General features: G+C 71.8%; 52 protein-coding genes (2 of these 52 only partly in view). 33 read left to right on the forward strand and 19 right to left on the reverse strand.

Annotated elements, in window-relative coordinates:
* Positions 1–658: the 3' portion of a glycoside hydrolase family 15 protein gene (locus FHR36_RS20260; protein WP_407660849.1), read on the forward strand. Its footprint begins 479 nt before the window's first position; the window shows 658 of its 1,137 coding nt (coding positions 480–1,137); its start codon lies off the left edge, out of view; the stop codon is at positions 656–658.
* A gap of 585 nt (positions 659–1,243) precedes the next feature.
* Here the strand turns inward: FHR36_RS20260 and FHR36_RS20265 are convergent.
* Together FHR36_RS20265 and FHR36_RS20270 are read right to left on the reverse strand one after the other, a co-directional pair.
* A complete protein-coding gene (locus FHR36_RS20265) occupies positions 1,244–2,956 on the reverse strand; it encodes a flavin monoamine oxidase family protein (protein ID WP_253799541.1) in 1,713 nt (570 codons plus the stop codon).
* A gap of 237 nt (positions 2,957–3,193) precedes the next feature.
* On the reverse strand, positions 3,194–3,889 hold the full coding sequence (locus tag FHR36_RS20270) for a TetR/AcrR family transcriptional regulator (protein WP_253799543.1): 696 nt from the start codon (positions 3,887–3,889) through the stop codon (positions 3,194–3,196).
* A gap of 139 nt (positions 3,890–4,028) precedes the next feature.
* On the opposite strand from FHR36_RS20270, the gene FHR36_RS20275 reads away from it, so the two are divergent.
* The 6 genes from FHR36_RS20275 (at position 4,029) to FHR36_RS20300 (ending at position 11,201) form a co-directional block, all read left to right on the forward strand.
* Positions 4,029–5,726, forward strand: coding sequence for an amidohydrolase (locus FHR36_RS20275; RefSeq protein ID WP_253799545.1), 1,698 nt, complete (start codon positions 4,029–4,031; stop codon positions 5,724–5,726).
* A gap of 76 nt (positions 5,727–5,802) precedes the next feature.
* Entirely contained in the window at positions 5,803–7,428 is a 1,626-nt protein-coding gene (locus FHR36_RS20280) for an ABC transporter substrate-binding protein (RefSeq protein WP_253799547.1), read from the forward strand.
* Positions 7,429–7,472: 44 nt separating this feature from the next.
* Positions 7,473–8,447, forward strand: coding sequence for an ABC transporter permease (locus tag FHR36_RS20285; RefSeq protein ID WP_253799549.1), 975 nt, complete (start codon positions 7,473–7,475; stop codon positions 8,445–8,447).
* Positions 8,444–9,304: an ABC transporter permease gene (locus FHR36_RS20290; RefSeq protein ID WP_253799551.1), complete on the forward strand. Its 861-nt coding sequence runs from the start codon at positions 8,444–8,446 to the stop codon at positions 9,302–9,304. The genes FHR36_RS20285 and FHR36_RS20290 overlap by 4 nt, the downstream gene beginning before the upstream one ends.
* Complete coding sequence (locus FHR36_RS20295; RefSeq protein WP_253799553.1) at positions 9,304–10,356, forward strand: ABC transporter ATP-binding protein; 1,053 nt, start codon at positions 9,304–9,306, stop codon at positions 10,354–10,356. Before FHR36_RS20290 ends, FHR36_RS20295 begins: the two co-directional genes overlap by 1 nt.
* Positions 10,353–11,201 (forward strand): ABC transporter ATP-binding protein, encoded by an 849-nt coding sequence (locus FHR36_RS20300; protein ID WP_253799555.1) that lies wholly within the window; start codon positions 10,353–10,355, stop codon positions 11,199–11,201. The genes FHR36_RS20295 and FHR36_RS20300 overlap by 4 nt, the downstream gene beginning before the upstream one ends.
* 331 nt (positions 11,202–11,532) lie before the next feature.
* Here FHR36_RS20300 and FHR36_RS20305 read toward each other — a convergent pair whose 3' ends face one another.
* Positions 11,533–12,660 (reverse strand): NADH:flavin oxidoreductase, encoded by a 1,128-nt coding sequence (locus FHR36_RS20305; protein ID WP_253799557.1) that lies wholly within the window; start codon positions 12,658–12,660, stop codon positions 11,533–11,535.
* A 242-nt stretch (positions 12,661–12,902) separates the two neighbouring features.
* Here FHR36_RS20305 and FHR36_RS20310 point away from each other — a divergent pair, with 242 nt between their 5' ends.
* The 4 genes from FHR36_RS20310 (at position 12,903) to FHR36_RS39435 (ending at position 17,842) form a co-directional block, all read left to right on the forward strand.
* Entirely contained in the window at positions 12,903–13,484 is a 582-nt protein-coding gene (locus FHR36_RS20310) for a TetR/AcrR family transcriptional regulator (protein WP_253800627.1), read from the forward strand.
* A 59-nt stretch (positions 13,485–13,543) separates the two neighbouring features.
* Entirely contained in the window at positions 13,544–14,722 is a 1,179-nt protein-coding gene (locus FHR36_RS20315; protein ID WP_253799559.1) for a GDSL-type esterase/lipase family protein, read from the forward strand.
* A 420-nt stretch (positions 14,723–15,142) separates the two neighbouring features.
* On the forward strand, positions 15,143–15,826 hold the full coding sequence (locus FHR36_RS20320; protein ID WP_253799561.1) for a hypothetical protein: 684 nt from the start codon (positions 15,143–15,145) through the stop codon (positions 15,824–15,826).
* A 720-nt stretch (positions 15,827–16,546) separates the two neighbouring features.
* Positions 16,547–17,842 (forward strand): Ig-like domain repeat protein, encoded by a 1,296-nt coding sequence (locus FHR36_RS39435; protein WP_301330509.1) that lies wholly within the window; start codon positions 16,547–16,549, stop codon positions 17,840–17,842.
* A 298-nt stretch (positions 17,843–18,140) separates the two neighbouring features.
* On the opposite strand, the gene FHR36_RS20330 is transcribed toward FHR36_RS39435, so the two are convergent.
* Positions 18,141–19,034 carry a LysR family transcriptional regulator gene (locus tag FHR36_RS20330; protein WP_253799563.1) on the reverse strand — a complete coding sequence of 298 codons (894 nt, stop codon included), beginning with the start codon at positions 19,032–19,034 and terminating at the stop codon, positions 18,141–18,143.
* A gap of 81 nt (positions 19,035–19,115) precedes the next feature.
* Between FHR36_RS20330 and FHR36_RS20335 the strand changes: the two genes are divergently transcribed.
* The 8 genes from FHR36_RS20335 (at position 19,116) to FHR36_RS20370 (ending at position 28,467) form a co-directional block, all read left to right on the forward strand.
* Positions 19,116–19,610: a cupin domain-containing protein gene (locus tag FHR36_RS20335; protein ID WP_253799565.1), complete on the forward strand. Its 495-nt coding sequence runs from the start codon at positions 19,116–19,118 to the stop codon at positions 19,608–19,610.
* A gap of 157 nt (positions 19,611–19,767) precedes the next feature.
* The gene (locus FHR36_RS20340; RefSeq protein ID WP_253799567.1) at positions 19,768–20,127 is read left to right on the forward strand and encodes a DoxX family protein; all 360 of its coding nucleotides are present in this window, start codon (positions 19,768–19,770) and stop codon (positions 20,125–20,127) included.
* Between the two features lie 273 nt (positions 20,128–20,400).
* Entirely contained in the window at positions 20,401–20,769 is a 369-nt protein-coding gene (locus FHR36_RS20345) for a hypothetical protein (RefSeq protein ID WP_253799569.1), read from the forward strand.
* A 148-nt stretch (positions 20,770–20,917) separates the two neighbouring features.
* The gene (locus FHR36_RS20350; RefSeq protein ID WP_253799570.1) at positions 20,918–21,607 is read left to right on the forward strand and encodes a hypothetical protein; all 690 of its coding nucleotides are present in this window, start codon (positions 20,918–20,920) and stop codon (positions 21,605–21,607) included.
* Positions 21,608–22,247: 640 nt separating this feature from the next.
* Positions 22,248–22,571 carry a hypothetical protein gene (locus FHR36_RS20355; RefSeq protein WP_253799572.1) on the forward strand — a complete coding sequence of 108 codons (324 nt, stop codon included), beginning with the start codon at positions 22,248–22,250 and terminating at the stop codon, positions 22,569–22,571.
* 327 nt (positions 22,572–22,898) lie between these two features.
* Positions 22,899–23,558, forward strand: coding sequence for a HEAT repeat domain-containing protein (locus FHR36_RS20360; protein WP_253799574.1), 660 nt, complete (start codon positions 22,899–22,901; stop codon positions 23,556–23,558).
* A gap of 1,013 nt (positions 23,559–24,571) precedes the next feature.
* Positions 24,572–24,862 (forward strand): hypothetical protein, encoded by a 291-nt coding sequence (locus tag FHR36_RS20365; protein ID WP_253799576.1) that lies wholly within the window; start codon positions 24,572–24,574, stop codon positions 24,860–24,862.
* The gene (locus FHR36_RS20370; protein WP_253799578.1) at positions 24,856–28,467 is read left to right on the forward strand and encodes a M4 family metallopeptidase; all 3,612 of its coding nucleotides are present in this window, start codon (positions 24,856–24,858) and stop codon (positions 28,465–28,467) included. Before FHR36_RS20365 ends, FHR36_RS20370 begins: the two co-directional genes overlap by 7 nt.
* Before the next feature lie 296 nt (positions 28,468–28,763).
* Here FHR36_RS20370 and FHR36_RS20375 read toward each other — a convergent pair whose 3' ends face one another.
* Genes FHR36_RS20375 through FHR36_RS20385 form a run of 3 tightly spaced genes read right to left on the reverse strand, consistent with a single transcriptional unit; the run spans position 28,764 to position 30,625 of the window.
* Positions 28,764–29,177 carry a nuclear transport factor 2-like protein gene (locus FHR36_RS20375; protein WP_253799580.1) on the reverse strand — a complete coding sequence of 138 codons (414 nt, stop codon included), beginning with the start codon at positions 29,175–29,177 and terminating at the stop codon, positions 28,764–28,766.
* A gap of 22 nt (positions 29,178–29,199) precedes the next feature.
* Positions 29,200–29,814 carry a MarR family winged helix-turn-helix transcriptional regulator gene (locus FHR36_RS20380; RefSeq protein ID WP_253799582.1) on the reverse strand — a complete coding sequence of 205 codons (615 nt, stop codon included), beginning with the start codon at positions 29,812–29,814 and terminating at the stop codon, positions 29,200–29,202.
* Positions 29,815–29,824: 10 nt separating this feature from the next.
* The gene (locus FHR36_RS20385; RefSeq protein WP_253799584.1) at positions 29,825–30,625 is read right to left on the reverse strand and encodes a DUF2182 domain-containing protein; all 801 of its coding nucleotides are present in this window, start codon (positions 30,623–30,625) and stop codon (positions 29,825–29,827) included.
* Between the two features lie 206 nt (positions 30,626–30,831).
* Between FHR36_RS20385 and FHR36_RS20390 the strand changes: the two genes are divergently transcribed.
* Entirely contained in the window at positions 30,832–31,485 is a 654-nt protein-coding gene (locus FHR36_RS20390) for a DUF1326 domain-containing protein (protein WP_253799585.1), read from the forward strand.
* Positions 31,486–31,618: 133 nt separating this feature from the next.
* Here the strand turns inward: FHR36_RS20390 and FHR36_RS20395 are convergent, their stop codons facing one another.
* Together FHR36_RS20395 and FHR36_RS20400 are read right to left on the reverse strand one after the other, a co-directional pair.
* Positions 31,619–32,746, reverse strand: coding sequence for a hypothetical protein (locus FHR36_RS20395; RefSeq protein WP_253799586.1), 1,128 nt, complete (start codon positions 32,744–32,746; stop codon positions 31,619–31,621).
* 173 nt (positions 32,747–32,919) lie between these two features.
* The gene (locus FHR36_RS20400) at positions 32,920–33,387 is read right to left on the reverse strand and encodes a hypothetical protein (protein ID WP_253799587.1); all 468 of its coding nucleotides are present in this window, start codon (positions 33,385–33,387) and stop codon (positions 32,920–32,922) included.
* A 432-nt stretch (positions 33,388–33,819) separates the two neighbouring features.
* Here FHR36_RS20400 and FHR36_RS20405 point away from each other — a divergent pair, with 432 nt between their 5' ends.
* Together FHR36_RS20405 and FHR36_RS20410 are read left to right on the forward strand one after the other, a co-directional pair.
* Positions 33,820–34,356 (forward strand): hypothetical protein, encoded by a 537-nt coding sequence (locus tag FHR36_RS20405; protein WP_253799588.1) that lies wholly within the window; start codon positions 33,820–33,822, stop codon positions 34,354–34,356.
* Between the two features lie 545 nt (positions 34,357–34,901).
* Positions 34,902–35,858, forward strand: a complete 957-nt coding sequence (locus FHR36_RS20410) for a hypothetical protein (RefSeq protein ID WP_253799589.1) — start codon at positions 34,902–34,904, stop codon at positions 35,856–35,858.
* Between the two features lie 63 nt (positions 35,859–35,921).
* On the opposite strand, the gene FHR36_RS20415 is transcribed toward FHR36_RS20410, so the two are convergent.
* Positions 35,922–37,268 carry an IS701 family transposase gene (locus FHR36_RS20415; RefSeq protein WP_253799590.1) on the reverse strand — a complete coding sequence of 449 codons (1,347 nt, stop codon included), beginning with the start codon at positions 37,266–37,268 and terminating at the stop codon, positions 35,922–35,924.
* A gap of 185 nt (positions 37,269–37,453) precedes the next feature.
* Entirely contained in the window at positions 37,454–38,323 is an 870-nt protein-coding gene (locus FHR36_RS20420) for a hypothetical protein (RefSeq protein WP_253799591.1), read from the reverse strand.
* Between the two features lie 402 nt (positions 38,324–38,725).
* Here FHR36_RS20420 and FHR36_RS20425 point away from each other — a divergent pair, with 402 nt between their 5' ends.
* Positions 38,726–39,595, forward strand: coding sequence for a hypothetical protein (locus tag FHR36_RS20425; RefSeq protein WP_253799592.1), 870 nt, complete (start codon positions 38,726–38,728; stop codon positions 39,593–39,595).
* Between the two features lie 43 nt (positions 39,596–39,638).
* Here FHR36_RS20425 and FHR36_RS20430 read toward each other — a convergent pair whose 3' ends face one another.
* Positions 39,639–40,367, reverse strand: coding sequence for a LamG domain-containing protein (locus FHR36_RS20430; protein WP_253799593.1), 729 nt, complete (start codon positions 40,365–40,367; stop codon positions 39,639–39,641).
* A 521-nt stretch (positions 40,368–40,888) separates the two neighbouring features.
* Here FHR36_RS20430 and FHR36_RS20435 point away from each other — a divergent pair.
* A complete protein-coding gene (locus FHR36_RS20435; RefSeq protein ID WP_253799594.1) occupies positions 40,889–41,815 on the forward strand; it encodes a hypothetical protein in 927 nt (308 codons plus the stop codon).
* Positions 41,816–41,965: 150 nt separating this feature from the next.
* Entirely contained in the window at positions 41,966–42,889 is a 924-nt protein-coding gene (locus FHR36_RS20440; protein ID WP_253799595.1) for a phosphotransferase, read from the forward strand.
* Between the two features lie 90 nt (positions 42,890–42,979).
* Here FHR36_RS20440 and FHR36_RS20445 read toward each other — a convergent pair whose 3' ends face one another.
* The 4 genes from FHR36_RS20445 to sigJ form a co-directional block, all read right to left on the reverse strand.
* On the reverse strand, positions 42,980–43,720 hold the full coding sequence (locus FHR36_RS20445; RefSeq protein WP_253799596.1) for a YcnI family copper-binding membrane protein: 741 nt from the start codon (positions 43,718–43,720) through the stop codon (positions 42,980–42,982).
* Positions 43,721–43,911: 191 nt separating this feature from the next.
* Positions 43,912–44,655 (reverse strand): hypothetical protein, encoded by a 744-nt coding sequence (locus FHR36_RS20450; protein WP_253799597.1) that lies wholly within the window; start codon positions 44,653–44,655, stop codon positions 43,912–43,914.
* A gap of 262 nt (positions 44,656–44,917) precedes the next feature.
* Positions 44,918–46,114 carry an NAD(P)/FAD-dependent oxidoreductase gene (locus FHR36_RS20455; protein WP_253799598.1) on the reverse strand — a complete coding sequence of 399 codons (1,197 nt, stop codon included), beginning with the start codon at positions 46,112–46,114 and terminating at the stop codon, positions 44,918–44,920.
* A gap of 76 nt (positions 46,115–46,190) precedes the next feature.
* Positions 46,191–47,183: an RNA polymerase sigma factor SigJ gene (gene sigJ / locus FHR36_RS20460; protein ID WP_253799599.1), complete on the reverse strand. Its 993-nt coding sequence runs from the start codon at positions 47,181–47,183 to the stop codon at positions 46,191–46,193.
* A 107-nt stretch (positions 47,184–47,290) separates the two neighbouring features.
* Between sigJ and FHR36_RS39440 the strand changes: the two genes are divergently transcribed.
* The 3 genes from FHR36_RS39440 to FHR36_RS20475 all read left to right on the forward strand — a co-directional run bounded on the left by FHR36_RS39440 (position 47,291) and on the right by FHR36_RS20475 (position 48,569).
* The gene (locus FHR36_RS39440) at positions 47,291–47,545 is read left to right on the forward strand and encodes a nuclear transport factor 2 family protein (protein ID WP_301330554.1); all 255 of its coding nucleotides are present in this window, start codon (positions 47,291–47,293) and stop codon (positions 47,543–47,545) included.
* A gap of 34 nt (positions 47,546–47,579) precedes the next feature.
* A complete protein-coding gene (locus FHR36_RS20470) occupies positions 47,580–48,245 on the forward strand; it encodes a hypothetical protein (protein WP_253799600.1) in 666 nt (221 codons plus the stop codon).
* Between the two features lie 183 nt (positions 48,246–48,428).
* On the forward strand, positions 48,429–48,569 hold the full coding sequence (locus FHR36_RS20475) for a hypothetical protein (protein ID WP_253799601.1): 141 nt from the start codon (positions 48,429–48,431) through the stop codon (positions 48,567–48,569).
* Between the two features lie 29 nt (positions 48,570–48,598).
* Here FHR36_RS20475 and FHR36_RS20480 read toward each other — a convergent pair whose 3' ends face one another.
* Positions 48,599–50,095, reverse strand: a complete 1,497-nt coding sequence (locus FHR36_RS20480) for a DUF2252 domain-containing protein (RefSeq protein ID WP_253799602.1) — start codon at positions 50,093–50,095, stop codon at positions 48,599–48,601.
* Positions 50,096–50,392: 297 nt separating this feature from the next.
* Here FHR36_RS20480 and FHR36_RS20485 point away from each other — a divergent pair, with 297 nt between their 5' ends.
* Both FHR36_RS20485 and FHR36_RS20490 read left to right on the forward strand, forming a co-directional pair.
* Positions 50,393–50,875 (forward strand): nuclear transport factor 2 family protein, encoded by a 483-nt coding sequence (locus FHR36_RS20485; RefSeq protein ID WP_253799603.1) that lies wholly within the window; start codon positions 50,393–50,395, stop codon positions 50,873–50,875.
* Positions 50,876–51,052: 177 nt separating this feature from the next.
* Positions 51,053–52,330, forward strand: coding sequence for an aspartate aminotransferase type Ic (locus tag FHR36_RS20490; RefSeq protein WP_253799604.1), 1,278 nt, complete (start codon positions 51,053–51,055; stop codon positions 52,328–52,330).
* Positions 52,331–52,547: 217 nt separating this feature from the next.
* Here FHR36_RS20490 and FHR36_RS20495 read toward each other — a convergent pair whose 3' ends face one another.
* On the reverse strand, positions 52,548–53,219 hold the full coding sequence (locus FHR36_RS20495; RefSeq protein ID WP_253799605.1) for an RICIN domain-containing protein: 672 nt from the start codon (positions 53,217–53,219) through the stop codon (positions 52,548–52,550).
* A 259-nt stretch (positions 53,220–53,478) separates the two neighbouring features.
* Here FHR36_RS20495 and FHR36_RS20500 point away from each other — a divergent pair, with 259 nt between their 5' ends.
* Both FHR36_RS20500 and FHR36_RS20505 read left to right on the forward strand, forming a co-directional pair.
* Positions 53,479–53,976, forward strand: a complete 498-nt coding sequence (locus FHR36_RS20500; RefSeq protein WP_253799606.1) for a phosphoribosyltransferase — start codon at positions 53,479–53,481, stop codon at positions 53,974–53,976.
* Positions 53,977–54,140: 164 nt separating this feature from the next.
* Complete coding sequence (locus tag FHR36_RS20505; protein WP_253799607.1) at positions 54,141–54,377, forward strand: hypothetical protein; 237 nt, start codon at positions 54,141–54,143, stop codon at positions 54,375–54,377.
* 910 nt (positions 54,378–55,287) lie between these two features.
* Here FHR36_RS20505 and FHR36_RS20510 read toward each other — a convergent pair.
* Positions 55,288–55,701 (reverse strand): hypothetical protein, encoded by a 414-nt coding sequence (locus FHR36_RS20510; protein WP_253799608.1) that lies wholly within the window; start codon positions 55,699–55,701, stop codon positions 55,288–55,290.
* 216 nt (positions 55,702–55,917) lie between these two features.
* Here FHR36_RS20510 and FHR36_RS20515 point away from each other — a divergent pair, with 216 nt between their 5' ends.
* On the forward strand, positions 55,918–56,173 hold the beginning of the coding sequence (locus FHR36_RS20515; protein WP_253799609.1) for a dienelactone hydrolase family protein. It continues 464 nt past the right edge of the window; the window shows 256 of its 720 coding nt (coding positions 1–256); it begins with the start codon at positions 55,918–55,920; its stop codon lies off the right edge, out of view.

Here is a 56,173-nt window from a genome sequence, read left to right on the forward strand (position 1 = left end):
CTGGCTGGCCGACCACTGGGACCGTCCCGACGAGGGCATCTGGGAGACCCGCGGCGGGCGTCAAGACTTCACCTACAGCCGGGTGATGTGCTGGGCCGCCTTCGACCGCGGCCTGCGCCTGGCCGACAACTTCCGCCGCCCCGCCGACACCGAGCGCTGGACGAAGGCCCGCGACGCCATCCTCGTCCAGGTCATGGAGAAGGGCTGGAGCGACGACGCGCACGCCTACGTCCAGCACTACGGCGACGCCGCCGTACTCGACGCCTCCCTGCTCCTCATGCCACGGGTCGGCTTCATCTCGCCACGGGACCCGTCCTGGCTGTCCACCCTGGACGCGATGGACCGCACCCTGGTCTCGGACAGCCTCGTCTACCGCTACGACCCAGCCGCCTCCCCCGACGGACTGCGCGGCTCGGAGGGCACCTTCAGCCTCTGCACCTTCCTGTACGTGGACGCCCTCGCCCGCGCCGGCCGGCTCCGCCCGGCCCGCTACACCTTCGAGAAGATGCACACCTACGCCAACCATGTCGGCCTGTTCTCCGAGGAAATCGGCCCCAGCGGGGAACAACTCGGCAACTTTCCCCAGGCGTTCACCCATCTGTCGCTCATCATGGCGGCCAGCACGCTGGACGAGGCCCTCGACCGACAACGCGACTGAACCAGGCCGGCCGCAGAGCAGGGCCCGGTTCCGGGAACTGTACGAGCGCCTGCACGCCGGCCCGGGCCGCGGCGGCCGAGGTCCTCTCGGGGCTGACCGTGTCCCTGGCCGCACCCGCGGAGACGGCCCCGGCGCGCACCACCCCCCCTGTGCACCCTCCTCGATCCACCCGAGGCCCGAATCGGCGACCTCACCTCCATGAGCAGGCGATACGTCACCGCCGCCGACCCCGCATGGCCGCGGCCGACCAGATCGCGGGAGCTCACCGCGCCGTCCAACGGCTCTTCGTCGCCGCAGTCGCCGAGTTCGAGGACGGCGCCGCGCCGAAAGCACGCTGCGCCCGCGACGCGGACAGGCTCGACTGCCTGCCACGCGCCCTGGAGTACCGGGCCGGCGGCGTTCCCGCCGTGCAAGGCAAGGCCGACCGACGCCGGGTCGCGGTCGGGTGGCCGGCCGATGTCCGGCCCGCGGCCGGGTCGCCGGGCAGCGGCGGACGCGGCGCCCGTTCCCACTGTCCGCGTACCGGAACGAGTCGCTGCCGTCGGCGGTGGCCACCGGGTGCTCCTGCCGGTCCGGGAGCCGGGGTCAGAGCTGCGCGAGGATCTCGCCGGCAGCCCGGGCGCCGGAGGCCACGGCGGCGTTGAGGGTGGCGTTGTCCACGTCGGTGTGCTCGCCGGCGAAGTGGATCCGGCCCTCCTGGACGGCTTCGTAGCCGGCGAAGGAGGTGTACTGCCCGACCTTGTAGTAGTGGTAGGCGCCCAGGTGCCACGGGTCGAGGGACCAGTGGTCCTCGTACGCCCTGCCGTTGTAGGCGGCGGTGGTGCCGGGGTAGACGTGTTCGATCTGGGCGAGGAACGCGTTCACGTCGGCGGCCGGGGCCGGGCCGTGCGCGGCGCCGGTGAGCCGGACGCGGGCGCCGTCACCGCCGGGGAAGTTGACCAGCAGGGCCGGTGAGCCGGCGGCGCCCAGGTTGACCGAGCCGTCCCAGGCGGTCTGGTAGCCGAGCGGCCCGGTGTTGGAGATGCCGTTGTAGCCGAGTGCCGGCCAGGTCTTCCGGGTGAGCTGGGCGACCAGTTTGCCGTTCTGGCCCATCCCCTGCTCCCGGATCGCGGTCAGCTTCAGGGCCGACAGGTCGGCCCGGGAGAGGTCGACGTTGCGCAGGGTGCTGAACGGCAGCGCCAGCACCACGTGGTCGGCGGGGACGGAGACGGTGGACCCGCAGTGGTCGAAGGTGCAGGTGTAGCTGCCGTCGGTGTTCTGCGCCAGGGCGATCAGCTGGTAGCCCTGCCGGACGGTGCCGGCCGGCAGCTGCCCGACCATGCCGGTGACCAACTGGTCGTTGCCGCCGACCAGGTGGTACTTCTCGTCGAAGCCACGGGCGCCGTCGAAGGTGCTGGACGCGCCGAGGAAGCCGATCATGCCCAGGGCCGAGGACTGCCCGGGCTCGCCGCCGGACTGCAGCTGGATGGACTGGATCAGCTGGCCGAGCCGGGAGTCCGCGGGGAGGCCGATCTCGGCGAGGTAGTCCAGGCAGGACAGCTGGTCGAGCCGGTACGCCTCGGCGGTGTGGCTGTTGTAGCGGGGCGTGCCGATGGCCTGGTAGGAGGCGTGGAAGGCGTCGTACGCCTGCGCGACCCAGTCGTCCTGCTGTTGGCTGCCGTTGTAGAGCGTGTCGTCGACCCAGCCGGCGTAGTCGCCGCTGTCCAGCCCGCCGCCGTTGGCGTACTCGCGCTGGAGGCCCAGGCTGGTGGCCAGGCCGAGGACGGCCTTGTCGGTCGAGCTGATGAAGGACCCGCCGTGCTCGCCGACCTGGCCGCCGTCGAAGAAGCCGCGCAGTGACCAGCAGCGGCCGCCGAGGTGGGTGGTGTCCGCCTCGTAGACGGTCGAGGCGACCGGCTTGGCCCGGTTCCACAGCTGGTGGGCGCAGCGCAGGCCGGCGAGGCCGGCGCCGACGATCACGACTCTCGGTGCGGTGGCGGCGTTGGCCCGGGACGGGGAGAGCAGCCCGGCGGGCACGGTGGCGGCGGCGATCGCACCGGCGGCGCCCAGGATCCGGCGGCGACTCGGGCCCGCCCCGGCCCGCTCGACCGCGGCCGTCCTGGCGCGCTCGACCCGCTCGACCCGCTCGGCTCGCTCGCCGGCGACCTCTGCGACGGGCATCCGGCGCCGGCGGGCCTCGCCGAAGGCGGCGAAGACCGCCCGCAGCGGGTCGGGCAGGCCTGCCCGGTCGCCGGAGGGCGAGCCGGAGCGGGTGGCGTAGGGGCGGACGGCGTGGGGGCGGGTGGGTTCGCGGTGCATGTGGTGCCTCTTCTCGGGATGGTGGCTTCCCTGCGGCGCTGAGTGGGGGGACCGGCAGGCGGAGACAGGTCGGAGAGGCTCGTGCGGCGGCGTGGTGCCCGACGCGTTCTTCGAGTTGCGGTGAGTGAAGCGCTCGCGCATCACCGTTGTCAACAGCGTTGCGCGCAATTGTGCCGATCCCGACGACGGCACCGCCCCCCACGCCACTCCGGCGTCACGCCCGCGCCGTGCTCCGGATCACGCCCGGCGGACGTCCTCGACCCGCCGCTCGATCGCGGTGATCAGCGCCTCGACCCTGGCCCGGAAGATCTGATCGTGCGTCACTTCGGCCAGCTCCCGGCCGAGTCGGGTGATGTTCGGGAAGCCCTCGGCGTCGACCCTGCGGTACTCACCGCTCCATGCGGCGTCGTCGCCCGCCCGCACGTCCGGGTCGACGAGCAGGTACGCGGCCCGCTGGCCGACGGCGGCCAGCAGCGAGTCGCCGACCATCCGGTAGTGGACGGCGGCGTCGATGCCGTCCAGTCCGGCCTCCGCGACCGCCCCGAGGATCAGCTCGACCACGCGGAACTCGTTGCCGCGCCTGGTGGTGCGACTGGCCATGGCCGAGCTCACCGCCGGGTACTTGAGGGCGACCGCCAACGAGCCGTCGGCCAGCGCCCGCAGCCTCCCCTTCCAGTCCAGGCCTGCCGGGATGCTGTCGAGCACCTCGCCCAGGGTTCGGTCGGCGACGGAGAGCAGCAGCTCGTCCTTGTCGCGGAAGTGCCGGTAGATCGCGGTCGGATCGGCACCGAGCTCCTCGCCGAGACGTCGAACGGTAAAGGCGTCGGCGCTGCCTCGGGCGGCGATGCGCAGGCTCGCCTCGATGATCGCCTCGGGGGTCAGCTGAGCGCCGACGCGCTTGGTGCGGGCGGGAGTCAGGGATGGCTTCTCCATGGTGACCACAGTGTATCGATGCGAGGGCAAGTTGGCGCAACACCGTTGACAACACTGTTGCGCTGCCGTTCACTCCTCCTCAACAACAACGCCGAGCGAGCCCGCCCGCCGAGGGGCCCGCCGAGGGGGAGGTTTCGTCGTGATACAGAGCAGTCCGGCGCACAGCGGGCAGCGGGCCGACACCGTCTTCGTCGGAGGACGGGTCTTCACCGCCACCGGGCCGGCCCCGATCGAGGCCGCCGTGGCCGTCGCCGACGGCCGGATCGTCGCGGTCGCCGACGAGGCGTCGGTCCGGCTGCTGGCGGACCGGGACACCGAGGTGGTCGACCTCGCGGGCGGCCTGCTCGTCCCCGGTTTCCAGGACGCCCACGTGCACCCGGCGGTGGCCGGGGTGCAGATGCTGCGCTGCGACCTGTCCGCCGAGCGCACCGTGGCCGGCTATCTCGCGGTGGTCGCCGAGTACGCCGGGGCCAACCCCGACGCGCCCTGGATCTGCGGCGGCGGCTGGTCGATGGACGTCTTCCCGGGCGGCGTCCCGACCCGGACGATGCTGGACGCCGTGGTGCCCGACCGGCCCGTCCTGCTGACCAACCGGGACGGCCACGGTGCCTGGGTCAACTCGGCAGCGCTGCGGATCGCCGGCGTCGACCGCGACACCCCCGACCCGGTCGACGGCCGGATCGAGCGGACGGCGGACGACAGTCCGGTCGGCACCCTGCAGGAGGGGGCGATGGACCTGGTCGCCGCCCACGTCCCGGTGGCGACGGCGGACGAGGCGCACGCCGGCCTGCTGGTCGCCCAGCAGCACCTGTTCTCCCTCGGGGTGACCGGCTGGCAGGACGCCATGATCGGCGCCTTCCCCGGTAACCCCGACAACTACCAGGTCTACCTGCGCGCGGCGGCGGACGGCTCGCTGCGGGCCCGGGTGGTGGGCGCGCTCTGGTGGGACCGCGAACGCGGCCTGGAGCAGCTGCCCGACCTGGAGGAGCGCCGCCGCGGCGGGCAGGTCGGACGGTTCAGCGCCACCACCGTGAAAATCATGCAGGACGGCATCGCGGAGAACTTCACCGCGAGCATGCTGGAGCCGTACCTGGACCGCTGCGGCTGCCCCACCCAGAACTCCGGGCTCACCTTCGTCGGCCCCGACCTGCTCACCGAAGCCGTCCGCGCCCTGGACCGGGCGGGTTTCCAGGTGCACTTCCACGCCCTCGGCGACCGCGCCGTCCGCGAGGCCCTCGACGCGCTCGCCGCCGCCCGGGAGGCCAACGGCCCGAGCGACAACCGCCACCACCTGGCGCACCTCCAGGTGATCCACCCCAACGACCTGGCCCGCTTCGCCGAACTCGGCGCCACCGCCAACATCCAGGCACTGTGGGCGGCGCACGAGCCGCAGATGGACGAGCTGACGATCCCCTTCCTCGGCCCGGAGCGCGCCGCCCTGCAGTACCCGTTCGGGGACCTGCAGCGGGCCGGAGCCCGCCTGGCGGCCGGCAGCGACTGGTCGGTGAGCAGCCCCAACCCGATCTGGGGCATCCACGTCGCGGTCAACCGGGCCGTTCCGGTGGACGCCCCCAACGCCTCGGCCGACCGCAAGCCGCGTGAACCGTTCTACCCGGAACAGGCCCTGACTCTCGCTCAGGCGCTGACCGCGTACACCGCCGGCAGCGCGTGGGTGAACCACCTGGACCACGTCACCGGGACCGTGGAGGTCGGCAAGCAGGCGGACCTCGTCGTCCTGGACCGCGACCCCTTCGCGCACCCCGCCGAGGAGATCGGCCTCACCCGGGTGCTGCGCACGTACATCGACGGACAAGCGGTCTTCACCGCCGCCCCCTGACCCACTGCCCGGACCTTCCGCCCCCACACCCCGGAGGAACCCCATGAGACCCGGCCCCCGCGCCCCGAGAAGGCCCATGAGACCCGGCCCCCGCACCCGCCTGGCTGCCGTCGCCGCGGCCGTCGCCCTCGCCACCACCGCGTGCGGCAGCACCGCTCACCGGGCCGACGGCGCCCCCGGCTATCAACTGACCGCCACGACGCCCGCCGCCGCGGGCGGGATCGATTCGTTCACCTGGTCGCTCTTCGCGGAGCCGACCACCATCGACTACGCCTACGCCTTCGACTTCCCGCCGAACCAGATCCTCGCCAACGTCTGCGAGAGCCTGCTGCGCTGGAACCCGGACCTGACCGCCTCGCCGAACCTTGCCGCCTCGTTCAGCAACCCGACACCCACCACCTGGGTCTACCAGATCCGGCCCGGGGTCCACTTCCACGACGGCACGGTGCTCACCGCGGACGACGTCGTCGCCTCGCTGCGCCGCAACATGGACCCGGAGGTGGCCGGCGTCTGGTCCAACCAGTACCGCAACGTCCGGTCGATCGACCGGACCGGGCCGTTGGAGGTCACCGTCACCCTCAAGTCGCCGGACTCCACCTTCAACAAGTACCTCGCGGCCGGCCCCGGCGTCGTCGAGTCGGCCGCCACCCTGGCCCGGGCCGGCAAGGACTACGGCAGCCCGACCGGCGGCGTGAACTGCACCGGGCCGTTCTCGTTCTCCTCCTGGACCTCCGGCCAGTCGCTGGTGCTCAAGCGCTTCGACGACTACTGGAACCCGCAGCTCAAGGCCAAGTCCGGCCAGGTGAAGTTCGTCTTCCTGGCCGACCCGACCACCCGCGTCAACGCCTTCCGCACCGGCGAGGTGGACGGCGGCTGGATGGTTCCGGCCGGCGCCTACGGGCAGTTGAGGTCCACCCCGGGCGGTGCGCTCTACTTCGGCCAGAACACCACCGTCGCCAGCGAGGTGGTCAACAACCTCAAGGGCCCGCTGGGCGACGCCGAGGTACGGCAGGCGCTGCTGATGGCCATCGACCGCAAGGGCATCGTCAAGGCCGGCGCCGCCGGGGTCGGCGAGGTCGCCGACTCCCTGGTGACGGCGAACAACTGGAACGGCGCACCGGGCGCCACGGACCTGCTCAAGGCGCTGCCCCAGTACCCGTACGACCCCGCGAAGGCGAAGACGCTCGCCGCGAAGGCCGGGGTGGCCGGTCAGAAGGTGGTGATCGCGACCAGCCCCCTGGACTCCCAGACCACCATCATCACCCAGGCCGTCGCCCAGGCCGCCACGGCCATCGGGCTGAAGCCGGAGATCGACACCATCGCCGCGGACAAGTACACCGCACTGTTCACCGACCCGGCCGCCCGCGAGGGCATCGACCTCTTCCTGACCTTCTGGTACACCTCGATCACCGACCCGCTGGACATGTACGGCTCGCTGCAGACCGGGGCGTTCAGCAACTACGGGGGCTGGTCCGACCCGACGTTCGACGCGGCCGTCGACCAGGCCATCGGCTCGTACGACCCGGCCGCGCACGCCGCCGCCACCGGGACCGCCCAGCAGATCGCCATGACCCAGCTGCCCTGGCTGCCGCTGTACACCGAGCCGGTCAGCGTCTTCCTCGGCAAGCGGATCACCGGCGTCCGGCCGTCCATCGCCTACCTCTACTACCCGTGGGCCGCCGAGATCGGCGCCAAGGGATGAACCGAGCGATGAGCCGAGGGATGCACCGAGAGATGCACCGTGGGATGACCGCTGCCGCCGCTCTCGGGGCGGCCCGGTCGGCGGCGGGCAGGCTGCTGGGCATGGCGGTGACCCTGCTGGTCACCTCGTTCCTGGTGTTCTCCTCGCTGTACCTGGCGCCCGGTGACCCGGCGGGCTTCCTGGTCAAGGGCCGCAGCCCGAGCCCGCAGGAACTCGCCACCATCCGGCAGCAGTACGGCTTCGACGACCCGTTCCCGGTGCGCTACTGGCACTGGCTCGAGGGCGTGCTGCACGGTGACTTCGGCCGCTCGTACCTGTTCCACCAGAGCGTGGCCGAGGTGCTCGCGTCGCGGCTGCCGGCCACCCTGCTGCTGGTCGGGGTGTCGACCCTGATGATCGCCGTGGTGGGGATCGGCGCCGGCATCGTCGGCGCCCTGCGGCGCGGCACCCGTACCGGCTCGGCCGTGCTGCTGCTGGTGACGGTGGGCGCCGCGGTGCCCTCCTTCGTGGCGGCGATCGTGCTGCGCTCGCTCTTCGGGGTGAACCTCGGCTGGTTCCCGACCATCGGCAACGGCACCGGCGTACTGGACCGGCTGCACCACGTGGTGCTGCCCGCGATCGCCCTGTCGGTGACCTTCATGGCGCTGGTCACCCGGGTGACCCGCTCGGCGATGCTGGACGAACTGCGGCGCGAGCACGTGGAGGTCGCGCTGAGCCGGGGGCTGCCCCGGCGGACCGTGATCCGGCGGCACGTGCTGTGCAACGCGCTCGGACCGATCGTCACCGTCGGCGGGCTGCTGGTCTCGGGGATGCTGGTCAGCACCGCGATCGTGGAGACCGCGTTCGGCATGTCCGGGATCGGCTCGCTGCTGGTCCAGTGCGTGGACCAGCTGGACTTCCAGGTCGTCCAGGCGATCGTGCTGCTGGTGGTCGCCGCCTTCGTCGTCGTCAACACCCTGGTGGACCTGGTCCATCCGCTGATCGACCCGCGCGTGGGCACGGCGGGAGGAGCCCGATGAGCAGCTCGACGTCCCTGCTCGGCAGGCCGCTCGGCACCCTGCGGCGGCTCGGCGGCGGCCCGCTGACCCGCGTGGGCGTGCTGGTCCTCGCCGTCTTCGTCCTGGCGGCGCTGTTCGCCCCCTGGCTCGCCCCGCAGGACCCGACGTACGGCGAACTCGGCGAGGGCTTCGCCGGCCCGGGCCCCGACCACTGGCTCGGCACCGACGGCGGCGGCCACGACACCTTCTCGGCCCTGGTCGAGGGCACCCGTACCAGCCTGGTCGGTCCGCTCGCCGTGGTGCTGTTCTCCACCGTCGCGGGCATCGCGGTGGGTCTGTTCACCGCCTGGCGCGGCGGCTGGGTCGACACCGTGGTCGGCCGGGTGCTGGACATCGTGTTCGCCTTCCCGGCCCTGCTGCTGGCGATCCTCGCGGTCGCCCTGTTCGGCAAGGGGCTCTCGGCGCCGGTCCTCGCCATGGCTGTCGCCTACCTGCCGTACACCGCCCGGCTGGTGCGCAGCCTCACCGCGCAGGAGAAGGTGCGGCCGTACATCGCCGCCTACCGGGTGCAGGGCCACGCGGCCGCCTTCGTGGCGCTGCGCCGGCTGCTGCCCGGCATCGTGCCCACCGTCCTCGCCCAGTCGACGGTCAACTTCGGCTACGCGCTGCTCGACCTCGCCGCCCTGTCGTTCCTCGGCCTCGGTGTCCAGCCGCCCACGCCCGACTGGGGCGCGATGATCAACCAGGGCCAGACGGCCGTCCTCCAGGGGCAGCCGTTGTCCGCGATCGTCCCGGCCGTCGCGGTCGTGCTGGTGGTCGTCGCCTTCAACGTCGTCGGGGAGCACCTCGGCGACCGGCTCGCGGGGAGGGAATCCTGATGCCGCTGCTCGAGTACGAAGCCCTCCACGTCGCCCTGCCGGGGATGGCCCGTCCCATCCTGGACGGTGTCAGCCTGAGTGTCGCCGAGGGCGAGGCCGTCGCCCTGGTCGGCGAGTCCGGGTCGGGCAAGTCGGTGACCGCCCGCGCCGCGCTCGGCCTGTTCCCGGACGGCGCCGAGACCGGCGGCCAGGTCCGGGTCGACGGAGCCGAGTTGGTCGGCGCGGACGCCGCGACCCTGCGCGCGGTGCGCACGTCCAAGGCGTCCATGATCTTCCAGGACCCCCGGGCCGGCATCAACCCGGTGCGCCGGATCGGCGACTTCCTCACCGAGCAGCTGCGCCTCGTCGGCGGCAGGTCCAGGGCCGAAGCCGAGGCCCGCGCCCTGGAACTGCTCGGCGCGGTCGGCCTGCCCGACCCGCCCCGGCATCTGCGCCAGTACCCGCACCAAATGTCCGGCGGCATGCTGCAACGCGTCATGATCGCCGGCGCGCTCACCGCAGAACCGCGCCTGCTGCTCTGCGACGAACCCACCACCGCCCTCGACGTCACCACCCAGGCCGAGATCATGAGCACCCTGCGCCGGCTGCAACGCGACGACGGCCTCGGCCTCCTGCTGATCACCCACGACCTCGACCTGGCCGCCGCCACCTGCGACCGGATCTACGTGATGTACGCCGGGCGGATCGTCGAGACCGGCACCGCCGCCGGGCTCCTCGCCGCACCCCGACACCCGTACACCGCAGGACTGTTGGGATCGTCTCCGCCGCTGGACGGCCCGCTCACCCGACTGGTGCCCGTCCCCGGCACCCCGATGAGCCTCGCCGAAAGCGCACCGGGCTGCGCCTTCGCCGACCGCTGCCGCTTCGTCCGACCCGGACTCTGCGACCAGGCTCCGCCGGCGCTCGCCCCCGTGGGGACGGGCCTGGTCGCCTGCCACCGGGCGGAGGAACTCACCGCCCTGGGTGGGCCCGCCACCGCGCCCGACCCCGCCACGCCCGCACTCGCCGCCACGCCCGCACTCGCCGCCCCGGCCACCGAGGAGAACCGTTGACCACCGACCCCGGTCTGCCGCTCCAGGTGAGCGGCCTGCGCAAGTCCTACCCGGCCGGCAGGACCCCCGTCGTCGCGGTCGACGACCTCTCCTTCTCGCTGCGGCCCGGCGGCGCCCTGGGGATCGTGGGCGAGTCCGGCTCCGGCAAGACCACCACCGCCCGGATGCTGGTCGGCCTGGAGCGCCCCGACCAGGGCGAGATCCTGGTCCAGGGCACCCCGCTCGCCGCCCGGACGCGCGGCCGGGCGGCGCGCCTGGCCCGCGCCAAGGCCGTCCAGATGGTCTTCCAGGACCCGTACCTCTCGCTGGACTCCCGCCTCAGCATCGGTGCCACCGTGGACGGTGTACTGCGGCTGCACGGCTCGCTCTCCCCGTCCGACCGGGCCGCCCGGGTGAGGGAACTGCTCGCCCAGGTCGGCCTCGGCGACCGCGAGGCCGCCGCACTGCCGCGCCGGCTCTCCGGCGGACAGCGCCAACGTGCGGCCATTGCCCGGGCGTTGGCCGTGGAGCCGACCGTCCTGGTGCTGGACGAGGCGGTGTCGGCGCTGGACGTCTCGGTCCAGGCCCAGGTCCTCAACCTGCTCTCCGACATCCGCCGCGACACCGGGATCGGCCTGGTCTTCGTCAGTCACGACCTGGCGGTCGTCCGCTATGTCTGCGACGAAGCGCTGGTCATGTACCGCGGCCGGACGGTGGAGCACCAGCCCGTCGCCGACCTCCTCGCCTCCCCCCGACACCCCTACACCCGTCTGCTCCTGGCATCCGTCCCCCGCCTCGGCTGGAACCCCGACGCCATCGCCGGGCAACGCCGCGACCTCGCCGCCACCGACACTCCGGCCGCGTAGGCACCGGTCAGCAGGCAGCGCCGCGCCCGACCGGCCCGAGATCGGCCAGGTAGGCGTCGACCGAGTCGCCGACGCACGCGTTGCTGCGCCCGTACGCGGTGTGGCCGGACGCCGGTAGGTGAGCAGCATGCCGCCGAGCGGCCGGGCGGCAAGGCCCCGCCTCGCCGACTCCCACAGAGCCCGCTTGGAGACCCAGCAGCTCCCACGATCGGGCCGGCGCCGCCACCGGCAGGAGCAGCGCCGGCTTCGGGAGCTGGCCTCCCGCTCAACGGGCTCGGCCGCCAAGTCGCACTGACGTACCGGCGTACCGGCGTACCGACGTACCGACGTGCTAGCTGAGCGTCCTCACCGCCGCGGCGCTGAACGGCTCCAGCTCGCCGAGCCGGTCGCCCAGGACCTTCGCCGCCCACTCCGGGTCCTGGAGCAGGGCGCGGCCGACCGCTACCAGGTCGAACTCGTCCCGCTCCATACGGTCGAGCAGGTTGTCGATGCCCTGCACCGGGGCTCCCTCGCCCGCGAAGGCCCGAAGGAACTCGCCGTCGAGGCCGACCGAGCCGACGGTGATCGTGGGCCGGCCGGTGAGCTTCTTGGTCCACCCCGCCAGGTTGAGGTCCGAGCCCTCGAACTCCGGGAGCCAGTAGCGGCGGGTCGAGGCGTGGAAGGCGTCGACGCCGGCCGCGGCGAGCGGGGCGAGGATCGCCTCCAGCTCCTCCGGCGTCTCGGCGAGCTTCGCGTCGTACGCGCCCTGCTTCCACTGCGAGAAGCGGAAGATCACCGGGAAGTCGGGCGAGACCTGCTCGCGGACCGCGGCCACGATCTCCGCCGCGAACCTCGTACGGGCCACTGCGTCACCGCCGTAGGCGTCGGTACGACGGTTCGTCCCGGCCCACAGGAACTGGTCGACCAGGTAGCCGTGGGCGCCGTGCAGCTCGACCCCGTCGAAGCCGACCCGCTCGGCAGCTGCGGCGGCCTCGGCGAAGGCGCCGATGACGTCGTCCAGGTCGCTCTGGGTCATCGCCTTGCCGCCGCCCTCGGTGCCGTCGACGCGGAGCCCGGAGGGGCCGACGGCGGGAGCGTCGGCGTAGGGCGGCTCGCCCTGCTTGCGCACCATGCCGATGTGCCAGAGCTGCGGCACGATCGCGCCACCCGCCGCGTGCACCGACTCGGCCACCTTCGCCCACCCGGCCAGCTGCTCCTCCCCGTGGAACCGCGGCACCCGGTCGCTCTGCCCGGCCGACTCATGGCCGACGTAGGTGCCCTCGGTGACGATCAGGCCCACGCCTGCGGCCGCACGGCGGGCGTAGTACGACTCCACGTCCTCACCGGGGACACCACCCGGGGAGAACATGCGCGTCATCGGCGCCATCACGATGCGGTTGGGGACGGTCAAGCCGTTCAGCGTGACCGGCTGGGACAGGATCTCGGCGGCGCGGGAGGCGGAGGACGCGGCGACGGTCATGGATGTTCCTCGCAGGAGGCGACGGTATGTGCACGTGCATTGAATACGTGCCGTAACAACCGAGGCAACAGCCACCGCATTTCGCCTGCCCGACGATCCACGGTGTGATCCCGGACACGGTCCACGAGCCGGGCCTGCCCCGGCCACACCTCACCACGGCCGACCACAGCGCTTCAGCATTTGCCTATAAGCTATAGGCAAATGCACACTAGCCATAGGTAAACGAGAGATAGGTGATGGTTGTGGTTCGGGCAGGACTGAGCCCGGAGCGGCTGACGCTCGCCGGTGCGGAACTCGCCGATGAGGTCGGATTCGACCAGGTGACCCTCTCCGCGCTCGCCCGGCGTTTCGACGTGAAGCAGGCAAGCCTGTACGCGCATCTGAAGAACTCCCACGAGCTGAAGACCCGGATCGCGCTGCTCGCGCTGGAGGAACTCGCCGACCGGGTGGCCGACGCCGTGGCCGGACGCGCGGGCAAGGACGCATTGACGGCCTTCGCGAACGCCTACCGGGACTACGCCCGGGCGCACCCCGGCCGCTACGAAGCAGCCCGGTACCGGCTCGACCCCGAGACCGCCGCGGCCAGCGCCGGCGTCCGACACGCGCAGATGACCCGGGCGATCCTGCGCGGCTACGACCTGGCGGAGCCGGACCAGACGCACGCGGTCCGCATGCTCGGCAGCGTCTTCCACGGCTACGCCTCACTGGAAGCCGCCGGCGCCTTCGACCACACGGACGTCGCCGCACAGCAGTCGTGGGACTGGACCCTGGACTGCCTCGACACCGCACTGCGGAGCCGGTCCACTCCCCGACCTGCCGCGTGACCCGCAACGCATCCCCGTACCGACCGACACCCCAACCCAGAATCCCAAGGCCCCACGCAATGAGCACCGAACAGAACCTGATCACCACCCCCATCACCGCCGACTTCCTGCGCGGACACCTCGACCTCGAAGAGACCGCCCACGGCCTGCTGCCGCACCGGCTGCCCGCACGGGCACGCCGTCAGATACCCGACGACCGGCTGGCCGTGGCCGAGGCCCAGCCCTCCGGTGTCCGGCTGGCCTTCCGCACCACCGCCACCACCGTCGACCTGGACACCCTGCCGACCAAGCGCGTCTACCGGGGCTTCCCGCCCCCGCCGGACGGCGTCTACGACTTGCTGGTCGACGGACGGCTCACCGCCCAGGCCACCGTGGCCGGCGGCAACCTCCTCACCATCACCGCCCTGCAGACCCAGACCGCCGAGTTCACCCCGGGCCCCGCCGGCACCGCCCACTTCACCGGCCTCCCCGCCGGCGACAAGGACATCGAGATCTGGCTCCCGCACGCGGAGATCACCGAGGTCATCGCCCTGCGCACCGACGGCCCCGTCGAGCCGGCCCCGGACAAGGCGCGCCGGGTGTGGCTGCACCATGGCAGTTCCATCAGCCACGGCTCGAACGCCGTCTTCCCCAGCACCATCTGGCCCGCCCTGGCCGCCTCCGCAGGCGGTGTGGAACTGATCAACCTGGGATTCGGCGGCAGCGCGCTGGCGGACCCGTTCACCGCCCGTGCGATGCGCGACACCCCCGCCGACCTCATCAGCGTCAAGCTCGGCATCAACATCGTCAACAGCGACGCCATGCGGCTGCGCGCCTTCGTCCCCGCCGTCCACGGCTTCCTCGACACCATCCGCGAAGGCCACCCCACCACCCCCCTGCTCCTGGTCTCCCCCATCCTGTGCCCGACCCACGAGCACACCCCCGGCCCCCTCATGCCGGACCTCTCCGGCGGAACCCTCCGCTTCAAGGCCACCGGTGATCCGGCCGAGACCGCCGCCGGACGGCTGACGCTCACGATCGTCCGCGACATCCTCGCCGACATCGTCAGTCAGCGATCCGCCGAGGACCCCAACCTCCACTACCTCGACGGACTCGACCTCTACGGCGAGAGCGACCACGACGAACTCCCCCTTCCGGACGCGATCCACCCTGGCCCCGAAGGGCACCGTCGCATCGGCCAGAACTTCGCCGAGCTCGTCTTCGCCAACAACGGCCCCTTCGCCCTCACGACCGGCTGACCCGAACACCCGCGACCGGCGAGGAGGGCGTGACGACCGGCTCCCCGCACCGCACGCCCCGCCCGTCGGCGAACAGGATTCGGCCAGTTCAGGCTCCCCTCGCTGCCAACCCGGCCCGACGAGGCGGTGCAGCGCGGCAGCTTCGTGCCCGTCGACCGACAGGCCCCAGCGGGTCTTCAGCGCAGTCCGGTCGGCGCGGCAGGCACGGCGGTAGCCCGCTGCGGGCGGCAGCCACTCCGCGACGTCCTTGTCAGCCTTGGACCGGCCGGCACTCGGCGGTCATTGAACCGGTGACCGGTGGCCGTGGGCGGTGCTGCCGGTGCGCAGCGCCACGGCCCCTGCTGATCTGGCGAGTTGTCAGGTGGTGGTAGCGTCGCTCTCTTCTCCGGTCACCCGGATGAGGTCCCCCGGCAGGTGCCCGTGACCAACCCGCGCCAGCAGCTCCAGGACGCCCTCCACGCGCTGGACACCGCCTTTGCCGCCATCTCCGAGCAGTCGTTCACCGTGGGTGGCTGTACCCACTGCTACACCGACACCGACCTCGCGGCACTCACCGGCCCCGCGGGCCTCGTGCCGCAGGAACTGATCTCCTCCGTCGCAGCCAAGTCGGTCGACCACTGGGACGACTTCCCGGCCCTGTACCGCCGGATGACACCCCGAATCATCCGCTCCCTGGTCACCGGCCAACTGCACGTCGACCACGGGCTCGTCGCGTCCCGACTGCTCGCCGCCGGCTGGCGCCACTGGCCGGTGCCGGAGCGCGACGCGTTGGAGAACGTGTGGCACGTCTGGTGGCAGTCCGCCCTGCACGAACACCCCGCGGGCCGGCACATCACCGACGTACTGGAGACGGTCTCCGTCAGCACCGGTACCCTCGCCCCGTGGCTGGCGATCTGGTCCGCGACCCGAACCGAGCCGGCCGATCGACATCTCGCCGACGCCCTCGACGGCTGGCTCCGGTGGGGAGAACTCGCCGATCTCCGCCTCGGTTTCTACAACGAGCTGCACGCCGCGTCGGAACTGCTGCCCTGGCTGCTCTCCATCGAGGAGGGCCGCATCGACGCCGCCAAGCTCATCGAAATCGAACACATCGCCTACGGCTAGAACTCGTGCGGCCCCCGGAGAGGAGCCATGCCCGTAGCACAGTGGGCGGGCGGCACGGTCCTCGACGGGGTCCCGGCCGTTGCCCTCCACAGCACCGGAACTGATCGTCAACACAGGCCTCATGACGCCATCGCACACTGCGGACCGCACCCGGAGGAGCACCTGCCGGTGTCGCCGGCCAATGTCCGGTGCGACATGCCCCGCGGCGCCGCCGCGTCGCGGGGCGCACCCCACCCGGGGCGACTCCGTCACGGCCACGGCCAGGGGCTGACCGCATCAACCGTCACGTCGCTGCCCGTAGCGCCGCACCGCCTCCAGCAGCCGGGTCTCCGCAGACCCCGAGACCTCGGTCGCCCATCCGGTGTGACGGTGCATGACATGCCGCGTTCGGAGCAATCGGGGCGCACGAACCTCCCAGCCGTCACGCTGTGTGTGTCGATCAGGGGCCGGGTCAGGGAGACCACAGTCGCACAGGTCGCATGACGAGTGGTCGGACAGGATCCGGCGGGCCCCGTCAGAGCGCTGGGACGGCCCGTCGGTGGAACGCGGGATCTGTCACTCCGATCGCCCCCCGAGCCATAGCGTCAGGAGACATCAGTGATCGGACAGCAGGCCCCTGAACATGCCCTTGCCGAAGCAGGGGAACCGCGACGTCGAGCCGGCGCAGGCGCCGGCCCGCGTGAGCAGTGGCGGCGGGCGGGGGCAGTCGCGGGACTGTGCATGGCACTGTCCGGCACCGGACTTCTGCCCGCAGCCGCCGCACCGACGGGAGCCCCGCCGGCCGCGGCTCCGGCGCAGGCCCGAGCGGCGGACCCCTCGTTCACGTTCAGCTACACCGGGGCCTCACAGAGCCTCACCATCCCGGCGAACGCCGTGGTCACGATCACCGCCGACGGCGCCGGCGGCGCCGACAACAGCGGCACCACCTGTTCCGTCACGGGGACGGGCGGGACGGGGGCCCGAGTCGTCACCACCCTCCCGCAGACGACTTCCGCGATGACGGTCACCGTCAACGTCGGCGGCACCGGCGGAAAGGGTTGCAACGGCAGCGGTACGGGCGGCACCGGCGGGTTCAACGGAGGCGCCCCGGGCGGGGGCATCTCGGTCCCGAACTTCCGGGCGGAAGGCCCCGGCGGGGGCGGTGCCTCCAGCGTCAGCGCGGGCTCCTTCCTGGTGGTCGCCGGGGGCGGCGGCGCCGCCGGTGGCACCGGGGGAAGCCTTCCGGGCGGCAGTGGCGGCAACGGCGGAGTCACGCCGGATGCCACCGGCGGTACCGACGGAAGCGCCAGCGGCAACGGGGCAGCGGGCCACGGCGGGGGCGGCGGCAGCACCAGCACGACCACCGGTGGTGCAGGCGGGGCCGCCGGCAGCGTTCAGCCCTGCAGCGCCACCCCGGGTGGACCGGGTGGCGGGTTCGCCGGCACCACGGTCGGTACCGGCGGCACCGGCGGCAGCATCGACGGCGGCTGCGCCGCGACCGCCACCGGTGCCGGCGGGGGCGGCGGCGGCGGGTACTTCGCCGGCGGTGGCGGCGGCAGCGGCGCCGTCAACAACACCGGTACCGCGGGCAGCGGAGGCGGCGGTGGCGGCGGCAGCAGCTTCGCCACCCCCACGGGCACCGGGACGTCGTACACGGCGTCCACCGTCGGGACCGCCAACCACAACGGTCAGGTGATCATCAGCTACACCGTGGGCAAGCCGGTCACCACCTACCTGACCGCGCTGCCCCAGCGCACCCGCACCGGCGCGCCCGTGATCCTCAGCGACCTGATCTGCCCGGGCCCGGGCTCCACGACCAGGCCCACCGGCACCGTCACGTTCACCGATGCCACCACCCACACCACCCTGGGCACGTCACGGGTGAACGTCTCCATCGGCAACTGCGCCGCAGCCGGACTCATCACCGTCTTCCGGACCACCGGCCCCCACACCATCACCGCCGTCTACAGCGGCGATGCGGTGTACCAGGACAACAGCGGCAACCCCGAAACCCTCACCGTGACCGTGACCCCCTGACAACAACGATCGACCGCGACGGGCAGTGCTGCCGTGATCCGGGTGTGTCAGGAGGTTTGTGCAAGTCCGTGATCCGACAGGCCGGCCGAGGCCCCGCCGGGTCTTGGCCGGCCGGGACGGACCGACATGACCGACGGCGAAACCCCTTCGGCTGAGCCGTTCGTACTGGAACGCGCCCTGGCCCCGGAGGCGACCGAGCACCCCGGCTACGAGAGAGGCGACCCAGTGGACGTGCCGCCATGGCCCGGGCGAGCGAGACTTCGACATGCACTCGGGATGGGCGGTTACCGCCGACGGCTCATTGTTCACGAGCGTGAGCGTCAATGCTGGTCGCTGGTGCTCGGTGACGGTACGCGGCTGTAGCGATCTCGATGAAGGACCGGATCAACGGGTTGGTGTCACCCTCGTTCCACACCGCCACCACGCGGCTCGGCGCCATGTCGATCAGCGGCACCACGGCCAGCTCCGCGGGCAGGTCGTGGCCGAGCGGGGCCAGGCCGACCGTGCCGTTCCACAGCACGGCCTGGAGGCATTCCTGGACGGCGCGCACCACCGGGCCCTCGCGCGGTCGGCCGCCGTTCCAGTACGACTGCCAGGCGGGGTCGGTGCCCCGCGGGAACTGGAACCAGCGGCGGTCACTCAGCTCGGCCAGGCGCAGCCGGTCGCGGCGGGCCAGCGGATCGTCTGCTCGCAGGACCACACCGACCGGATCGGCTCGCAGCGCACGTACCGTCAGGGCGGTCTCGTCGAACGGCGCCCGGGTCAGGGCGACGTCGACCAGTCCGGCGCGCAGCCCGCACGTCGGGTCGGTCAGATCGGTGGTGCGGATGCGGATCTCGATGCCGGGGTGGGTCCGGCGGTAGGCGGCGGCCAGCCTGGACACGCCCGGGTCGGTGCCGTCGCCCAGGATGCCGACGGTGATGGTCGCGGCTCCGGCCGCCGCGCTCACACGTAACCGGACGCGGTCGGCGTGGTCGAGCAGGGCCCGCGCCTCGTCGAGCAGCACCGAGCCCACCGCAGTGAGCGTGACCCCCGTGGGCGAGCGGACGAACAGCCGGGCCCCGACCTCGGTCTCCAACTGCTTGATCGCCCGACTCAGCGGTGGCTGAGTCATGTGCAGTCGGGTGGCGGCCCTGCCGAAGTGGAGTTCCTCGGCGACCGCCACGAAATACTGCAAGGTCCGTAGCTCCACGCTGCAACGATACCCGCGAGGTATCGGCGCTGCGGGACAGGTCTTGGACACCGGCAGGCCGTCGGCGGTGCACTCGTGAACATGACCGAAGAATCGAAGTCCGGGCAGCCGCAGATCGACCCCGCTGTGTCCGTGGTCGGTCCCGGCGACGGCGAGACGATCGTTCTGGGCACCACGCGCATGCGCGTGCTGGAGGACGGCAGCCACACCGGGCACCGCCTCGCGATCGCCGAGTCCGTCCTCGCACCGCACACCCAGGGGCCGCCTCAGCACCGCCACGCCCGACATGACGAGGGCTTCTACGTCCTGGCCGGCACCGTGCGGTTCACCGTCGGGAACGAGGAGTACGACGCCACCCCGGGCACGCTGGTGATGGTTCCGCCCGGCACCCCGCACACCTTCGCCAACCCGGGCGACCAACCCGCCGTCATGCTCAGCACCTTCACCCCCGACCTGTACGTGCAGTACTTCCGGGATCTCCAGGAGGAGCTCACCGGCGGCCGACCGCTGACGCCGCGGGCCAACATCGACGCGATGCGCCGCTACGCGACCGAGCCCGCCGCCGACCTCCCCTGAGGCCGGCCGCCCGGCCCAGTCACCCGCCTCTCGACCGCCAGGGCGGTGGCGCCGCCGCGTTCGGGCGTCCTGGGGCCCTCGGACGACCACCGGGGCCCTTCCACCGATCGACTCAATCGACGGGTCCCCGTGAACCGGTGGCCCACGAACGGGAACCATGAACATCGCCTACTGGATCACCGCGGGACCGCTCGCGCTCTTCTACTTCTACGCAGGCACGCTGAAGACCATCCGCAGCCGCGACCAACTCCGACCGATGATGGCCTGGGTCGACCGCACGCCCTTGCCCGCCCTCAGGGCCCTGGGCGCGGTCGAAATACTCGGCGCGACCGGCCTGATCCTGCCGCCGCTGACCGGCATCGCCCCCTCGCTGGCACCGGCCGCGGCCATCGGCTTCGTACTCCTCCAAACCGGGGCGATCACCGTCCACCTGAGGACCGAAGACCGCCGGATCGCACTCAACGCCGTACTCACCGCCACCGCGGCCGTGACCATCTGGCTGGCCATCAGGCAGTGACCGAGCACCCTCCCCGGCCGTCGGGCGCGACGACAGGGCCGGCCGCTCGTCGACACCCCGTGAGCACCAAGTAGCGCAGCACGGTCAGGTTCCGGACCTCGGCCTGGGAAAGGTCCAGACAGTGCGGGTTCGGGATGGTTCTCAGCGGGGTGACCGAAGCCGGTCCCCGGACGCCCTTGGACGGCACTTGTCATAGCCCGAGCCGTCTGCCGCCGGTCTCCGACACGGCCTCATGCTCTCGGTTCCCCCCAATATCTCCCAGGGAACCGTCTCATGCTGTCTCGCCGTACTCGCTGCGGACCGCCGTCGCCGTCCTCGGCGCAGGCGCCGCTCGCCCTAACCTTGTCCACGCCGGCCTTCGCCGCCAACGAAGGCGATCACTGGCTCAGCACCGCCAACTGCACCGCCGACCAGAAGATCGAGCTGCAGCTCTACAGCGACGGCCGGTACCACAACTTCCAGGCCATCGACCCGACCCGGACCGACGGCCGCTGCGAGTTCGCTCTGTTGGACGGCCGGTTCGGCTGGGACTCCTACAGTGGTGCGCAGTCTCCGTGGTACTACGACGGCCCGGGCCACTCGTACCAGGCATTCATCATCGACCACACCTCCGGCCAGGTCGTCTACGGCATCCGTAACTGAGGCTTCGACGGGCAGGGACCGGGTCGGCCACCGCCGGACCGTCCGCTCCCCCGCACTCGGACCCGCGGCAACCAGCAGCGCACATGCCCCACCCGGCCACCCTGCGCTCGCCCTTCCGTAGCCCGCAGCGCCGCTCTAACGTTGTGTCATGGAGACGGCATGGGTGGACCGTTCGGATCCCGACGTGATCGACCTGGTCCTCCGCGAAGGCGGCGGGTCGCTCCGGTACGCCGCCAGGAGTTCCCTCGATGCGGTACGTGCCGCGCCCCTGGCGTTCGTTTTCGGCGCGCTCCTCGCCCTGCCGGTCTACATCGTCATGCTGCTCGCCGGTACAGGGTGGGGCCCGGTCCGGGTGGCTGCCGGGATTGCCGGCGCGCTGTACGCCACCGTCCAGGCGCTGCTGACGGTGTCCTCGGCCTTCGTCCTGAATGTGCACCGGCTCCGGTTCTCCCCGGCCGCCGCGCCGGCCACCGTCGCCGTCGTCCGGGGTGCCCGCACGGGCCGGCCTAGGCCGCTCACCAAGGTACGGCGGATCCGGATCGACCACTCGACCGAGGAGCCGTACGACGGAGACCCGAGGCCCGAGACCGTCACGATCACACTGACCGTCCTGCTGGCGCACAGACGGATCCCACCCGCGACGCTGAGCCCGCAGATCGACACAGCGGCCCTCCACCACGAACTGCACGAGTTCCTCGCCCCCGTCGTGCCGGTGGACCTGTTCGTCCGGCACCACCGACGGCCCGAGCCCCCTCCCCCTCAAGACAACCCGCACTCGCGGATCGAGTGGGGAGCGCTCGGCCACGGCGGCTCCACCGGCGGCGGAGGCGGCAGCTGAGATTCGGCTGCACGCCGGCGACGCTCCGGAGCGCAGCATCAGCACCCTCAACGGGTGGCACGACCACGACGGCGCACCGGCAGCCGTCCGCGCCGTGGCCTGCCCCACTGACCGACATCAACCACCCGAACCGGCGAGGTACCGACGGGAGGGCAGCCGCAGCAGCGCGCCGGGCCGGTCCGGCACCGACGGTCCGTACACCTGGACAGTGAGCCCTCCTGGGGCGCTCAGCCCTGTGCCAGGGCCGGGGTGTTGGTACGAGTGGTCACACGCCGAGCAACGGCAAGAGCCGACAGCAGCAAGCTGCCCAGGCCGGGCCTCTCCTGCCGCACCACGGAGATCGACAACCGCCACCGGTTGCGTTCCTGAGGCCCCGGGGAGGCCGGGAAGACGTAGGCCGAGGCTGTTTCGGCGGGCTGCGCGGCCCAGCCGAGCGGAAGGGATCGACCAGCCGGTCGGCGCCGTCGCTCTCGCCGGAACGGAACCCCGGCATGCCGCACGCGATGGGACCGGCCCTCAGGGAATGCGCCGACACGTTGACTTCAAGCCGCTCACAGCGTGTCCACCGCGGTTCCGCCGGTCTTTGTCGCCACCATCCCAGTACGAGTCCGTCAGTGAAGTAGCGAAGAGGAGAGAACCCATGTCTGTGATCATGAGCCTGGAGGCCGCCGGCGACCCGAAGGCGCTGGAACAGTACGCCACGGGCAACACGGAGAAGATGCAGCGCATCCTCGAAGCGGCAAAGCGCCACGGACTCATCGCGCACCGCTTCTACGGCTCCGACGACGGCAACAGCGTGCTGGTGCTGGACGAGTGGCCCGACCGGCAGAGCTTCGAGTCGTTCTTCAAGGAGCAGGAGTCCGAGATCCAGCCGCTGTTCGAAGCCGCTCGAGTGACCGCAAAGATCGAGCCCACGCTCTGGCGAGAGCTCTCGACCCACGACGCCTACGGCTGGGGCGCCTGAGCCCAGCCGACTCTACGCAGAGCCTCCGCACCTTCCGGCTCAAGCCGCCGCCCGCCGTCCGGCGGCCGCCGGACGGCGGTCTCGACGGGCGTAATTCGCCTCGGCATCGGTGGCACGGCTGGCTCGGCCGAAATCCACAGGATCACGGACCACTACAGCTTCAACGAGTATGACGTGATCACGCTCGGAGGCGTGAGTGCGTACGACGGTCATGCCGCCGTTCTCACCCGTCTGGAGGCGGAGTTCGGGGTGCACCCGTCGTTCGAGGCCTTGCTCGCCCGGGCAGTCGTCCGCGCTGACGGGAGACACGCCGACTGGGGGGAGGCGATGGCCGTGCTCGCCGACCGGCTCGACGAGGAGACATGGGAGGCGAACCTGGCGTTGCGCTCCAGTCCCGATCCCCTACGCCGGCTGTTCGCTGCGGGCGTCGTGCGGCTCGTTGCCATCCGCGACCGTCCGATCCTCTCGGGGGTGTGCCCGTTCGAGCGACGGGCGCTGGACGTCCTCCTTCCGTGGGTCGTCGAGGAGACGGACACGGCGGTGCTCGCGGTGCTGCGCGGGTTGACCGAACTCGACGACCCGAGGATCGAGGAGGCGGGGCTTGCCTTCCGCGCGCGCCCCGACCCGCAGGTGCGCATCCAGGTGCCGTGGGCACTGCACCGGACGCGATACGCCTACACCCACCCTGAGGCATTGGACGTGCTCGCCGCACTGGCCCGCGACCCCGACGCCGGCGTCCGCAGGACCGTGTGCGAGCGACTCTACGCATTCGAGAGCCGCAGTCCTGCCGTCGCCGACATCCTGGCCGGATTCCTCGACGAAGACGACCAGCTGGTCCGCATCAAGGCCGTCAGCGGCCTCGCCGACGCCGACGACCCCCGCTGCGTGGAGGGCGCCCGCCTGATCGACCCGATCGATCGAACGGAGTGGGCGGACACCTGGCTGCTGGACGCGGTGTCACGCTACGAGCAGCGCCGTGACGGCTGAAGCAGGCCACCGTACTACCTGACGCTCTACCCGAGATGGTTCACCAGGCTCTCGTGCCGCGTCGGCGAGGGGTCGTCCGCCCCAGCGGATGCCATTCTCGCTGCGGATACGGGCGCGTTGGGTCCGCGCCGCATCCGGTGCAGTCGCCGGGCCGTCCACGGTTCCGCCGGCGATGAGGTGGGCGAGCAGGCGGGGTAGGAGTCCGGGCTCCATGCGCCGCAGTTCGTCCAGCGCGTCGAGTTCGGCCACCTGCTCGGGGTTGAGGTTGTCGGCCTGCTGCGCTGGTGCCTGAGGTACCCCGGGCTGACGCCCAGGCGCAGCGAGGTGCGCCGAGGGCGGCCGTCGTGTCGACGTACGCCGCCCGGAGCCGCCTGTGAATGGGTCGAGGCAGGGGCGTGCTCGTGCCGCGGTCGGCCCGCCAGCAGTCGTACCCGGGCACTAACCTCCTCCGCCGCGTAGGCGATCTTCACCGTGGAGTACCAGGTCGGCCGGGAGCCGTCCGCGGTGAACGGGCCGGGGAGCAGCGGGTTCGTCTCGATGTCGGACAGGTCGACCGGCCATGGGCCGGGGCGTTCGGGTCCAGGACCGGGTGCAGTTCGTGGACCGCCTCCGACCGGCGCGGCAACAGCCGGCCCGCGGGCGGCGAGGAACGCCACCCCGGCTCTCGGGGGCGGGCCAGGTCGGCCTGGGCGTACCGGACTTGAGTCGATCGGTCCGGCAGTCGGTGCGTCCCGGTGTGGGGCGACCTCGATGCGAGTCGTCCCATACGGGAGCCCTCGCGATGTGTACGTATCCGTTGAACCGGGGCTACGGATGGCAACCCTGACGGTTCCTCGGCGAGGATTCCGCCCGGCGGTACGTAGTGACATGCGCACGCCAGTCACTGCTGCGTAACACACGGCGCATCTCCAGTCCCGTCCGAGCGGCAACCGGGCCGTCCGGCCGTCACCGGCCCCACTCCGGGCCATCGCAGAAGGAGTTCCGTTGTTACGGTCCCCCGCAGGGTCGCTGCCGTGAGCGTCTGGATCGCCGGCGCCACCCGGACCGCGGCCGCGCTGCAGCCGGGCGCGCGCGAGGCGCCGAAGCCGCGTTCGGTGCTCGAGGACGCCGACCGCTCCCCGCACAGCCACAGCCACACCCGCGACGACCGGACCTTCGCCGGCCTGCCCGTCCTCGGCGGCGACCCGGTCGCGCACACCACCCCCGACGGCTCGGTCAAGGGCGTCGACAACGCCACCGCCGGCCCGGTCGTGGTGGCCTCCGCCATCCCCGTCTCTCACTCCCACAAGGAGCCACGGTGTTAAGAAACTTCGCCATTGCCGGCGTCGCGCTGGCGGTGACCCTCGGTGTGACAGCGCTGCCCGCAGCCTCCGCCGCCGCGGCCGACTCCCGCGCAACCGCCGAGGCCCCCGCGCCCACCCCGTTCAGCCGGGCGGTGGCGGCGGCCGACCAGGCCGTCAACAGCGGGTTCGACGCGCTGGCCAAGGGCCCGTCCGAGGAGTACGCCCGCGGCCAGGTCACCCCCTGGATCAACAGCCTCTACTCGGTCGCCTACGAGCGCACCTACCGCGGTCTGCCGGTCGTCGGCGGTGACGCGGTCGTCCTCGCGGACGGCGAGGGCAAGGTCCGCGCCGTCTCCTCGGCCACCACGGCGAGGATCGACGTCTCCACCGAGGCCCGGATCACCGCGGCCGCTGCCGAGCAGACCAGCCGGGCGCAGCTGAAGTCGGTCGACAAGGCGGAGGCGCCCCGCCTCGTCGTCCACGTGGCGAACAACGAGGCGCGGCTGGCCTGGGAGACGGTCCTCACCGGCCGCACCGAGACCGCGCCGAGCCGCCTGCACGTCTGGGTGGACGCCATCAGCCGCGAGGTCCTCGCCACCGACGACGAGGTCGAGGCCGCCACCGGGTCCAGCAAGTGGAACGGTCCCAACCCGCTGACCATCAACTCCACCAAGTCGGGCAGCACGTTCTCGCTGCGCGACCCGAGCCGCCCCGGCCTGTACTGCGCCGACGACTTCGGCGACGTCTTCACCAAGTCCACGGACTCCTGGGGCAACGGCAATCCCACCAGCAAGGAGACCGGCTGCGTCGATGCGATGTGGGCGGCCGAAAAAGAGTGGGACATGCTCAAGAACTGGCTGGGCCGCAACGGCCACGACGGCAACGGCGGCACCTGGCCGATCCTCGTCGGCATCACCGAGAACAACGCCTACTGGAACGGCTCCAGCGTCAACATCGGTTACAACCCGGCCGGCGAGTGGATCGCCTCGATGGACGTCGTCGGCCACGAGTTCGGCCACGGCATCGACCAGTACACGCCCGGCGGCTTCGACCACGAGAGCGGGATCGGCGAGGCCACCGGCGACATCTTCGGCGCGCTGACCGAGGCGTACGCCAACGAGCCCGCCCCGTACGACACCCCGGACTACCTGGTCGGCGACAAGTCCAACATCCTGGGCACCGGCCCGATCCGCAACATGTACGACCCCGCGCAGCTCGGTCACCCGAACTGCTACTCCTCGGCGATCCCGAACACCCCGGACCACGAAGCCGCCGGCGTGATGAACCACTGGTTCTACCTACTGGCCGAGGGCTCGGCCCCCGGCGGCGGCAAGCCCAATAGCCCGACCTGCAACGCCTCCACGGTCACCGGCATCGGCATCCAGAACGCCGGCAGGATCTTCTACGGCGGCATGCTGCTCAAGACCAGCGGCATCACGTACGCGAAGTACCGCACCGCGACCCTGACGGCCGCGAAGAACCTCGACGCGACCTGTGGTCTGTTCAACAAGGCCAAGGCCGCCTGGGACGCGGTCAACGTACCCACGCAGAGCGGCGACCCGACCTGCTCCGGCAACCCGGCACAGGACTTCTCGATGTCGGTCAGCCCCTCCACGGGCAGCGTGGACCCGGGCGCCTCGGCGACCGCCACGGTCTCCACCACGACCACCAGCGGCTCCGCCCAGACGGTCAAGCTGAGCGCCACCGGCGCCCCGGCGGGGGTCACGGTCTCCTTCAGCCCGGCCTCGGTCACCTCGGGCAAGAGCTCGACGATGACCGTCGCCACCACGTCGTCGGCGGCCCCCGGCACGTACACGATCACCGTGAAGGGCGACGGCGCGACCGGGCACACCACGCAGTACAAGCTGACGATCAAGGGCGCGGGCGGCTGCACCGGCACGCAGGTCGTCACCAACGGCGGCTTCGAGAGCGGCAGTTCGCCGTGGACCGGGGACACCGGCGTCATCGGTGCCAAGAGCGGCCAGAGCGCGCACACTGGCGCCCGGTTCGCTTGGCTCGGCGGCCAGGGCCACGCGGCCACCGGCACCCTCAACCAGTCGGTGACCATCCCGGCGGGTTGCGCCAAGGCCACCCTGACGTACTGGCTGCACATCGACACCGCCGAGAGCGGCTCCACCGCTTACGACACGTTCGAGGTCAAGGTCAACGGCACCGGCACCGGCAAGACGACCCTGTCCAACGTCGACGCGGCGACCGGCTACACCAAGCGCACGCTGGACCTCAGCTCCTACGCCGGCCGGACGGTCCCCCTGGCCTTCACCGCCACCGAGGACTCCAGCCAGCAGACCAGCTTCGTCCTGGACGACGTGTCCCTCGACGTCTCCGGCGGCCCGACCCCGCCGTCCGACGGCACGCGTACGCCCAGCAAGCCCGGGTACACCGTCAACCTCACCAGCGACTCCACGGGGCAGAACTGGACCGGTCACGAGAGCGTGGCCTTCACCAACACCTCGGCCACCCCGCTCAACGAGGTCTACCTGCGGCTGTGGGACAACTACCACGGCACCTGCCCGACCACCCCGATCACCGTCACCAAGGTGACCGGCGGCACCGCGGGCGCACTCAGCGTCAACTGCACCGCCCTCAAGGTCACCCTGCCCGCCCCGCTGAACCAGGGCCAGTCCACGTCGGTCGGCTTCGACCTCTCCATAGCCGTACCGAGCGGCGCCGACCGCTTCGGCCACGACGGGGCGTTCAGCTTCATCGGCAACGCGCTGCCGGTGCTCGCGGTCCGCGACGGCGCGGGCTGGCACCTGGACCCGTACACGGACAACGGCGAGTCCTTCTACTCCCTCGCCGCCGACTTCACGGTGACCCTGGACCACCCCACGTCCCTGTCCGTCCCGGCCACCGGCACCTCGGTGGACACCCCGGGCACCTCCGGCCGTACGGTCACCAAGGCCACCGCGACGAGCGTGCGCGACTTCGCCTGGGCCGCGGGTCCGTTCGCCAAGATCTCGGGCACGTCGGCCGCCGGCACCAAGATCAACGTGTACTCGGTCTCCGGCACCAGCACCTCCGACGCGAAGTCGATGCTCGACACCGCCAAGACCGCCGTGGACGCGCACGCGGCACGCTTCGGCGCCTACCCGTACGGCGAACTCGACGTGGTCCTCGACGACTTCTTCTGGTTCGGCGGCATGGAGTACCCCGGCTTCGTCCTGGACCAGGTCAGCAGCGAGGCCCTGACCCACGAGATCGGCCACCAGTGGTGGTACGGCATCGTCGGCGACGACGAGTACAACAGCCCCTGGCTGGACGAGTCGTTCACCTCCTACGCCACCGACCTCGCCCTCGGCGAGACCGGCACCGGCTGCTGGAACAACGTCCACTGGAGCTCCCCGGACGAGAAGATCACCAACTCCATGGCCTACTGGGACGCCAACTCCTCCCGCTACTCCACCGTCGTGTACGGCTACGGCAGGTGCGCCCTGCACGACCTGCGCCGCCTCATCGGCGACACCGCCATGACCAAGCTCCTCAAGGACTACGCGACGAGCCACCGGTACGGCATCTCCACCACCGCCGACTTCAAGGCGGCAGCACAGGCGGCGACCACCACCGACCTGACCTCGTTCTGGTCGACGCACCGGATCGAGGGGTGATGCGGACCGCACCCACGCGGTGAGCCAAGTCCCGCCGCCCGCCGCCCCGCTCCGGCCCGCCTCGCGCGGATCCGGGACGGGGCGGTGGCACGCGAACCGGGTCGACGCCACCCGGGTCCGACCTGTGGAAACCTGGTGGCCGGCCGCAGCAGGCCCGGTCGTCGGCCTGCCGTGGAACGGCTCTAGCCGAACCCGGCGAGAGCCGCACGCCGGACACCAGCGTCCCGCGCGGTGGGGGGTTGTGGCGTGGCGGACCGACCGGCCCGGCCTGGCGTCGTGTGAGGGCACGCGGCCGGTCACGCCCGGGTGGTGGCCTCGTCGTTGGTCGGGCCGGCTGCGGACATGATGGCCTGCCAGGGGCCGGAGTCGAAGATGAGCGTGATCGAGGTGATCCGGCCGCTGTCGAGCCGGAAGTGCTCGGCCGTGTGCTGGGTGATGCCGACGGCCGGGACGGTGTGGACGTCGTAGACCAGGGTGGCCTCGGTCTCGCCGTACAGCTCGCTGATCAGTTCCACCCCGGTGACGATGCCCAGGAGCCCGTCCAGGCCGTCGAGGTGGCCGGTCGGGCTGTCGGAGGTGATGAACGGACTGCGGAAGCCGAAGCCTTCGCCGATCTGTGCCGCGGCTGTGGCGACGTCTCCCCGAAACCGGGCCTCGTGGTAGGCCCTGACGGTACGTCGGGTGGCTGCGGTGGCCGAGCCGGTGGTCATACGGTGCTCCGTCGTTGTCGGTTCAGGGGGCCGGCTGGTCGCGCGGGGCCGCGCTCAGGTACTGCTCGATGCGTTGCTGGTTCCGGACCACGCGAAGGCACAGGTCGCGGAACCGGGCGAGTTCGTCCTCGGTGAAGCCCTGGAAGACGGCGGACATGGCGCGCTGCGTCGGCTGCCGGAAGGAGTCCAGCCAGTCGCGGCCGGCCTCGGTAATCACGACCCGGACCGACCGGCGGTCACGCCGGTCCTGGACCCGCTGCGCCAGCCCGTCACGCTCGAGCGTGTCGACCAGGCCGCTGACGTTCCGGGAACTCACCCCCGCCGCGCGGGCCAGTTCGCCGATGCTCAGCCCCTCGTCCGGGGCCGTACCCAGGCGTGCGAGGACGTCGAGCGCCCCCGCGCTGAGCCCACGTCCCCCCGCACCGTGCGACCGCAGCCGGTCGACCGCCTGCGACGCCGACCGGAGGGCTGCGGCCGCCTCCAGCGCGAGGGTGTCCTCGCCCGCCGCGAACGCCTGCATGGAGTCCCGGACGCCGGGGTCGTAGAGGTCGGTGTGGCCATCGGCAGCACGGCCGGCAGCCGGCCGGATCCCCTCCGGCCGGGAGGGCGGCCCGTTCGGCGAACGCGACCGGTTCATCGGCGCGGAGCTACATCATGCCGCTCGGCGTCAGCCCCGGCAGCAGCCAGCTCTGGAACGGCGCCAGCACCGCCAGCACCAGGAACGCCGCCCCGGTCACCCGGGCCAGCAGCGGCCCGTGGCGCCACAGCTTCTCCAGGAAGATCACCACCGCGATCCCCGCCATCGCCGCCACGTTCATCACCCCGAGCGGCACCAGCACCACCATCAGCGCCCAGCAGCAGCCCAGGCAGTACCCGCCGTGGTGCAGCCCGACCCGCAGGTCCCGCGCCGGCGGCCGGAAGGACGCGTAGCGCATCAGCTGCGCCATGGGGCTGCGGCAGTGCCGCAGGCACACATACTTCAGCGGACCGAACTGGTACAGCCCGGCCAGCGCGAACGCGGCCGCGCCGATCCACTTGCCGGCGTCCGGTTCGCGCTCCACCAGGTGCCCGGTGAGGGCCAGACCGCCGTACGCCAGCAGGCCGAAAGCCGTCCACACCAGCAGGTAGCCGCCCAGGAACTCCGTGGTGCGTACCGCCCGCTCCGCGCCGTTCGACTGCCGGCCGATGCCACGGGCCCAGGTCGCAGCCACGGGCGCGACCGACGGCAGCATCATGGCCGCCATCATCGCCAGCCACAGCACCAGGAACAGCGGCAGCGCCATCCCCATCGTGCCGGGCTCGATCCCCATGTCCCGGGCCTGCCCGACCGTGAACACCCAGGCCAGCGCCGCAATCACCACGATCAGGCCCCACGCCACGGCAAGATCCCTGGCGGGCATCAGCACCCCGGTTCGCAGCGGCTGCTTCTCGACGGTGACGGTACGCATGCTGCTCTCCTGCCTGGTCCCTCCAGAACAGCACACGTGCGCCGACGGCAAAACCCGGCCACAGCCGCGTACGGATGCGGCGCGGTGCGGGACCGGCGCATGCTGGAGACGAGGCCGCTCCGCCGACGCGGCCTGCGGGCCTTCATGCGCGACAGCCTCATCAGTCTTGGAAGCATGCGACAGCGGGGGGTGAGGAGGTCGGCCCGATGACCGAAACAACCACCAGCACCGCGTGGCACCTGGTCGGCGACTGGTTCGACACCTGCAAGTGCGCCATACCCTGCCCCTGTACCTTCGCCCAGCCCCCGACCGAGGGCGACTGCGACGGCGTGCTCGTGTGGCACATCCGTGAGGGCCGGTACGGCGAGGTCTCGCTCGACGGACTGAACTTCGTGATGCTCGGGGCCTTCACCGGCAACATCTGGGCCGGTGAAGCCACCCACTCGCGGGCCGCCTTCTTCATCGACGAGCGCGCCGACGACCAGCAGCGTGCCGCCCTCGGCACGATCTTCAGCGGCCAGGTGGGCGGGTGGCCGAAGCGGTTCGGCGAACTCGCCGAGACCGAGGTGCGCGGCATGGACGCCGCCCCCATCACCGTCGAGATCGACGACGACCTCAGGTCCTGGAGCGTCGAGATCCCCGGCCGGGTCACCGCCCGTGTGGAAGCCCTCACCGGCCCCACCGCCCCCGAGGGCGGACGCGTGCAGCTCCACAACGCCCCCGGCGCCGAAGTCGGACCGGGCCAGATCGCCACCTGGGGCCGCGCCACCACCGACCACGCCGACGCCTTCGGCTTCAGCTGGAACCGCAGCGGCAAGTCCAGCAAGCATTTCCCGTTCGACTGGAGCGGCCCTGACTGACAGATCGGCCCCCATCCGCGCCTACCGGCGTCAGCCCGGCGCCGTGGACCAATCGGAGTGGGACTGTCGGCTCACCGGAGCGCCGCCGACGCTCATCGGCTCGGCCGGAAACGCGGCGGCCATCCCGCTCCTGCTACGCCCTGGGAGCAGGAACCCCCGCCGCTGAGGGGTTCTCTGCGGATGCGGGCGGTTCCGCGGCGGCCGAACCCGCAGCGCTGACAGCAGCTGCCACGATCTGCGCTTGTTCACGCCTGGTGCCCAGCTTGTCGCTTCCCCACATCACCGCAGGTCCGATCAGCGCGGTCAGCGCGGCGGGAGCGACCGCGGCGGCGGGCAGGCCGGCGACGATCGCGGTACCCATGACAGCCGCCGCCGCTACGCTGCCGCCGAGCAGGACCCAGCGGTCATGCCTGTCCCCGCGCGGGGCGACCAGCTCGGTCCGTTCCGTGGGCAGGTCCGACTCCTCCAGCAGACCCATCCAGCGTCCCTGCACCGATCGATCGAGCAGCGTGGCGAGAAGGCGGGCGAGACGGGGCACAGCGTCGGGGCCGTCCCGCAGGACGTTCGACATCTCCGTCTCCACGGCCAGCTGCACCCGGGCGATGTGCGGCTGGAGCGCGGCGCGCCGCCGCTCGCGGTCCACACCGTACGCCGCGAACCACCCCAGCTGGTTGGTGTAGCGGGCGACCCGCTGGTCGAGTTCCAGCAGCGCGAGGCCGCCGGCGGCCGCCGCCGAGCAGTCGCGAAGGAGCCGGGCGAGGTGGAAGGCCGAGGTGAGCGGAAGGCTCGCTCCGAGCCTGCGCCGGTAGAGGCTGCGCGACCGGAGGAACCACAGCACGGCAGCGCTGCCCAGACCCGCGGACAGCGAGAAGAACCCCAGCGTGTGCTCCCGCGCGAACTGCGCATCGTCCGAACTGCTCGGGTGGACGGTGAGGACGAGGCCGCCCAGGGCAAGCGTTCCAGCCACCGCTGCGGGGAGGATGACGAAGATCGAGGCCCACGTCTCGAGGCCCCAGGATCGTCGGACTCCGCTGCACCAGTGCTCATTCAGCTTCGCGGGCGACGAGTGCACCGGCCCGTGGCCTGCGACGTCGGCCGGACTCGGGATGACCCGAGCCGGGACGCGGCGCGCGATCCACGCCGGAATCCACCACCCCTTCCAGACATCCGGGAGATCGAGTGCCGCCATGAGGGGGCGATGGAGGACCCCGGCCACGAACGGCGGAAACAACGCGAAGACGACCGACTCGAACCACTGCATGTCCGACAGCTACCACACCAGCCGGCAGCAACCTGACCGATCGTCACAGACAACCGACGGTGGCCCGACCCGGTAGGCCTGGTCTCCCTGAGACCGCACCAAATCTGAATCAGCCTTCGCCGGAGCCCTGTCCCTGGGGTCGCGTAGTGTCAGCCGTCCGCGGGGAGAGCGATTCAGTTGTCATCGATGGGGACGGGGTCGCCTCTGGCGGGCAGGCGGGGAAGTACGAAGTTGTAGCCCGCGGAGGCGTGGCCGCCGCCGGCGGGGCACAGGCCCTTCTGTGGACTTCCGTCGTAGAACAGGGCGCGGCATTGTACGCAGAAGCGCCACGAGTCCTGCGTGTGCGCCGCTCCGGGCACGTCGTGCGGCAGGACGAACAGGAATCCTGCCGATTCGTGACCGCCTCCGGCGGTACAGCGACCCTTGTCCTGGTCGCCGTCGTAGAACATCTCCTTACACTTGCCGCAGAAGCGCCAGGCGGTCTGGTCTGTCGGCGTCCCCTCGACGTCGTACGGGAGCGAGAAGTCGTAACCGGCCGCTGCGTGACCGCCACCTGCGGCGCACTGGCTCTTGTCCGCGTAGCCGTCGAAGAACATCGCACTGCATCTGCTGCAGAAGCGCCATTCCGTTTGCTGGGGCATGTCGCCCTCCTTGGGCGGGATCGTCTCTACATCCCCGGGTTCCACTTCGCCGGCGAGCGGAGAAACACGCCGTCATCCCCTGCGAAAGCTTCGCGCGGCCGGGGAAAGCCCGTACTCGGGCATCCCTTCCCTGCGAAGATGGCGAGACATGAACGATTTCCTCCTCCAGCCTAGGCCTGATCACTGGCGGGTGCCACGGTCAGACTGAAACAGGGAAACCGTCATGGGAGAGAGTTGAACGATCGTCAATTACTGCGCGTTACTTACTCGGCCGGGGCACACGTGGTGTCACGAGGGCGGAGGCCCGACCACCGGTTCGTGCATGAATCTGTCACTGGAGACCGTCACCAACCGTCACAGGACATCGGCGCGGCGGTGCCCATGGCTGCGCGGTCGGCGGGGTTGTCGGTGATCGTTCCTATGATCGCCGACATGCCAGATGCCTTCACCGTGCTGTGGACCCATGACGTGTGCCATGCCCTCCGCCGGACCGGCCGTGTCGGTGAGCGGCCGCCGGTCGCCTTCAGCGGCGTGCACACCTCCCTGCCCGCCTGGTCCGGCGCCCAGCCGGGTGACGAGGTGTACGCGGTGCACGTCAATCGGTGCGTGGTGCACGTGGTGAGCCGGATGCGGATCGTCGACCGGGAGCGGGGCGAGTGCTGCGGTACCGCCCCGGCCGGCTGGAACGAGCCGGCGTTCCCCGAACACGGCGACTGGTCGATGCTGGGAGCCGGCGGCTGCGGCGCCGAGCCGGTCCACGTCGAGGCCACACCCGTACGCTTCGACGTACCGATCCCCGGCGACCTGCTCGGCGAGCTGACCTGGCGCAACCGCCGAGGCCGGACCCGCGGTCTGAAGCACGTGGCGGACGGCCGCCTCGAACGCGCCATCTCCCTCCAGGGTTTCTACCGCCTCACCCCGGAGTCCGCCGACCACCTGGCGCAGCTCGTGGACAGCGCCGCAGGCTGACGGCCCAGCAAATCTCAGCGCGGAGGCCCAGCTGCGGCTCACCGTCGGCCGGGGCGCCGCCCAGCAGGGCGGTCTCTCCGGGCCGGAAGCGGTCCGGGCTCAGCCGGCGGAAGCTCGACGGACATGACCCGCGCTGAGACTGTCCCTGGCCGCCCTGGGTCAGGCACGGCAGCTGTAGTTCGTGATCTGTGGTGCGTTGCCGCTGGTCAGCGCGCGACACTCTTGGTGACCGTGGCGGTGGCCGTCGCGGTCACGGTCGCGGCGGCCGGTGCCGGCGGTGTGGTGACCGGGGAGGACCTGCTCCCGGTGCCGCATCCGCAGGCGGTGGCGAAGAGTAACACCGCGGCTCCTGCCGCGCCGCAGGCCATCCGGGTCCGCATGACCGACCACCTCCCGCAGGTCGCTCCTCCCCAGTCTGCGTCCGCCCGTCCGAGGTGTCGCACGGACGGGCGCGGTACGTGCGCTCCGAGCCCGTCGGCTCCGGCGGTTCGCTACAGTCTGCGCAGGATTCGTGTGGGGGCACGCAGCGCGACGGGGGGTCAGCCGTGTCGAACTTCAACCGCCGGGGCAGCCGCAGCAGAGCAGGCATCGGGCTGCTGCTGGCCATGCCGATGATGGTCATCGCCGGGATCTGGTTCGCCTCCGGGCACCGGAGTGAGGGCATCAGCTCGCCTACGCCGGGCCAGGAGGCGTCGCCCAGGATGGTGGCCGTCCTCGATCTCAAGGTCGGGGACTGCTTCTTCGCGCCCTCCGAAGGGGAGACGACGCAGGCCTCGTTCGGGCCAGTCACGGTGGTGTGGCGGGTCCCGTGCGGTCGACCGCACCGCGGGGAGGTCTACGCGATCGCGGAACTCCACGGCGCGACCTACCCCGGCGGGGAGTTGGAGAGCTACCGGGAGTGCGAGAAGCTGCGTCCCGGCTACGCGCTGGACGACTGGGCGATCCCTGACAACGTCATGCCCAGCCACATCGATCCGGACCGGACGGGCATGCAGAGCCCCGGCAGGTCCATTGCGATCTGCACGTTCGACATCACGGGCGGGATGACGTCGTCGCTGCGCCAGGACCGGTCCCGACTGACGCCGCAACAGCTCGCCTATCTGGACGCCGAGGCCCGTCTCCTCGTGGATGCGGCCCTCGTGCCGGCCACATTCGTGGAGCATGCCCCGGAGGCCTACCGCGCGTGGGCCGGCACCCTCCTCCAGTCGGGGACCTCGGCGGTACAGGTCCTGGACTTCTGCCCCTGGGACGGCAAGGCCCAGCAGCCGGTGGCAGACCGGGCAGGCGAGATGAGAGAGCTGCTCCAGCATCTCCGCGCGGCGCAGCAGTCGGCTGACACGGCCACACAGCAGCGTGAGGTGTCCGCCGCCCAGCATTCCATGAGCAGCAACACGAAGAAGGCCGCGGTCAGAGCCTCGCTCGGCCTCCCGAGCGTTCCTCCGACCGTCCCGGGTGCCATCACGCTCGGCTCCCCCGCTCCGACCACCGGGGCCGCGGCCTGAATCCTCCTCGAGGGTAGTGAACTGACACGGCAGGTGTAGTTCGTGATCTTGGCGGTTCGCCGGTTATGTAGTCGCGGTAGCGGTGGTCTCGTTCCAGCGGCGGTGGCAGGCCGCTGCGCGGTGCTGGTGGCGGCGGCGCCAGCACGACCAGTGCAGGACGTGGGCCAGGTCGCGGCGGGGCTCGGGCAGGACGGTGGCCCGCCGCAAGGCGAGAAGTCCAGGGCGGGTGAGCGGGATCAGCTCGGCTTCGGGCGTCGGGCCCGCGGAATGGGTGCGGGCGAGGGCGACGGCCAGCAGGGCAGCCGCGACCAGGCTGACCAGACTCCAGCGCATCCATGAGTTCCAGCAGGTCACCTGGCCTTCGTCGAGTCGTGTCAAGGACTTCGCGGCGGCGAAGTCCTCCTCGACGCGCCACCTGGCGCAGACCGTCGCCACGAGGTCGGCCAGGGCGACGGGCGTGATGGAGTGGCAGCGGTAGAAGGAGAGTTCGCGCGTGTAGCGGTGGCGGCGGACCAGCAGGCAGCCGTGCCCTTCGTCGTGGCCGGGCGGCGTGTCGTCCGGCACGATCTCGATCATTGCCCAGTCGTAGTGGCGGTCGCCCTTGGTGCCGTGGCCGGTCCGGAGCCGCTGCCAGGCTCGTCGGGGCAGTCGGGTCAGCAGTGCCGCGGCGGTGAAGGTCCCGGCCGGGGTGGCCATGCGGTGGCCTTTGGGGACGGCGATCGCGTAGTCGTAGCCCAGCTCCCGGACGGCCAGCAGCAGTTCGCGCCCACCGTAGACCTCGTCGGCGGCCACCCAGCGGGCCGGCAGCCCCGCCTCGCGGACGCGCTGAAGCATCGCGGCGGCCAGCTGCGGCTTGGTCGCGAACACCAGCTCGTCGGGCACGCCGGTCAGCTCGCGGAGCTCGTCGTCGGTCGCCCAGTCCTTCGTCAGGTACAGGGCCCGGTCCAGCAGCGCGTGCCCGAACCGGCTCGCGTAGGTCAGGTGGACGGCGACCTGGCACAGGCCGATCCCGCCCAGCGCGCCGGAGTACTGCCGCGCGGCGCCGACCGCGTCCATGGAGGACTTCTCGTCGCCGGTCTCGTCCACGACCAGCACCGCCCGGTCATCGGCGAGTTGGCGTGCCGCCCAGCGAGCCAAATGGTCCCGCACGGCGTCGTGGTCCCACACCGCGCGGGCCAGGAAGTGCTGCAGCCGGTGCGGGCCTGAGTGGCCCAGTGCTTCCGCGAGGGTCCAGCAATTCGCCCGCTCGATGCCCATCAGCAGTGCCTCGGTCATCTCGGCGAAGGTCCGCCGCGTCTCCCGGCGCGGGAAACACCCCGCCACCAGGCCCGTCACCTCCCCGAAGGCGTCCCGCCAGACCTCTTGCGCTACGGTTGCCTCCACGGCCGCCGCGTCTTGATTCGTCGTCATAAACGATCACGATCGTGGCGGCCGTTCCCATCTCTGCCGCCACCCCCCACCCCGATGACCGGCGGCGATGCGCTACACATCACGAACTACAGCTGCCGTGTCAGGGCCCGCAGTCCCGTGGCCCGACGCCGGTGCCCGACCCCGCCGTCCGCACCGGTTGAAAGAGTGAACCTCCGGACGGACCGTCAGAGCGAGTAGCCGCGAGGCCGCATCGTGGTCGACAGACCGAGTGCCGCGCGGACGGCCTGGTCGGCGTCCATGGCGGCGTGCTCGGCGTCCCGGGCATCGACCATTCGGCGGTGGATCTCCTTGGGCGTCGTCTCGGCGGCCGCGGCCTGCCAGGCGGCCGCACCCTTGCGGTGCTGGTCGAGGACGACGGCGAACGGCTGCTCGGCCCCGGTCGGGGCGCCGATGCGCTGCAGTTCGTCCAGCGTTCGCTGCTCGGCCGCCGCCATCTCCTTCGCCCACGCGGTGAGCTGGTCGTTGCGGATCGACTCCCGCGCGTCCAGGCCGTCCGCGGAGACTTCGTCGTACGGGCGGACCGCGTCCAGGTAGCGCCGTTGCCCGACGGTCAGCCGGGACGGATCCGCCCGCAACGGGCCGGCGAGCGGGGCGGACAGGCCGATGTAGAGGCAGGTTGCGAGCGGGTGCTGCGCGACGTCCTGCTCCCTCGGCGGTACGAGGGTGATGCCCACATTGGCCGGCAGGGCCCAGAAGTCGGGGTTGTAGTCCGCGAACGGTTCCCGGCACGCGGCGTGCGAGGCTGCGGACAGATCGTTGTACCGAAGTCGCTCCGGGTCGAGGGCGGCCTGAGCGACCACCTCGCCGCGGTGCGGCTCGGTACACGCCACGGGCACCACCTCGCGCAGCAGCGCCACCCCGTCCGAGTCCTCGTGACGGACCTTGGGGTCGGCGGACTTGGACGGGAACCGGACGCAGCTGCCCGGTGCGAGCGAGGCGACCGGTACCGGGTGCTCACCGTCGGCCGGCCGCGGGGCGAACGGGACCACCAGCACGGCGACCAGGCCCACGGCACCCGCGATCCCGATCCACATCCAGGCACGCGGAGCGCCTCCCGCGCTCCACCGGGAGCGAGACGGCACGTCGGACGTCAACGGCTCGACACTCTGCGGCGACCCGACCGGACCTGACACGCGCACGCCCCTTCACGGAGATCACCCGACCGTCCCGGGCGACAACGACCGCGGCACCCTACCCCCTACCCCAGTCCGCGATCACGGGTGGCCCGCCCTCTGACGCCGCCCGGACGGGCACCCACCGGTCTCGCCGGAAACGTCGAACGGCGAGCGAACGAGTATGGGAGACTCCGCCGAAATCGATCACGGGGGGTCGCGGTGGGACACGTTCTGACGTGGGTGGTTCGGTGCTGCGCGGTGGCTGCGTGGGCCGTGCTGGGCGTCGCGGTGGTGTGGGCCTGCGGGATGGGGAGCGGTGCCGTGCAGCCGCTGAGGGGCCTGCTCGTCCTCGGGTGGACCGGCGTCGGACTGCTCTGGCTGCGGGTGGCCGCCCTCTGGCTGCGCGCCGCGCTGCGCTCGAGGGCGCGGGCGCAGGCCGGCCGGGTGTCGTTGTCCAAGCAGGACGCGCGGGAGGATCTCGGGCCGAGGGCGCCGGTGCGCTTCGGCGGCAAGCTCTGGGTGTACGTGCGGCATGCCGCGGTCTGGGTCCTGATTCCGCTCGCCGCGGCAGTGCCCGGCTCGCTCCGCGCGATGGACGGCGGTGAACACGTCCGCCAGTTGAAGCAGGCCGGTGCTGCCGCCGTCACCGCGACGGTGATCGCCGCCTCCGATGTCCGGGAGGTCGAGGACGACGGCGACGTCACGGGCTACCACGCCGACCTCGTCCTCGCCATGCCGGGCGGCCCGCAGGTCACCGCGTACGGGCTCACCGTCGACGAGCCGCACCCCGGCAGCCAGGTCCTGGCGCTGTGGGCGCCGTCCGCCCCCCAGCTCGGAGCCGTCGTCAACGACACGAAGGACCTCCCCGGCTTCGTGCGGACCGGCTGGACCTGGCACAGCGAGGACAGCGAGGGAAGCTTCCTGTTCGTCTTCTTCGCACTCCTCGTCGGTATCGCCCTCGTACCGCTGTCGGTGTCGACCGGCGCCGCCGACCTCCACGACCTGGCATGGCGGCCGCTCGCACAGACCGTCAACGCCGCCGTACTCACCGCGCTCTACCTTTTGGTCCGTCCGTTCCTGACGGTGCACGGCGTCGACTCCAACAGCGCGGGCGCCGTCACCCTCGGGTTCGGGCTCGTGCTGCTGGTCCTCTACCTCGGCCAGTCGCTACGGGCGGGAAGCGTCACCTGAGCGCGGCGTCCAACCATCCCGGGCCGGTGGGTGCCGGGGGCGGTCAGGGAGTTGCGGGGCGGTAGACGGTGATGCTGTCCACCGCCAGGTCGACGGGGACTTTGCCGGGTGGGGCGTGGTGGTAACGCCCGTTGTTCACCGAGAGGCTGAGGACCGGGAAGGCGGCAAAGTCCTCTCCCACGCCCCGATGGTCCTGGTACGCGATCTCGAGCCGGTCCTGGGCGGAGCCGACGTACCAGACGGTGTTGCTCGCGCCGAACCGGGCGCCGACGTAGATCCAGGCCCCGGGCCGGACGGCGTCCGAGGTGTAGGTGCCGCTTCCGCCCCGGACGTGGTTGACGAACTCCGCGACGCCGGGGCGGTCCCCGTGCCACTCGAAGACGTCGATCTCGTTGCGTCCGTCCCGCCAGGTCCACAGGGCCGGCCAGGCTCCCGAGTCGGCTGCGGGCAGGCGGATGCGGGCCAGCAGGATGTCGCCGGTCCGGATCTGGGCGCCGCTGCCGCCCGAGCCGCAGGAGTCGCCGGTGGTGACGAGTCCGGTGTCCCACCGGCCGTCGGCGGCGGGCCGGGCAGTGATCACGAGGGTGCCGTTGTCGACCCTGAGGGCGTCCGGTGTCAGGTGGTCGAGCTTGAAGTCCCCTGGATTGTCGGTGCAGTTGCCGCTGTAGGCGCCGGTCTTCCAGCCCCAGGTCCCGCCGCCTCCCACGCTCACGCGGTCGAAGGTGTCCCGGAAGACCGGCTGCGCCTTCCCGTAGGGCGCAGGGGTGGACAAGTCGGAGGAAGCGTCCGGTAGTCGAGGCCCGAGCATGCCCATCAGGCCCAGCACGAGCGAGAGTATGAACGACAGCCACTGCACGGGGCATCCCATCGACGCGAGTTCCATCCGGGTGGGAAACACCCGACATGCAGCGAGCCTGCCCGTCGCCCGCCCTCCGGGTGGGGCGAATGCACGACCGGTCACTCGTTCGGAGGCTGCGCGTGCCTGCCGACGAGTGAAGCGGGGACACCTGCCTCCCATCGGCACGGGCGCACTGCGTCGCCACCGGGGGCCGGAGGCCGCTGCCGCCGGGCTCCGGCCGCGTCCTCGACGGGATGGCGTCGAGGTCCTGAACGGCTTCGGGCTCGCGCCCTGCCGGCCACCTACCGGCGAGGCGGGTTCGGAACCGGCCGTGAGAGGCAGGGCGTTGGCACCGATCCACCGACCACCCGCCGTCGGGGTGCCTGCTAGCATGCGGCGCCGCCTGCTCCGCATACGGCGGAGCCGCGGCTCACCTGCAGCTCTCCGGGGGTCCCATGAATCGTCGCGTCGGCCTGGCAACTGTGCTCACTGCCGCCGTTCTCCTGCTCCTGCCCGGGTCGGCGTCGGCCGCCGGCAACGGGTCGACCAGCAAGACGATGAGCGGGGTCCCCTCGTCGCTGCCGGTCGGCGGGAGCTTCACGGTGACGATGACCGTCCGGTCGACCTCGCAGTACCGGATCAACGTGATGGGCTTCTACCTGAGCATGTGGAACACGGCACAGGAGAGCACGAAGCAGGACACCGGCATCAGCGTGCTGTGGAACGACCCGGCGACGGGTGGATGGCGAGCGTCCGACCATGCCGACGCCACCGGAGGCTGGGCCCTCTACGAGCGGGAGCGGGTCCTGTTCATCGAGCCGCACGGTTCGATGACCGTCCAGGCGAAGGTCACCCTCGGGCCGGACGCGGCCCGCGGCACCATGCACCTGATGGGTACCGGTCTGACCAGTTATGCGCTGATGACGCCCTCGGGCGAGTACGTCAGCGGGGTGCTCGACAACCTGGGAACTCCGCCCCAGACCACGTTCCGCTACGGCAGTTCTGCCCCTGCTCCCACCCCGGCGGCGACGAGCCGTTCGGCCGAGCCGAAGCCCACGCCCACGCACTCGGCCACGCGCTCGGCCACCTCGGGAGCCGCCGACGCGTCCGCGACGCCCCAGGCCGAGACCCCGAGCAGCGCGGCAGTCGGCGCCTCAGCGGAGCCGACGCCGAGCGCGAGCCCGTCGGTGACCGTCTCGGCCTCGGACTCGCCTTCGCCAGTGGCATCCACGGTGCCGGTAGCGTCCTCCCGTGGGACGGGCGGGTCGCGGTGGCTGCTGCTGGGAGGGCTTGTGGCGCTGGTCGCGGCGGGCGGCGCGATAGTCGCGCTGCTGGTGCACCGGGCACGACAGAACAGGGACGGCGCGGCCGGGACTGAGTGAGCCGCAGTCACGGGTCACCGTGCCGGCTCACCGGTCTCACCCTGGGCCGCCGCCCGCTGCGGCCCGCTGCCGCCCGCCGAACCGCGCGGACGCAATCGCCAGGGCCAGTGCCACCACCCGGTGTTCACCGGACCGCCCTACCCTGCCGGGATGACCGGGGGAAGCGAACGCGCGGACGAGGAACTGCTGGCCGTCGCGGAGGCGACGCTGCCGGGGCAGCGATGGCACGAGGCGCACCTCCTGCGCGGCTCCTCCCACGACGAGCTGCGACTGCCGGGGGCCGCCGTGCTCCGAGTGGCGCGCACGCCCGCCGCCGCCACGGCGCTGCCACGCCGGACGGAGCTGCTGCGCCGCCTGGCGCGGCTGGGCCTACCGTTCGAGGTCCCGGAACCGCTGTCCGAGGTGGTGACCGTCCACGGACGCGGCGCAGTCGCCCTGAGCTGGATGTACGGGCGCTTCACTGCCCCGCGCATCGTGCACTCGGACCTCGTTCTTGCCGGGACGCAGCAGCTCTCATCGCTGCTCGGCGCCTTGCGCGAGGTCGACTGCGGTCCGCTGGCGGACGTTCTCGGTGTTCCGCACGAGGGCGTCGGCGGCGACGGCTGGGCCGAACTGATGCTCGGTGAGGTGGTTCCGCGGCTGCCACGGGCCGGACGTCGCGAGGCGCGTCGACGCATCACGAAGGCGCGGGACCTGCCCGTACCGCGGCCCTCCCTGGTGCATGGCGCGCTGGACGCGTCCAACCTGCTCTGGGACGGGTCGAGGCGGTTGGTCGGCGTGCTGGGCTGGGATGCGGCCCAGCTCTTCGACCCCGCACTCGACGCAGCCTGGCTGCTCTCGCAGAAGTGGGGTGTCGGCCGCGTCGACATCGACCGGGAGCTGATGCGCCGGACCAGGATCCGGGCGCTCACCCTGGGCTTCGAGCCGATGGCCCGCGCGATCCTCGACCAGGAGACCGAGTGGCAGCTGGAACGCCGGGTCGCCCGGACGGTCGAGTGGCTGGAGCAGACCACCGGCTACTGGAGCCGCGAGGCGCTGCGCGCCAAACCGTTCCGGGCCACCGATCAGTCGTAGCCGACGGCCGGAACGCAGCCACGGACGGCTCGGGGCTCGGTGGCGCGCGGTCCGGGCGGCCGCCGGGTCGGCGACCGCCCGGACCGGGGGTCAGGACTGCGTACCGGTGCGGCGGCGCAGGCCGAACACGCCGAGGGCGGTGCCGGCGATGCCGACCACGATGCCGATCACGCCGATGATGCGCGCGGTGGGATCGTTCGACGCGGCCGAACCACTCGCGGGCGGCGCGGCGTGGGCGGCGGCGCCGGGCGCGGCGGACGATCCGTGGCCGTCGCCGTCGGTGGCGGCCTTGGTAAGGGTCAGCGCCGGAGCCGGGTGCTGGGGCTCGGGCTGGCCCTCCTTGCTGTCCTCGATCCAGCGGACCACGTTGCCGTCGTCATAGGTCTGCAGGGCCTTGAAGACGAGCTTGTCGGTGTCGGTGGGCAGCGGGCCTAGAGCGACGGTGAAGTCCTGGAACTGGCCGGGTGCGGTCTTCGCACCGGCGTCGGCGGTCCAGGTGATCTTGGTGACGGCCTCGGTGATCTCGTCGCCGTCGTCGGTCTTGATCGGCGCGGCGAGCTTGGTCTTCTCCGTGGTCGCGGTCCAGCCGGGCAGCGGTCGGGTGGCGACCGAGGCGACCGGGTGGTCGGCGGGCAGGTTGACCTCCAGCTTGGTGGTGGAGGCGGTGTCGCTCTCGTCGGGTACGCGGAAGGACACCGCGGTGTAGTCGCCCTGGGCGGCGGTGCCGGGCTGCACGGTGACATGGGCGAACGCCGGCACGGCCGTTGCCAGGACGACGGAACCGGCGAGCAGGGCCGCGGCCGTGAGACGGCGGGAAGTGATCGAACGCATGGAGCGTGGGTCTCCGTCCGGGAGATCGGCACGACGCGGCTCCGCACGGCGGCCCTCGGGCCGCCGCGGTGCGCGACGTGCGGGATGGGGTGTACGGGGGTGCACGACGGCCGGGCGGCCGTTCCACGGCCGTGCCCGGCGGCGGGGTCGCGCAGCCCACCGACGGCGAGGACACGGTCCCCGCCGGGCGGCTACGCGTACACGCCCCCGGGCGGGCCCCGGCGGACCAGGGTGTGGTCCAGCAGCAGCGGCCGGATGCGGTGCGTACGGGCGCGGGGAGGGCGCCGGGTGCGTGCGGGCCCGGCGAGCGGGGCGGAGCTGCGGCCGGTGAGTCGGTCGAGGGTGTCGGCGATCCGGGCCCGCCAGTGGCGCGCCGTGGCGCGGACGGTGCGGGCGAGGCCGAGGAGCCGCCACAGTGCGGTGTCGACGCGGTGCAGCAGCCAGCCGGTGGCGAGCGCGGCCGCGGCGTGGCCGGCCAGCATGCCGGGCGACAGCCCGAGGAGAGTGGTGTGGGCGGCGGCGTGGGCCCCGCCCGGGGACGGGAGGTGAGCGCCGTGCACGTGCCCGGCCGCGCCCTGCATCCCGGGCATGCCATCCATCCCCGCCATACCGTCCATGGCCGGAGTCACGGGCCGGACCGCGGGAGGCGCGAGGAGCGCGTGGCCGGCGACGAAGAACAGGTGGAGGCCGAGCTGACTCATCAGCATCGCGGTGGCGACGGCGAGCAGGGTGCGCTCGCGGCCCGTACCCGCTGCGGCGGCGGCCCAGGCCAGCAGCCAGCCGCAGAGGATCCGGCCCGGGCCGAGCGGGCCGCCGGCGGCCGCGTGGGCGGCCGAGGCCAGTGTCACGCTCGCGGTGGCGAACGCCGCCGCCCGCACCAGCCGCACGTCGGTCGCGGCCGCGCGGGACGGCTGGGGTGCGGCGGTCACGGACATGGCCGACCCATCATGGCAGCGGCTCGCCCACCACCGGGCCGGCGAAGGGTAAAGCTTGCCCCTCCCCCCAGTGGTCCCCGCCCTGACGGAATCGGTGAGCGCAGTGTCGTGCACCCGTGTTTCCGCTCGGAGGAGGAACCGGCGCGGTGGGCCGAAACCGCTCAGGGACGAAGCCTGCGTGCTTCCGTCCTGCTGATGCCGGCGTCCGCGCGGCTGGGAGCACCGCGGTGCCCCGCTGTCCTTCCGCGCTCCGGGTACCCGGCTACGCGAGCGACCTCTCGGCGGCCGCGGTCGAGGCGGCGACCAGGTGGTGCCGGCGGTTGGGCAGGCCGAAGGTCGGGTGCGAGGTGGTCCACAGCGACGCCTTGAGGATGCCGGCCTTGACCCGGGCGGCTGTTCGGCCACCCACACACCGTGTCGCCTGCCCTTCGCCGTCGACCATCTGCAGGATCCCGTCCCGCCGCCCGAGGCTGATGTGGTTGCCCAGGTACTGCAGTTTGGTGGTCGCGATCCTGCGGTCCGTCAGGCGTCCCACGATCGCTGCCGCGGCCTGCATGCCGGTGAATCCGGCCGTGGCGCAGGACATCGGCAGCAGGCGGCCGTTGTCGCCGATGGCGTAGGCGCTGTCGCCGGCGGCGTAGACGTTCGGGTGCGAGACGGACCGCATGGTGCGGTCGACGACGATCCGACCGTTCCCGGTGACCTCCAGCCCTCCGGCGGCGGCGATGGGGCTGACGGCGAATCCGGCGGCCCAGACGGTTGCGTCGGAGCTGACGGCGGTGCCGTCGGCGCACAGTGCCCGGGTCGCTTCGACGGCTTCGACGCGGGTGTGCTCCAGGACGGTGATGCCCAGCCGGTCGCAGGCCCGGCGCAGGTGGCTGCGGGCGGCTGCGGAGAGCGGGGCGCCCAGCTCGGCGCGGGCGATCAGTGTCACCGACAGGCCGGGCCGGGATTCGGCGATCTCGGTGGCGGTCTCGATGCCGGTCAGCCCGTCGCCGACGACCAGCACCTCTCCGCCGCCCCGCCTGCCCAGGCTGTCCAGGCGCTCGCGCAGGCGCAGCGCGGAGGGCCGGCTCGCGATGTCGAACGCATGCTCGGCCACGCCGGGGACGCCGTGGTCGGCGCCGTGGCTGCCGAGTGCGTAGAGGAGCGTGTCGTAGCCGAGTTCGCCGTCGCGTCCGTCGGCATCGGCCACGGCGACGACCTGGCGTTCGGGGTCGACGGCGGTGACCCGGGCGAGGCGCAGCCGTATCCCGGTGCCGGCGAAGACGTCGGCGAGCTTCGGGGCGGTGATCTCCTCGCCGGCTGCGAGCTGGTGCAGCCGCAGCCGTTGGACGAAGTCCGGCGCGGCGTTGACCACGGTGATCTCGGTGTCCGCCGGGGACAGGCGGCGGGCCAGGTTCCCGGCCGTGTACGTCCCGGCGTAGCCGGCGCCGAGGACGACGATGCGGTGCTTCATCTGGTGCTCCTGTCGGTGGTGAGGTGAGGAAGCCCGTCGGTGCGGTGTGCTTCCCGGGGTTGTCCGGCGCTGTCCGTCACGACGGTTCGGTCGGGCGGGCGGTGGTGTGGGCGGTGGTGTGGGCGGAGCTGGCGCGGGTCGGCCAGGAACGGAGCTTCTGCGGGTTGCGGACCGCCCAGATGCGCTTGATCCGGCCGTCCTCGACGTCGAAGGCGAAGACCGCCACGGTCACGCCGTCCAGGTGGGCGGTGAGGCCGGGCTGGGTGTTGACGGTGTGTTGCGAGACCGTCAGGCCGGGTACGCGGTCGAGGAGTTCGACCAGGTAGCGGGCGATCTGCTCGCTGCCCTCGACGGGGAGCAGCGCGGCGTTCACCAGCCCGCCGCCGTCGCCGATGGCCGTGGCGTCGGGGGCGAGCAGGCCGATGAGCGCCTCGATGTCCTGGGCTTCCCAGGCCCGTTGGAAGTCTCGGACGAGGCCGGCTCGTCGGCTTTCCGGGGTGGCGTTCGCTCGGGGGCCGTCGATCCGTCGCCGGGCCGAGGACGCCAACTGGCGGCAGGCGGCCGGGGTGCGGCCGACGATCTCCGCCACCTCGGCGAAGGGGTAGCGGAAGACGTCGTGCAGGACGAACGAGACGCGTTCGGCCGGGGTCATCGAGTCGAGGACGACGAGGAAGGCCATGGTGACCGACTCGTCGAGGGTCACCCGGTCGACCGGGTCGGCCGCCGTGCCGTCTCCCGGGTACGCGTCCAGCCACTCCGGCCGTCCGGGCAGCGGCTCGGGGAGCCACTGGCCCACGTAGCTCTCGCGTCGGACCCGGGCCGAGCGGAGCTGGTCGAGGCAGATCCGGCCGGCGACCTTCGTCAGCCAGGCCCCGGGGGACTCGACGGCGTCCTGCTGGTGCGGGGTCATGGCGTACCAGCGCGCGTAGGTCTCCTGCACGACATCCTCGGCGTCGGCCATCGAACCGAGGAGCCGGTACGCCACGCCGATCAGCTGACGCCGCTCGGCCATGATCGTGCCGAGGACCGGGTCGGTGTGGTCGGTTCCTGCTTCGGACGGGCTGTTCATGGTGCCGGACTCTCCTTCGTCGATCTCTCCGTGCCATCTGCTCTCATCCGTACGACGAGGCAACCCCTCGGAATGTGATGCGGGTGGCCGCCTGACATTCCGGCCTGCTGCCCCGTCGTCACCGGTGGAACGGACAACCACCATCGGCTGGAAGCGCGACCGGCCGCGCGTACGTCGCCGAGCTCGGACGGCTGCACGACGGCACCTCGCACCTGAACTACGCCCTCTACCACGACCGCTACCGGCGTACCCGGGACGGCTGGAGGTTCACCGAGCGGGTCTACGAGATCCGGTACGTCGACACCAGCCCGCTGCCCGGCTCGGCACCCCGCCGTTTGACCGGAACCGCCCGCAGCCAATAGTTTTGAACACGTTCAACTCCACTGAGGAGGGTGAGTGCAAGCGTTCCAGCCCGGCCGGACGGCCGGTCGCAGTCTGGCCTGCGCGATCGGTCGTTCGTTCTCCGTGACGACCCTCGTCGCGCTGCCCGTCGGCTACCTCGGGGTGTTCGAACTCACCCAGGACCTCCCGGGCGGGGACGTCGGGCTCCTGCTCCTCCTCGTGGCGCCGCTGCTGCTCCTCCCGTTCGCCATCGGCGCCCCCTCCTGGGCGGCCGACGGGTGGGCCGCCGTGCGCTGGACCGGGCGGGCCGCCGCCCACTACGCCGCCTACTACCTCACCCCGGTGGCACTGCTCGCCCCACTGCCCGCGCTCGCCGGTGGAGGGACGGTCTACGGCACGGGCCTCCCTGGTTCCCCGCTGGAGGAGTACCTCCAGATCGCCGGCATCACCGCCCTGCTGATCGGGGCCCCGGTCCTGGCCGCCCTGCTGATGGTGGCCCCATGGGCGTCGCGTGGCCGCAACGCCCGCCTCCCCCTCGCGCTGCTCGCGAACATCGTGCCCGCGTTCGTTCTCCTGGCGGGCGGGCTCCCCGCGGTGCTCGTCATCGCCGCGCACACCGTCTTCGCCTGCCGGGTCATCCGCCCGGCTGCGGCCCGGCAGCCCGCCGGGCCGACCCCTGCCGCGCAGCCGGGCGACCGTTCCGACCACGTCCGTCCCTGACCCGGCCCGCAGGCTGCGGCCGGCGGGCAGCCGGGGCCCGGGGCCCGCAAGACCTGAGCGACCAGGAGCGCCGGCGCGCCGGGCATGCGCCGGTGGGACGGCCTCGCACCGGCTGCGCCCTTGCCCTCCGCCCATCTGTCAGCCACGCTCGGATTCACGTCGGACTCGACACCCGGGGGCCCAGTGGACGACATCAACCGCCCGAACCGGCGAGGCGCCCTCGGCTGCTTCGTCCTTGCCGTCCTCGTCGTCGCTGCCGTCATCACCTTCCTGGTCTGGGCCTGGAACCAACCCGGCAGCGACACCCCCAGCTACTGGCACTGACCCCACGCACAGCCCACCCAGCCCGGAGCTCACAACCCGCGCTCGACGCCGATCCTCCCGTCGCGTTCGGCCTGCTCCAGGGCGGCGAAGTCGCGCTCGTTCTGGTCCGCGTACAGGGACGAGAACTCCGCGATCGCGTGGGAGAACTCCTTGTCGTCACCCAGATACGCGGCGATGGCGATGCTGTCCCCCGAGCGGGCATGGGCCCGGGCCAGGGTCCACCCGCACAGCTCGCCGTACCGGGCGAGTCCGCCGGGGACCATCTGCCCGATGTCGGCGGACCCCTTCCAGTCCGCCAACTGGCGGACGTAGAAGTCCCTGTGGCGGCCGTCGACACCCTCCACGGACTCCCAGCCCAGGAAGATGTCACTGGCCGCCTGCATGAGCCGCTGCCCCCGGACGACGCGCTCGCCTTCGTTCCCGTGGGTCGGGCCGTGCGGCAGGAACTCTGCCAGGACGGACGGCTGTGCCTCCTTGACCTGGAGGAACAGCGGATCGTCCGAGTCCCGCCCGGTCAGCAGGGCGATCCAGCAGCGGGTGCCCACGCTGCCCACCCCCACGACCTTGCGGGCCATGTCGACGAACTGGTAGCCCTCCAGCAGGACACCCCGGTCCGACGGCAGCGTGGCCTGGTAGCGGCGCAGCAGGTCGAGGATCATCGCCTGGAAAACGGCCCGCTCCTTCTCGGACAGCAGGTCGGCGATCGGCACGAGCAGCGGCGGATCCGCCACGATGCGGCGCCGGTCGCCGACCACCTCGGTGAGCTTGCCGAAGGCCCGCAGGCTGTCGCGGGCCTGTGCCTTCGCGATGGTCTTGTCCAGCTTCTTGCGGGCGGTCTTCTTCAGCTGCCCCGCCAGCAGTTCCGCGATGTCGTCGACGTCGGCCCGGGCGTACCAGACGTCGATCCGGCGCATGCCCGCGAAGTCGGCCATCGCCCGCTGGTATCCACGTACGGCGGCACGCTGGATCTTGGCGCGTTGCTTCGCGGTGAAGTCGTTCTCCCGGGCCGCGATCTCCAGGCTCGCCGCGAGCCGCTTGACGTCCCACTCCCACGGGCCCGGGAACGTCTCGTCGAAGTCGTTGACGTCGAACATCAGGCGGCGCTCGGGAGAGGCGAACAGGCCGAAGTTCGACAGGTGGGCGTCGCCGCACAGCTGTGCGTGCAAGCCTGAGGCGGGGGTGCGGGCCAGGTCCGCGGCCATCACGGCGGCGGCGCCGCGATAGAAGGTGAACGCGGACACCAGCATCCGGCCGTAGCGGATGGGCACGAGTTCCGCGACGCGTGAGTCGGCCTGACCCTCCAGGATCGCCACCGGGTCCGCGCGGTCCGGGCCGGTGTCGAACCCGGCGTGCGCGCCGAGCGGGACGGCCTTCCTGGCGGCCTCGCCCTTCGCCGCGCGTTCGGCGGGCGTCAGGTGGGCGGGGTGAGCGGGTGGAGTTGCCTTCGGCGGCCGGGGCCTGGCGGGCGCGGCACGCTTCGACCCGTGCTTCCGGGCGCTGCCGGCAGTGGACGGCGTGCTGGTCATCGCGGCGCCGGTTCGTACGGGGTGGCCGCGTTCCCGGCCCTGCTCATCGGATTCATCCGCTTCTCCTGGTGACGGGTACTCAGACGTCGCGACCTCGGACCTCGCAGCGCGTGCACCACCGCGCCGCGCCTCCATTAGACGGTGCGAGGGCCCGAGCAGCGGTCGACGGCGACGCAAAACGCGCTGCCCCTCACCGACTGGCCTAATGCGGAGGGTCGGGATCGTGGTGCGGGCCCCGCCGGGGACGGTGCCGAAAACTCGCTGCCCCGGTGCCTGTCGGGGCTGGTAGAAAGGGGCATGGACGACATGATCATCTCCCCGATCGACCGGCTGCTCGCGGAACGCGCCTGCGAGCGCATCATCGTGGACTTCGTCCACCGCCTGGACCTCGGCGACCCGGGTTCGGTGGCCGAGTTGTTCACGCCCGACGGTGCCTGGCACTGGCCCTTCGGGGACCGGCACGTCGAGGGGCGCGAGGCCCTGCGCGCCTACTTCGCCTCCCGCCCGGCCGACCGGCTGTCACGTCGTCTGATGACGAACATCCTGGTCACGGTCGAGAACGAGGCGACCGCGCGGGCCGTCTCGTACCTGACGACCTACCGGGTCGACGGCTACCCGGGCGGGATGGTCGAGCCCGTTCTCCCGGCGAACGTCGGTCACTACGAGGACATCTTCCGCAAGGTCGACGGCGTCTGGCTGCTCGCCAGCCGCACCGCCTTCCTCCCCTTCGGCGGCGACACCCGGCGACTCCCCTCCGCGCATGCCTCACCCGCCTCCTGACGCACTCCTGCGGCTCGGCGAACCGAAGGCCGCCGAGCCGCGGGAAGGCGGACAGGGCACCACGACACCGAGTCCGAGCTGGTCACGGCCCCGCCGTCCGGCCGGCGGACCCGGGAGCGTTGGTAGATTGGGCGGCGCAGTCCCCGGCCCAACCGCAGCCACCCCGGAGGGGAACCCATGTCACAGCCGTCCACGTCACCGTCGGTCGGGCCGGAGCAGGCAGCGGATCTCGCGGCCGCCCGCGCCGCCTACGAGGACCTCCGCGCGAGCGGCCTCAAGCTCGACCTCACCCGGGGCAAGCCCTCGTCCGAGCAGCTGGACCTCTCGGACGCCCTCCTGACGATCCTCCAGCCGGGCGACGTCAAGTCGGCGGACGGCACCGACTGCCGCAACTACGGCGGCCTCCAGGGCCTCGCCGAGCTGCGCGCGGTCTTCGCCGAGCCGCTGCAGGTCCCGGCCGAGCAACTGTTCGCCTGCGGCAACGCCAGCCTCACCGTGATGCACGACATGGTCGCGCACGCCATGCTCTCGGTGCTCCCGGGCGCCGAGCAGCGCTGGGCGGACGTGGACGGGATCCGCTTCCTGTGCCCCGTGCCCGGCTACGACCGGCACTTCACGATCTGCGACCGCTTCGGCATCACCATGGTGCCCGTCCCGCTGACCGGCGAGGGCCCCGACATGGACGTCGTCGAGGAACTCGTCGCCGCCGACCCGCGGATCAAGGGCATGTGGTGCGTGCCCAAGTACAGCAACCCGACCGGCGAGAGCTACAGCGACGAGACGGTGCGCCGCCTCGCCGCGATGCCCACGGCCGCCCCCGACTTCCGCCTGTTCTGGGACAACGCGTACGCCGTCCACCACCTCACCGCCGAGCCCACCGAGATCCTGCCGATCCTTACCGCCTGCGCCGACGCCGGCCACCCGGACCGCGCCTTTGTCTTCGGCTCCACCTCGAAGATCACCGCGGCCGGCGCCGGCGTGGCCTTCTTCGGCTCCTCCCCCGCCAACATGGCCTGGTACGCGCGCCTGGCCGCCGCGCAGACCATCGGCCCGGACAAGCTGAACCAGCTGCGCCACGCCCGCTTCTTCAAGGACGCCGCCGCGGTCGAGAGCCACATGGAGCACCACCGGGCCCTGCTGGAGCCGCGCTTCGCCGCCGTGTACGAGGTGCTGGAGCGCGAACTCGGCTCCATCGCCACCTGGACGCGTCCGAGCGGCGGCTACTTCGTCAGCCTGGAGGTCCCGGAGGGCTGCGCGTCCGAGGTCGTGCGGCTGGCCAAGGAGGCCGGCATCGCGCTCACCCCGGCGGGCGCCGCCTTCCCCGGCGGCCGCGACCCGCGCGACAGCCAGATCCGGCTCGCCCCGTCCTTCCCGTCGGTCGACGAGGTCCGCGCGGCCATGGAGGGCGTGGCCGTCTGCGTCCGCCTCGCCGCCGCCGAGCGCGCCGCCGCCTGACCCGAGCCGGTCCCGCCGGGGACGCCGGGAACCGCGCCCCTCGGACGCGGGCCGCCGTACGGACCAGGGGTCGTCCCTGATCGTGCGGTGACCCGCGTCCGGACGGCGGGAGTGTCCCGACTCCGGGGACGTCCGCAGGCGCCGGCGCCGAGCCCGTCAGATGCGGGCCTTCGGATCGCCACCTCGTCGGGGCCGGCCGGGTACGGACGCCGGCCCGCTAGTCGTGGAACGTCCAGGTCTGGTTCTGCACCCCGGTGCAGTGCCACAGCTGCACCTTGGCGCCGTCGGTGCCGATGGTGACGGTGTCGCCGTCGAGGCACTGGTTACCGTCGAGGTTCCTCAGGCTGCCGACGCCGCCGCCGTCCCAGAGCCAGACCTGATTGCTCCCGCCGTTGCAGCTCCGCAGCTGCGCCTTGGCGCCGTCGGTGCCGATCGCCGCGCTGTCGCCTTCGAGGCACTGGAGTTTGACGCTGTTCTGGATGTTGTACCGGCCCTCGGGCTGACCGGCCACCTGCGACCAGTACCAGACCTGGTTCTCGGCGCCGGTGCAGTGCCACAGCTGCACTTTGGCCGGGTTGTTGCCGAGCGTGACGGTGTCGCCGTCGAGGCACTGCCCGCCGAGATTGTTGGTGAACAGCCTGGCGCGGTAGACGATACGTTTGCCGTTCACCTCGCGGCGGGCGTGCGAGCCGACTCCCGGGATCTGGGAGAGCGACGTCACGTCCACCACCTGCACATCCACCTCCGGAAACACCATCGCCGGGTGGACATCCGGTGCCGCGCCGGTCGCCTGCGCGGTTGCGGGAGTGAGAGTCAGGGCGAGAGCGCCCATCGCGGCGGTGACACCGAGCCCGATCCGCATCTTTCGCGCCGAGTTCCGAGTGAGCATGAGACCTTCCTGTTCGCCTGGCAGTTGACCTGCGGATCATCGGAATCCGCAGTAAGTCCGTATAAGGACTATGCCAAGCTGACAGGGCCTCCCGACCCGCTGCAATCCCGACCAGCCATTGGAGGAGGCGTCGGAGAAGACGACGCGTCCGGGCTGCCGGGAGCCACGAGGACGGGAACCGCCACCGAGTCGAGTGGGCGGCGCGCCCTCGGCGCGCCGGTGTTCGCCGCCCGGCCGACCACCCAGGAGACTGAACACTGTGACTGACAAGCGCGAGACCCTGGACTACCAGACATTCGGTCGGGCGGTGCGCGAACTCGCGCAGACGATCGCCGACGACGGGTACGAGCCCGATCTCATCCTGAGCATCGCCCGTGGCGGCGTCTTCGTGGCCGGCGGCCTGGCGTACGCGCTGGACTGCAAGAACATCCACCTCGTGAATGTCGAGTTCTACACAGGTGTGAACTCCACCCTCGAAATGCCGGTCATGCTGGCGCCCGTCCCCCAGGCGATCGACTTCTCCGCCAAGAAGGTCCTGATCGCCGACGACGTCGCCGACACGGGCAAGACACTGGAGCTGGTGCACACCTTCTGCCTCAGCCACGTCGCCGAGGTGCGCTCCGCCGTCATCTACGAGAAGTCGCACTCCCTCGTGAAGTGCGAGTACGTGTGGAAGCGGACCGACGACTGGATCAACTTCCCGTGGTCGACGGAACCGCCGGTCGTCAGGCGCGGCAACCAGGTCCTGGACGCCTGACAAATCCCGCCGCGGCCGGCCGCGCGACTTCCGCAAGGCCCTGCCCCCTCACACCCGGAGGCCCACCGGCGAGGCCAGGGCGGCGGTGAGCTCGACCTTCAAGACGCGGCCGCTGCTTCGAAACCGGTCGCGGCGACCGTCACCTCCGTGGAACGATCCGGGGCATGCGCCTGACCACTGACGGAGTCACCCCGGTCCCGCGGCTCGTGATGGTCAATAACCTCGGAAAGGACGACGGCTACTTCTGCGAGCTGACCAGCCCGCTGTTCCTCGCACCGGGCGACCGGATCCTGTTCGACGGCATGAAGATGGACGTCACAGTGACACGAGCAAGCGGCGAGACCTTCGCTCCGACCGGAACCTGGGGCGTTCGCTGCAGCTACGGCCACCCGCGACTCTGAGACCCGGGCACGCGCCCGATCAGTGAGGAGGGTTCGGGCGCTGCGCTGTCCGGGTCGGAACGAGCACCCCTTGAGCCACTGCCTTCAGGCCGCACCTTGAGGATCGTGGGCGGCTGGGCTAGCGTTCGGGGACCTTGCCAGCACGGGTATCTTCAGGAAGTCCACATGCCTCGCCGGACACCGGGCGAGATCAGGTCCCAGCTCCCACTTCGGGACAGCAGGCACGACAGACGAACCGTCATACCGGGGCTTTCTGCCTCGGCAAACCGACAGATCGCCACATTCGAGCGCGAACGAGGCTTGCCGCAGGGCGATGTCGCACTCGCCTTCCGGCGCTGGGCTCTGAGAGCCGGCCGGCCCCGCAGTGCTGAAGAGTGGCATTACGGGTGCACAGACGTCCCGACCGGGCATATCCGCACGCTGCTCGAAGTGGCCGCCTGGAACCTGCGATCCCGGGCTCGACGCCAACTACGGGCCGCGCTGGCTCCGGTCGACGCCCGTATCCTCAGCAGAACAGTCAACGACCCGTTCGCTCCACAACACCTGCCGTGGTGGCAACGACGCATCGAGATCTGAGGCGCCAAGGTAGCAGGGGTCCGGGCGGCCGATGGTCGGCCAAGCAGCCGAAGGGCACCGCGGCATTGGGGCCGCCAGGCCGGACCCCCAACCGCCCACGGCCGTCCGGGCTCCGGACCCGACCGCCGAACGGCAGCGGGGCCTCTTCGCACGGCCGTGGACGCACAGAGCGACCCCCAAGTACGACTGGACGAGGCCCGCTGACCGGGTACCCGACCTCCCAGGTGGAGAGCTGGCTCGGCCATCGGCCAGCCCCCGGCGACCTGATGTACGGCCCCGCCGGCGACGTGGTCGCCTCCGACCCCGGGCGCGCCTCTTGCAGTACGAGGCCCGGTCAGACCGAGGAATGGTGCAGCTTGAACGGCGAACCGTCGGAGCTGGGCGACCAGCCCTGTGTCCGCGCGGCCCGGATGCCCGAGGCGACTTCGCGCGGCAGGACGACCTCGGTCGGCACCATGCTCGGTTCGAGGACGACCGGCCGACCGGTCTCCACGACGAGCGTCGTTCCGGGACGAGCCGCGTCCTCCACCATGTACGCCAAGGTGCTGAGGTCGTAGTCGCAGCACCAGTGCTTCCTGCTCAGTCGCCAGCGGTACTCGACGCCGTCGACGACTATGCGGCGGGAACCCTTCTTCGCCAGTGCCACTCTCTGCCCTTCAGACTCGACAACTCGTAGCGGTGTGCCGCCAGTCTCCCTGTACGGCACACGCTTGTCACCGGACTTCGCCGCGAGGGCGGCGACGACCACGACGTCACGGTGACGCGCTCGTCGCGGGCGGCGGCTGCACGGGAAGTCGCTTGGCGGACGGCGACGGCCCCTGCTACGTTTCCGGAGGCCGTGCGAGAGAACGAGGAGGTGGTACCCGTGAACGCAGTTTCGACATGGGTGCTCCCCTCCGGGGTCACGGTCGGGCGATAGGTCGTCCGGGAGCGCCGTTCACGAGCACTCCCGAAAGGCGCGACCGTGCACTTCACTTCCGAACAGCACCTCGACGACGGCGTCGTCGAGCGCGAATTCGTCCTCGGCGAGATCCCCGGCACCCTCTGGACGCCCGGATCCGCCCCGGCCCCGCTGGTCCTGATGGCCCACAACAACGGCCTGCCCAGGCGCGAGCCGCGGCTGGTGGCCCGGGCCCGGTACACCGCGGCGCGCGGCTACGCGGTGGCCACCATCGACGCCGCCGGGTGCGGTGACCGGCCCCGGTCCGCCGCCGACGATC

Source organism: Kitasatospora cinereorecta, assembly GCF_024172095.1.
Classification (GTDB): Bacteria; Actinomycetota; Actinomycetes; order Streptomycetales; family Streptomycetaceae; genus Kitasatospora; species Kitasatospora cinereorecta.

What these genes read in the sequence shown, in the direction of transcription:
- FHR36_RS20345 (WP_253799569.1), top strand. Translation starts at nt 20,401, where the DNA reads ATGCTGTCTCGCCGTACTCGCTGCGGACCGCCGTCGCCGTCCTCGGCG.
- FHR36_RS20400 (WP_253799587.1), bottom strand. Translation starts at nt 33,387, where the DNA reads ATGCCCCAGCAAACGGAATGGCGCTTCTGCAGCAGATGCAGTGCGATG.
- FHR36_RS20455 (WP_253799598.1), bottom strand. Translation starts at nt 46,114, where the DNA reads ATGAAGCACCGCATCGTCGTCCTCGGCGCCGGCTACGCCGGGACGTAC.
- sigJ (WP_253799599.1), bottom strand. Translation starts at nt 47,183, where the DNA reads ATGAACAGCCCGTCCGAAGCAGGAACCGACCACACCGACCCGGTCCTC.
- FHR36_RS39435 (WP_301330509.1), top strand. Translation starts at nt 16,547, where the DNA reads ATGGCACTGTCCGGCACCGGACTTCTGCCCGCAGCCGCCGCACCGACG.
- FHR36_RS20285 (WP_253799549.1), top strand. Translation starts at nt 7,473, where the DNA reads ATGACCGCTGCCGCCGCTCTCGGGGCGGCCCGGTCGGCGGCGGGCAGG.
- FHR36_RS20435 (WP_253799594.1), top strand. Translation starts at nt 40,889, where the DNA reads ATGAATCGTCGCGTCGGCCTGGCAACTGTGCTCACTGCCGCCGTTCTC.
- FHR36_RS20490 (WP_253799604.1), top strand. Translation starts at nt 51,053, where the DNA reads ATGTCACAGCCGTCCACGTCACCGTCGGTCGGGCCGGAGCAGGCAGCG.
- FHR36_RS20355 (WP_253799572.1), top strand. Translation starts at nt 22,248, where the DNA reads ATGTCTGTGATCATGAGCCTGGAGGCCGCCGGCGACCCGAAGGCGCTG.
- FHR36_RS20445 (WP_253799596.1), bottom strand. Translation starts at nt 43,720, where the DNA reads ATGCGTTCGATCACTTCCCGCCGTCTCACGGCCGCGGCCCTGCTCGCC.
- FHR36_RS20340 (WP_253799567.1), top strand. Translation starts at nt 19,768, where the DNA reads ATGAACATCGCCTACTGGATCACCGCGGGACCGCTCGCGCTCTTCTAC.
- FHR36_RS20305 (WP_253799557.1), bottom strand. Translation starts at nt 12,660, where the DNA reads ATGACCGTCGCCGCGTCCTCCGCCTCCCGCGCCGCCGAGATCCTGTCC.
- FHR36_RS20505 (WP_253799607.1), top strand. Translation starts at nt 54,141, where the DNA reads ATGCGCCTGACCACTGACGGAGTCACCCCGGTCCCGCGGCTCGTGATG.
- FHR36_RS20450 (WP_253799597.1), bottom strand. Translation starts at nt 44,655, where the DNA reads ATGTCCGTGACCGCCGCACCCCAGCCGTCCCGCGCGGCCGCGACCGAC.
- FHR36_RS20265 (WP_253799541.1), bottom strand. Translation starts at nt 2,956, where the DNA reads ATGCACCGCGAACCCACCCGCCCCCACGCCGTCCGCCCCTACGCCACC.
- FHR36_RS20270 (WP_253799543.1), bottom strand. Translation starts at nt 3,889, where the DNA reads ATGGAGAAGCCATCCCTGACTCCCGCCCGCACCAAGCGCGTCGGCGCT.
- FHR36_RS20315 (WP_253799559.1), top strand. Translation starts at nt 13,544, where the DNA reads ATGAGCACCGAACAGAACCTGATCACCACCCCCATCACCGCCGACTTC.
- FHR36_RS20495 (WP_253799605.1), bottom strand. Translation starts at nt 53,219, where the DNA reads ATGCTCACTCGGAACTCGGCGCGAAAGATGCGGATCGGGCTCGGTGTC.
- FHR36_RS20480 (WP_253799602.1), bottom strand. Translation starts at nt 50,095, where the DNA reads ATGACCAGCACGCCGTCCACTGCCGGCAGCGCCCGGAAGCACGGGTCG.
- FHR36_RS20280 (WP_253799547.1), top strand. Translation starts at nt 5,803, where the DNA reads ATGAGACCCGGCCCCCGCACCCGCCTGGCTGCCGTCGCCGCGGCCGTC.
- FHR36_RS20395 (WP_253799586.1), bottom strand. Translation starts at nt 32,746, where the DNA reads ATGCAGTGGTTCGAGTCGGTCGTCTTCGCGTTGTTTCCGCCGTTCGTG.
- FHR36_RS20295 (WP_253799553.1), top strand. Translation starts at nt 9,304, where the DNA reads ATGCCGCTGCTCGAGTACGAAGCCCTCCACGTCGCCCTGCCGGGGATG.
- FHR36_RS20415 (WP_253799590.1), bottom strand. Translation starts at nt 37,268, where the DNA reads ATGACGACGAATCAAGACGCGGCGGCCGTGGAGGCAACCGTAGCGCAA.
- FHR36_RS20390 (WP_253799585.1), top strand. Translation starts at nt 30,832, where the DNA reads ATGACCGAAACAACCACCAGCACCGCGTGGCACCTGGTCGGCGACTGG.
- FHR36_RS20405 (WP_253799588.1), top strand. Translation starts at nt 33,820, where the DNA reads ATGCCAGATGCCTTCACCGTGCTGTGGACCCATGACGTGTGCCATGCC.
- FHR36_RS20420 (WP_253799591.1), bottom strand. Translation starts at nt 38,323, where the DNA reads ATGTGGATCGGGATCGCGGGTGCCGTGGGCCTGGTCGCCGTGCTGGTG.
- FHR36_RS20360 (WP_253799574.1), top strand. Translation starts at nt 22,899, where the DNA reads ATGGCCGTGCTCGCCGACCGGCTCGACGAGGAGACATGGGAGGCGAAC.
- FHR36_RS20290 (WP_253799551.1), top strand. Translation starts at nt 8,444, where the DNA reads ATGAGCAGCTCGACGTCCCTGCTCGGCAGGCCGCTCGGCACCCTGCGG.
- FHR36_RS20350 (WP_253799570.1), top strand. Translation starts at nt 20,918, where the DNA reads ATGGAGACGGCATGGGTGGACCGTTCGGATCCCGACGTGATCGACCTG.
- FHR36_RS20335 (WP_253799565.1), top strand. Translation starts at nt 19,116, where the DNA reads ATGACCGAAGAATCGAAGTCCGGGCAGCCGCAGATCGACCCCGCTGTG.
- FHR36_RS20375 (WP_253799580.1), bottom strand. Translation starts at nt 29,177, where the DNA reads ATGACCACCGGCTCGGCCACCGCAGCCACCCGACGTACCGTCAGGGCC.
- FHR36_RS20440 (WP_253799595.1), top strand. Translation starts at nt 41,966, where the DNA reads ATGACCGGGGGAAGCGAACGCGCGGACGAGGAACTGCTGGCCGTCGCG.
- FHR36_RS20485 (WP_253799603.1), top strand. Translation starts at nt 50,393, where the DNA reads ATGGACGACATGATCATCTCCCCGATCGACCGGCTGCTCGCGGAACGC.
- FHR36_RS20380 (WP_253799582.1), bottom strand. Translation starts at nt 29,814, where the DNA reads ATGAACCGGTCGCGTTCGCCGAACGGGCCGCCCTCCCGGCCGGAGGGG.
- FHR36_RS20385 (WP_253799584.1), bottom strand. Translation starts at nt 30,625, where the DNA reads ATGCGTACCGTCACCGTCGAGAAGCAGCCGCTGCGAACCGGGGTGCTG.